The sequence below is a fragment of the Streptomyces rubrogriseus genome, from assembly GCF_027947575.1.
GTDB lineage: Bacteria > Actinomycetota > Actinomycetes > Streptomycetales > Streptomycetaceae > Streptomyces > Streptomyces rubrogriseus.
On sequence record NZ_CP116256.1, the window covers coordinates 4603444 to 4658612 of the forward strand.

56 protein-coding genes and 2 pseudogenes (2 of these 58 only partly in view) are annotated in these 55169 nt (G+C 72.1%); 19 read left to right on the forward strand and 39 right to left on the reverse strand.

The features are described 5' to 3' along the window. From Sru02f_RS21040 to Sru02f_RS21055, 4 genes and pseudogenes are all read left to right on the forward strand, one after another. Positions 1-470: pseudogene (locus Sru02f_RS21040) on the forward strand (zinc-binding dehydrogenase) (its annotated part extends 451 nt beyond the left edge of the window); the annotation flags it as partial. An 86-nt stretch (positions 471-556) separates the two neighbouring features. Beyond that, positions 557-1015 (forward strand): MarR family winged helix-turn-helix transcriptional regulator, encoded by a 459-nt coding sequence (locus Sru02f_RS21045; protein ID WP_167469577.1) that lies wholly within the window; start codon positions 557-559, stop codon positions 1013-1015. After that, the gene (locus Sru02f_RS21050) at positions 1012-2445 is read left to right on the forward strand and encodes an MFS transporter (protein ID WP_109032481.1); all 1434 of its coding nucleotides are present in this window, start codon (positions 1012-1014) and stop codon (positions 2443-2445) included. The genes Sru02f_RS21045 and Sru02f_RS21050 overlap by 4 nt, the downstream gene beginning before the upstream one ends. Before the next feature lie 34 nt (positions 2446-2479). Further along, positions 2480-2773, forward strand: coding sequence for a DUF1330 domain-containing protein (locus Sru02f_RS21055; RefSeq protein ID WP_109032480.1), 294 nt, complete (start codon positions 2480-2482; stop codon positions 2771-2773). 118 nt (positions 2774-2891) lie between these two features. On the opposite strand, the gene Sru02f_RS21060 is transcribed toward Sru02f_RS21055, so the two are convergent. Both Sru02f_RS21060 and Sru02f_RS21065 read right to left on the reverse strand, forming a co-directional pair. Continuing rightward, positions 2892-3125 carry a hypothetical protein gene (locus Sru02f_RS21060; RefSeq protein ID WP_109032479.1) on the reverse strand — a complete coding sequence of 78 codons (234 nt, stop codon included), beginning with the start codon at positions 3123-3125 and terminating at the stop codon, positions 2892-2894. Between the two features lie 479 nt (positions 3126-3604). Continuing rightward, positions 3605-4348, reverse strand: coding sequence for an SDR family oxidoreductase (locus tag Sru02f_RS21065; RefSeq protein ID WP_109032478.1), 744 nt, complete (start codon positions 4346-4348; stop codon positions 3605-3607). Between the two features lie 157 nt (positions 4349-4505). On the opposite strand from Sru02f_RS21065, the gene Sru02f_RS21070 reads away from it, so the two are divergent. After that, a complete protein-coding gene (locus tag Sru02f_RS21070) occupies positions 4506-5432 on the forward strand; it encodes a LysR family transcriptional regulator (RefSeq protein ID WP_109032477.1) in 927 nt (308 codons plus the stop codon). Between the two features lie 312 nt (positions 5433-5744). On the opposite strand, the gene Sru02f_RS21075 is transcribed toward Sru02f_RS21070, so the two are convergent. The 5 genes from Sru02f_RS21075 to Sru02f_RS21095 all read right to left on the reverse strand — a co-directional run bounded on the left by Sru02f_RS21075 (position 5745) and on the right by Sru02f_RS21095 (position 9401). Further along, positions 5745-6596 carry a methyltransferase domain-containing protein gene (locus Sru02f_RS21075; protein WP_167469576.1) on the reverse strand — a complete coding sequence of 284 codons (852 nt, stop codon included), beginning with the start codon at positions 6594-6596 and terminating at the stop codon, positions 5745-5747. 269 nt (positions 6597-6865) lie between these two features. After that, positions 6866-7417, reverse strand: a complete 552-nt coding sequence (locus Sru02f_RS21080; RefSeq protein WP_109032476.1) for a YciI family protein — start codon at positions 7415-7417, stop codon at positions 6866-6868. Between the two features lie 199 nt (positions 7418-7616). Continuing rightward, positions 7617-7955, reverse strand: a complete 339-nt coding sequence (locus tag Sru02f_RS21085; protein ID WP_109032475.1) for a GNAT family N-acetyltransferase — start codon at positions 7953-7955, stop codon at positions 7617-7619. A gap of 34 nt (positions 7956-7989) precedes the next feature. Next, positions 7990-8985 carry a pirin family protein gene (locus tag Sru02f_RS21090; RefSeq protein WP_109032577.1) on the reverse strand — a complete coding sequence of 332 codons (996 nt, stop codon included), beginning with the start codon at positions 8983-8985 and terminating at the stop codon, positions 7990-7992. A gap of 107 nt (positions 8986-9092) precedes the next feature. Next, the gene (locus Sru02f_RS21095) at positions 9093-9401 is read right to left on the reverse strand and encodes a GNAT family N-acetyltransferase (RefSeq protein ID WP_109032474.1); all 309 of its coding nucleotides are present in this window, start codon (positions 9399-9401) and stop codon (positions 9093-9095) included. A gap of 157 nt (positions 9402-9558) precedes the next feature. Between Sru02f_RS21095 and Sru02f_RS21100 the strand changes: the two genes are divergently transcribed. Continuing rightward, positions 9559-10026, forward strand: coding sequence for a MarR family winged helix-turn-helix transcriptional regulator (locus Sru02f_RS21100; RefSeq protein WP_109032473.1), 468 nt, complete (start codon positions 9559-9561; stop codon positions 10024-10026). Between the two features lie 133 nt (positions 10027-10159). Here Sru02f_RS21100 and Sru02f_RS21105 read toward each other — a convergent pair whose 3' ends face one another. From Sru02f_RS21105 to Sru02f_RS21115, 3 genes are all read right to left on the reverse strand, one after another. Further along, on the reverse strand, positions 10160-10816 hold the full coding sequence (locus Sru02f_RS21105; RefSeq protein WP_109032472.1) for a hydrolase: 657 nt from the start codon (positions 10814-10816) through the stop codon (positions 10160-10162). A gap of 233 nt (positions 10817-11049) precedes the next feature. Further along, complete coding sequence (locus Sru02f_RS21110; protein WP_174855101.1) at positions 11050-11253, reverse strand: hypothetical protein; 204 nt, start codon at positions 11251-11253, stop codon at positions 11050-11052. A gap of 276 nt (positions 11254-11529) precedes the next feature. After that, entirely contained in the window at positions 11530-12171 is a 642-nt protein-coding gene (locus Sru02f_RS21115; RefSeq protein WP_109032471.1) for a hypothetical protein, read from the reverse strand. Positions 12172-12348: 177 nt separating this feature from the next. On the opposite strand from Sru02f_RS21115, the gene Sru02f_RS21120 reads away from it, so the two are divergent. Beyond that, positions 12349-13770, forward strand: coding sequence for a transcriptional regulator (locus tag Sru02f_RS21120; RefSeq protein ID WP_109032470.1), 1422 nt, complete (start codon positions 12349-12351; stop codon positions 13768-13770). A gap of 214 nt (positions 13771-13984) precedes the next feature. Then, a complete protein-coding gene (locus tag Sru02f_RS21125; RefSeq protein ID WP_244941859.1) occupies positions 13985-15190 on the forward strand; it encodes a hypothetical protein in 1206 nt (401 codons plus the stop codon). Between the two features lie 470 nt (positions 15191-15660). On the opposite strand, the gene Sru02f_RS21130 is transcribed toward Sru02f_RS21125, so the two are convergent. The 3 genes from Sru02f_RS21130 to Sru02f_RS21140 form a co-directional block, all read right to left on the reverse strand. Continuing rightward, entirely contained in the window at positions 15661-16245 is a 585-nt protein-coding gene (locus Sru02f_RS21130) for a DinB family protein (protein ID WP_109032469.1), read from the reverse strand. A 164-nt stretch (positions 16246-16409) separates the two neighbouring features. After that, positions 16410-17171, reverse strand: coding sequence for a maleylpyruvate isomerase family mycothiol-dependent enzyme (locus tag Sru02f_RS21135; RefSeq protein WP_109032468.1), 762 nt, complete (start codon positions 17169-17171; stop codon positions 16410-16412). Between the two features lie 42 nt (positions 17172-17213). Beyond that, a complete protein-coding gene (locus tag Sru02f_RS21140) occupies positions 17214-18224 on the reverse strand; it encodes a hypothetical protein (RefSeq protein ID WP_164275631.1) in 1011 nt (336 codons plus the stop codon). Positions 18225-18374: 150 nt separating this feature from the next. On the opposite strand from Sru02f_RS21140, the gene Sru02f_RS21145 reads away from it, so the two are divergent. The 3 genes from Sru02f_RS21145 (at position 18375) to Sru02f_RS21155 (ending at position 20024) form a co-directional block, all read left to right on the forward strand. Next, positions 18375-19031 carry a TetR/AcrR family transcriptional regulator gene (locus tag Sru02f_RS21145; protein ID WP_109032467.1) on the forward strand — a complete coding sequence of 219 codons (657 nt, stop codon included), beginning with the start codon at positions 18375-18377 and terminating at the stop codon, positions 19029-19031. A gap of 50 nt (positions 19032-19081) precedes the next feature. Further along, the gene (locus Sru02f_RS21150) at positions 19082-19507 is read left to right on the forward strand and encodes a hypothetical protein (protein WP_109032466.1); all 426 of its coding nucleotides are present in this window, start codon (positions 19082-19084) and stop codon (positions 19505-19507) included. A 103-nt stretch (positions 19508-19610) separates the two neighbouring features. Then, positions 19611-20024, forward strand: a complete 414-nt coding sequence (locus Sru02f_RS21155) for a hypothetical protein (protein WP_109032465.1) — start codon at positions 19611-19613, stop codon at positions 20022-20024. Between the two features lie 52 nt (positions 20025-20076). On the opposite strand, the gene Sru02f_RS21160 is transcribed toward Sru02f_RS21155, so the two are convergent. From Sru02f_RS21160 to Sru02f_RS21170, 3 genes are all read right to left on the reverse strand, one after another. After that, positions 20077-20532, reverse strand: a complete 456-nt coding sequence (locus Sru02f_RS21160; protein ID WP_011031851.1) for an SRPBCC family protein — start codon at positions 20530-20532, stop codon at positions 20077-20079. Between the two features lie 274 nt (positions 20533-20806). Then, positions 20807-21610, reverse strand: a complete 804-nt coding sequence (locus Sru02f_RS21165; protein ID WP_109032464.1) for an SAM-dependent methyltransferase — start codon at positions 21608-21610, stop codon at positions 20807-20809. A 66-nt stretch (positions 21611-21676) separates the two neighbouring features. Next, a complete protein-coding gene (locus Sru02f_RS21170) occupies positions 21677-22222 on the reverse strand; it encodes a GNAT family N-acetyltransferase (protein WP_174855100.1) in 546 nt (181 codons plus the stop codon). A 165-nt stretch (positions 22223-22387) separates the two neighbouring features. On the opposite strand from Sru02f_RS21170, the gene Sru02f_RS21175 reads away from it, so the two are divergent. Both Sru02f_RS21175 and Sru02f_RS21180 read left to right on the forward strand, forming a co-directional pair. Further along, positions 22388-23050, forward strand: a complete 663-nt coding sequence (locus tag Sru02f_RS21175; RefSeq protein WP_109032463.1) for a maleylpyruvate isomerase family mycothiol-dependent enzyme — start codon at positions 22388-22390, stop codon at positions 23048-23050. A gap of 92 nt (positions 23051-23142) precedes the next feature. Next, positions 23143-23832, forward strand: a pseudogene (locus tag Sru02f_RS21180) (phosphatase PAP2 family protein); the annotation flags it as partial. Here the strand turns inward: Sru02f_RS21180 and Sru02f_RS21185 are convergent. The 4 genes from Sru02f_RS21185 to Sru02f_RS21200 all read right to left on the reverse strand — a co-directional run bounded on the left by Sru02f_RS21185 (position 23824) and on the right by Sru02f_RS21200 (position 27406). Continuing rightward, positions 23824-24504, reverse strand: a complete 681-nt coding sequence (locus Sru02f_RS21185) for a response regulator (protein ID WP_109032462.1) — start codon at positions 24502-24504, stop codon at positions 23824-23826. The pseudogene Sru02f_RS21180 and the gene Sru02f_RS21185 sit on opposite strands and share 9 nt — an antisense overlap. Before the next feature lie 7 nt (positions 24505-24511). Continuing rightward, positions 24512-26062 carry a sensor histidine kinase gene (locus tag Sru02f_RS21190; RefSeq protein ID WP_109032461.1) on the reverse strand — a complete coding sequence of 517 codons (1551 nt, stop codon included), beginning with the start codon at positions 26060-26062 and terminating at the stop codon, positions 24512-24514. Positions 26063-26120: 58 nt separating this feature from the next. Further along, the gene (locus Sru02f_RS21195; RefSeq protein ID WP_109032460.1) at positions 26121-26867 is read right to left on the reverse strand and encodes a phosphotransferase family protein; all 747 of its coding nucleotides are present in this window, start codon (positions 26865-26867) and stop codon (positions 26121-26123) included. 110 nt (positions 26868-26977) lie between these two features. Next, entirely contained in the window at positions 26978-27406 is a 429-nt protein-coding gene (locus Sru02f_RS21200; RefSeq protein WP_109032459.1) for a MarR family winged helix-turn-helix transcriptional regulator, read from the reverse strand. Between the two features lie 96 nt (positions 27407-27502). Between Sru02f_RS21200 and Sru02f_RS21205 the strand changes: the two genes are divergently transcribed. Then, a complete protein-coding gene (locus Sru02f_RS21205) occupies positions 27503-28153 on the forward strand; it encodes an MBL fold metallo-hydrolase (RefSeq protein ID WP_109032458.1) in 651 nt (216 codons plus the stop codon). Between the two features lie 35 nt (positions 28154-28188). Here the strand turns inward: Sru02f_RS21205 and Sru02f_RS21210 are convergent, their stop codons facing one another. Further along, a complete protein-coding gene (locus Sru02f_RS21210; protein WP_109032457.1) occupies positions 28189-28473 on the reverse strand; it encodes an Atu4866 domain-containing protein in 285 nt (94 codons plus the stop codon). Positions 28474-28611: 138 nt separating this feature from the next. On the opposite strand from Sru02f_RS21210, the gene Sru02f_RS21215 reads away from it, so the two are divergent. Further along, the gene (locus Sru02f_RS21215; RefSeq protein ID WP_109032456.1) at positions 28612-29466 is read left to right on the forward strand and encodes a helix-turn-helix transcriptional regulator; all 855 of its coding nucleotides are present in this window, start codon (positions 28612-28614) and stop codon (positions 29464-29466) included. Positions 29467-29508: 42 nt separating this feature from the next. Here the strand turns inward: Sru02f_RS21215 and Sru02f_RS21220 are convergent, their stop codons facing one another. From Sru02f_RS21220 to Sru02f_RS21250, 7 genes are all read right to left on the reverse strand, one after another. Beyond that, positions 29509-30651 carry an FAD-dependent oxidoreductase gene (locus tag Sru02f_RS21220; RefSeq protein WP_244941858.1) on the reverse strand — a complete coding sequence of 381 codons (1143 nt, stop codon included), beginning with the start codon at positions 30649-30651 and terminating at the stop codon, positions 29509-29511. 125 nt (positions 30652-30776) lie between these two features. Beyond that, on the reverse strand, positions 30777-31484 hold the full coding sequence (locus Sru02f_RS21225) for a TetR/AcrR family transcriptional regulator (protein ID WP_109032454.1): 708 nt from the start codon (positions 31482-31484) through the stop codon (positions 30777-30779). Positions 31485-31529: 45 nt separating this feature from the next. Then, positions 31530-32771, reverse strand: coding sequence for a CynX/NimT family MFS transporter (locus tag Sru02f_RS21230; RefSeq protein ID WP_109032453.1), 1242 nt, complete (start codon positions 32769-32771; stop codon positions 31530-31532). Continuing rightward, on the reverse strand, positions 32768-33478 hold the full coding sequence (locus Sru02f_RS21235) for a FadR/GntR family transcriptional regulator (protein ID WP_109032452.1): 711 nt from the start codon (positions 33476-33478) through the stop codon (positions 32768-32770). The genes Sru02f_RS21230 and Sru02f_RS21235 overlap by 4 nt, the downstream gene beginning before the upstream one ends. 115 nt (positions 33479-33593) lie before the next feature. Continuing rightward, positions 33594-34475 (reverse strand): geranyl diphosphate 2-C-methyltransferase, encoded by an 882-nt coding sequence (locus Sru02f_RS21240; RefSeq protein ID WP_109032451.1) that lies wholly within the window; start codon positions 34473-34475, stop codon positions 33594-33596. Positions 34476-34490: 15 nt separating this feature from the next. Further along, positions 34491-35810, reverse strand: coding sequence for a family 2 encapsulin nanocompartment cargo protein terpene cyclase (locus tag Sru02f_RS21245; RefSeq protein WP_109032450.1), 1320 nt, complete (start codon positions 35808-35810; stop codon positions 34491-34493). A gap of 82 nt (positions 35811-35892) precedes the next feature. After that, positions 35893-37308, reverse strand: a complete 1416-nt coding sequence (locus Sru02f_RS21250) for a family 2B encapsulin nanocompartment shell protein (RefSeq protein ID WP_109032449.1) — start codon at positions 37306-37308, stop codon at positions 35893-35895. 293 nt (positions 37309-37601) lie between these two features. On the opposite strand from Sru02f_RS21250, the gene Sru02f_RS21255 reads away from it, so the two are divergent. Beyond that, positions 37602-38699, forward strand: coding sequence for a MerR family transcriptional regulator (locus Sru02f_RS21255; RefSeq protein ID WP_164275637.1), 1098 nt, complete (start codon positions 37602-37604; stop codon positions 38697-38699). Between the two features lie 392 nt (positions 38700-39091). Next, the gene (locus tag Sru02f_RS21260; protein ID WP_109032447.1) at positions 39092-40435 is read left to right on the forward strand and encodes an MFS transporter; all 1344 of its coding nucleotides are present in this window, start codon (positions 39092-39094) and stop codon (positions 40433-40435) included. Here the strand turns inward: Sru02f_RS21260 and Sru02f_RS21265 are convergent. Beyond that, positions 40389-40901, reverse strand: a complete 513-nt coding sequence (locus Sru02f_RS21265) for a MarR family winged helix-turn-helix transcriptional regulator (RefSeq protein WP_244941857.1) — start codon at positions 40899-40901, stop codon at positions 40389-40391. The two genes, Sru02f_RS21260 and Sru02f_RS21265, sit on opposite strands and share 47 nt — an antisense overlap. 76 nt (positions 40902-40977) lie before the next feature. On the opposite strand from Sru02f_RS21265, the gene Sru02f_RS21270 reads away from it, so the two are divergent. Continuing rightward, entirely contained in the window at positions 40978-41346 is a 369-nt protein-coding gene (locus Sru02f_RS21270; protein ID WP_109032446.1) for a VOC family protein, read from the forward strand. Between the two features lie 52 nt (positions 41347-41398). Here Sru02f_RS21270 and Sru02f_RS21275 read toward each other — a convergent pair whose 3' ends face one another. After that, complete coding sequence (locus Sru02f_RS21275) at positions 41399-41971, reverse strand: TetR/AcrR family transcriptional regulator (protein ID WP_109032445.1); 573 nt, start codon at positions 41969-41971, stop codon at positions 41399-41401. A gap of 62 nt (positions 41972-42033) precedes the next feature. Here Sru02f_RS21275 and Sru02f_RS21280 point away from each other — a divergent pair, with 62 nt between their 5' ends. Beyond that, a complete protein-coding gene (locus Sru02f_RS21280) occupies positions 42034-43005 on the forward strand; it encodes an SDR family NAD(P)-dependent oxidoreductase (RefSeq protein WP_109032444.1) in 972 nt (323 codons plus the stop codon). A 276-nt stretch (positions 43006-43281) separates the two neighbouring features. Here the strand turns inward: Sru02f_RS21280 and Sru02f_RS21285 are convergent, their stop codons facing one another. The 9 genes in view from Sru02f_RS21285 to Sru02f_RS21325 are tightly spaced (at most 56 nt apart) and all read right to left on the reverse strand, a layout consistent with a single transcriptional unit that may run on beyond the window. Beyond that, complete coding sequence (locus Sru02f_RS21285; protein WP_109032442.1) at positions 43282-44712, reverse strand: salicylate synthase; 1431 nt, start codon at positions 44710-44712, stop codon at positions 43282-43284. A 56-nt stretch (positions 44713-44768) separates the two neighbouring features. Then, the gene (locus Sru02f_RS21290) at positions 44769-46532 is read right to left on the reverse strand and encodes an ABC transporter ATP-binding protein (RefSeq protein WP_109032441.1); all 1764 of its coding nucleotides are present in this window, start codon (positions 46530-46532) and stop codon (positions 44769-44771) included. Continuing rightward, entirely contained in the window at positions 46529-48361 is a 1833-nt protein-coding gene (locus Sru02f_RS21295; protein WP_109032440.1) for an ABC transporter ATP-binding protein, read from the reverse strand. The genes Sru02f_RS21290 and Sru02f_RS21295 overlap by 4 nt, the downstream gene beginning before the upstream one ends. Continuing rightward, positions 48358-49086: a class I SAM-dependent methyltransferase gene (locus Sru02f_RS21300; protein ID WP_109032439.1), complete on the reverse strand. Its 729-nt coding sequence runs from the start codon at positions 49084-49086 to the stop codon at positions 48358-48360. Before Sru02f_RS21300 ends, Sru02f_RS21295 begins: the two co-directional genes overlap by 4 nt. A gap of 10 nt (positions 49087-49096) precedes the next feature. After that, a complete protein-coding gene (locus Sru02f_RS21305; protein WP_109032438.1) occupies positions 49097-49930 on the reverse strand; it encodes a thioesterase II family protein in 834 nt (277 codons plus the stop codon). Then, positions 49927-51162, reverse strand: a complete 1236-nt coding sequence (locus Sru02f_RS21310; protein WP_109032437.1) for a cytochrome P450 — start codon at positions 51160-51162, stop codon at positions 49927-49929. The genes Sru02f_RS21305 and Sru02f_RS21310 overlap by 4 nt, the downstream gene beginning before the upstream one ends. Before the next feature lie 8 nt (positions 51163-51170). Continuing rightward, complete coding sequence (locus Sru02f_RS21315) at positions 51171-53186, reverse strand: Gfo/Idh/MocA family oxidoreductase (protein WP_109032436.1); 2016 nt, start codon at positions 53184-53186, stop codon at positions 51171-51173. Next, a complete protein-coding gene (locus Sru02f_RS21320) occupies positions 53183-54334 on the reverse strand; it encodes a saccharopine dehydrogenase NADP-binding domain-containing protein (protein ID WP_109032435.1) in 1152 nt (383 codons plus the stop codon). Before Sru02f_RS21320 ends, Sru02f_RS21315 begins: the two co-directional genes overlap by 4 nt. Beyond that, positions 54331-55169: the 3' portion of a non-ribosomal peptide synthetase gene (locus Sru02f_RS21325; RefSeq protein ID WP_109032434.1), read on the reverse strand. It continues 4690 nt past the right edge of the window; 839 of the gene's 5529 nt are visible here — the last part of the coding sequence; its start codon lies beyond the right edge, outside the window; it ends in the stop codon at positions 54331-54333. The genes Sru02f_RS21320 and Sru02f_RS21325 overlap by 4 nt, the downstream gene beginning before the upstream one ends.

Here is a 55169-nt window from a genome sequence, read left to right on the forward strand (position 1 = left end):
TGGGCGCCGAGCGGATCATCCTCATGGGCCGGCACCAGGCGCGCACCGATCTCGGCCGGGACTTCGGTGCCACCGACGTCGTCTCGGCACGCGGCGCGGACGGCATCGAGGCCGTCCGTGACCTGACCGGCGGCCAGGGCACCCATGTGGTTCTCGAGTGTGTGGGCGCGATGCCCGCCTACGAGCAGGCCGTCGGCATCGTCCGCCCGGGCGGCGTGATCAGCCGGGTCGGTGTCCCGCAGTACGAGCAGGCCCCGGTCGGCTTCGGCAGCCTCTTCGGCCGCAACATCCGCCTGACCGGCGGGCCGGCCCCCACCCGCGCCTACATCGAGGAGCTGATGCCCGCCATTCTCGACGGCACCATCGAACCGGGCCGGGTCTTCGACGCCACCACCGACCTCGGCGGTGTCCCGGCCGGCTACCAGGACATGGCCGACCGCCGGTCCCTCAAGGTTCTCGTCCAGCCCTGACCCGACGCCCCCGGAGGACAGGAGCGGCCGTCACGCTGCTCCTCCATCTATATAAGTTATCTATATAAAACTGCTATGCTTCGGGCATGAGTCGTCAAGACGCCGCTGCCGGCGCGTCCTCCGCCATCGGGGCAGCCCTCTACAGCCTGGCCACCAGGGCCGCGAGACGCCTGCCTCGGGACATGAGCCTGACGTCCGCCGCCACCTTGGCCACCCTGGCCCGGACCGGCCCGCGGCGCATCACCGATCTGGCCGCGGTCGAGGGCGTCACCCAGCCCGCGATGACCGCCCTGGTCCGGGTGATGGAGGAGTCGGGCCTGGTGGAGCGGCGGGGCGACGCGGCCGACAAGCGGGTCACGCTGGTGTGTCTGACCGAGGCCGGCGCCGCGTATGTGCGGACGCGGCACCAGGCGGGCGTGCACGCGTTCGAGCGGTTGATCGGTGAGCTCACCGGCGACGAGGTCGAGGCGCTGGTGGCCGCCCTTCCGGCGCTGAAGCATCTGGCGGAGCTCGAGAGCCAGGACCGCGAAGGGCCGAAACGATGACCGGGCAGCCGCTCGGCGAGGTCGTGGTGAAGGCGGCCCCGCCGGCGCGTTCCGAGCCGCGGTTGCTGGTCCCCGCCCTGCTGTTCATCGCACTGGTCGTGGCGGCGGTCGCCAGCCTCGGGGCGCCGCTGATCACCAGCGTGGCGACCTCGTTCCACGTCTCGCTCGGCAGCGCCCAGTGGACGCTGACCGTCGCGCTGCTCAGCGGAGCCGTCGCCACACCGGTCCTGGGCCGGCTCGGAGCCGGCCCGCACCGGCGGGCCACGATCCTCGTCACGCTGGCGGTCGTCGTCACCGGCAGCGCGCTCACCGTGCTGCCGCTGCCGTTCGCGTGGCTGCTGGCCGGCAGGGCGGCCCAGGGTGTCGGGCTCGGGCTGACGGCGCTGATGATGGGCGTGGCCCGGGACCACCTCCCCGAGGAGCGCAGCGCGGGCGTGATCGCCCTGATCTCGGTGGTCTCGATCATCGGTGCCGGTGTCGGCTACCCGCTGGCCGCACTGCTCGCCGAACTCGGCGGAGTGCGGGCCGCCTACGGCCTCGGCCTGGCCGTCACTGCCGCCGCCCTCCTGACCGCGTGGCGTTCCATACCCGAAGCCCCCGAAGGCCGTTCCGCCCACGTGCACGTGGCGGGCGCGGTCGTACTGGCCGCTGCGCTGAGCCTGGTGCTGCTCCTCGCCGGCGAACGGAATCTGTGGAGCCGCCACCCGGCCGTGGCGGCGGGCCTCGCCGTCGTCGCGGTGGTGCTGCTCTGCGTCTGGGCCGTCATTGAGCTGCGCAGCACGACGCCCCTGGTCGATGTACGGGCGGTGCGGCACCCGGCGGTCGCCGGGGCGAACCTCGCCATGTTCGTCGGCGGGATCGGCATGTACCTCCTCCTCACGCTCATCACCCGGTACGCGCAGACGCCGCCCGGCGCCGGCTACGGCTTCGGGCTGACGACCTTCGTCGCCGGGCTGGTCCTCATCCCGTTCTCGGTCCTGGGTTTCGTCGCCGGCAAGCTCACACCGCGGGTCCGGACGCGGATCGCCGACCCCCTGGTCCTGGCCGGCAGCGCCATCGTGGTCGGCGGCGGGTTCGCCCTGTTCGCGGCGGCCCGGTCGGAGTTGCCCGAGCTGTTCGCGGCGATGGGCGTACTCGGTTTCGGCGTCGGCGCCTTCTCGGCCGCGATGCCGGGCGTCATCCTGGCCGTCACCCCGAAGAGCGAGACGTCGAGCGCCATGAGCTTCAACTACGTCGTCCGCAGCGTCGGGTACTCCCTGGGCAGTGCCGTCAGCGGCCTGATCCTCGCCGCGGGCACCGGCCCCGGCCGCCTCTTCCCCGACGACAGCGCCTACACCACCGCGGCACTGGTCGGCATCGGCGCCATGGCGATCACGACGCTGGCCAGCCTCGCTCTAGCCCGCCGACGCTCGTCCCGGACCAACCCGTAAGTGCAGCCGCACACACCCCGACTCTGGAGGTTCCATGCCCAAGGGCTACTGGGTCAGCTCCTACCGCACCATTTCAGACCCCGAGAAGCTGGCTGCTTACAACGAGCTGGCCCGCCTGGCCGTCGAGCCCGCGGGCGGCCGGACCATCGTCCGTGGTGGTCGGGTCGTGGCGCATGACGCCGGGATCGCCGAGCGCACCGTCCTGGTCGAATTCGACAGCTTCGAGCAGGCCGTCGCGGCGTACGAGAGCGCGGCCTATCAGGAGGCGCTGGTCGCCCTCTCCGACGGCGTCGAGCGCGACTTCCGCATCGTCGAAGGCCTCGACTGACCAAGGCCCATTCGGAATCGTTCTCAAAGGGGCGGCGGTGGTCGATCAACGTGAGCCCGCAGCGGGCACGCCGCAGCGTTACCCCGGCGGCGGTGGAGGAACTCTCCCGGAATCGAGGTCAACCAGAGAACCACACGGTTCTGGCGATCCAGGCCATAGCCAACAAGCACGCCGTGCCCGTCGCCAGAAGCACCGGGACCGCCACTGTCATATAGATGGCGTTGGGAATGAGTGCGCGAACCGGCCAGACCCCCGCCACCTTCGGGTTCTGCGGCAAGTAGACGATGCCTATCTCGCTGCCCCTTTCCGGCAAAACACCTTCCCAAGCGCTGGTGACCATCTGATTCGTCATGCCAGACGAGTCCGCGAACGTGACAACGACACCATTGCCGTAACGGCCGCTCGTATATCCGGCACACGTTCCTCGGGCACGCACCCCCCGTGCACGGAGTCTTACTTTGCCGACGAAAATGTCTGACAGTGCCCGGAGGGCTGCGTACACGACGAAGGAAAGCCCAGAGAGTGCCACGACGGCGCCAACTGCCAATGCGTGCACCATGTCGAAGTCTCCCGAGGCGTGGATGACCGCTCGCAGCGGGTGGGAAGTGTTCCTGGTCCGCGCCGGTGGAACATGTCGAGGGCCTTGTTGGCGGTGAGGAAGGAAGCGATCTTCCGCGAAGCATATCGGGCGCTACCTCGGTCTCGACGGCATCCTCGCGATCGCGCACTCCGACAAGGAGGACGCGGCCGCGACCTGAAGTACACGCGTGGACGCTTCCTCGCTTCCTCGCTTCCTCGCTTCCTCGCTTCCTCGCTTCCCGGCGCCGAGCGTCAGAGCTGGGAGCCGCCGCCGTCCACGGCGAGTTCCGCGCCGGTGGTGTAGGTGGCGTCGAAGGCCAGGAACAGCACCGCCCTGGCGACTTCGGTGGGGTCGCCCATGCGCAGCATGGGGTTGCCGGCCGCCATCTGTGCCTTGGTCTGTTCGGCCGCCTCCCGGGGCATCGACTTCTCCAGGATTCCGGAGTCGATCGGGCCGGGGCTGACCGCGTTGACCCGGATCCTTCGGGTGAGCAGCTCCCGCGCCAGGCTGCGGGTCATCGAGCGCACCGCCGCCTTGCCGGCCGCGTACGCGCTGAGCATCGGGAGCCCCAGCACGTTCGCCACGGATGTGGTCAGCACGACACCGCTTCCTTCCGCCAGTAGCGGAGCGAGCTTCTGCACCGTGAAGTAAGGACCCTTGGCGTTGATGGTCAGCAGTTCATCGAAGAGCGCTTCCCCGGTCGCCTCGAACGGCGCGAAGCCGTTGACGCCGGCGTTGGCGAACAGGGCGTCGACCGTGCCGAACTCGGCCTTCACCCGGTCGGCCAGGACCTCGATGTCGGGCAGCGAGGCGGCATCGCTGCGGACCGCGATCGCCTTCTCGCCGAGCCGGTCGCGGGCGGCATCCAGAGTGGCCTGGTTCCGCCCGGTGATCAGCACGTGTGCCCCTTCGCCCACGAGCAGTTGGGCGGTGGCCAGTCCAAAACCGCTGCTGCCTCCGGTAATCACCACACGCTTGCCTGCGTACTTGCTCATTTCGGACACACTCCATCTGTTGCAACGGCTGTAGGGCTTTCGTCCGAGCGGTCGGACCTCGCTGGACGGGTTCGAGTCAACAACCGTCCGGATCAGGCGTCCAAGACCCGTTCTGCACCCCGTCATGCAGAATCTGCATGACGGGTAGGCTGCCGGTATGTCCGACGAAGTCCTCCCCTCGCCCGCCTGCAACCCCGGCCCTGACCTGGACCTGAGACTGGTGCGGTACTTCGCGGTCGTCGCCGAGCAGCTGAACTTCGCGCGGGCGGCCGCCGCGCTCCACGTTGCCCAGCCCTCCCTGAGCCGCCAGATCCAGCGGCTGGAGGACGCCCTCGGTGTGCGCCTGCTGGAGCGCACGACTCAGGGCAGTCGCCTCACCGCCGCCGGCGCGGCCTTCCTCCCGCAGGCGCAGATCCTCCTGCACGCGGCGCACCGGGCAGTGCTCAGTGCACGCGCCGCCGCGCCGCCGCGTACGGTCACCATCGGATACGTGGAGGACCTCGTCATCACCCCAGCAGTGCGGGGCCTGCGCCGCCGTCACCCCGACGCCCACGTCCGCACCCTTCACCTGGACTGGGACGAGGCCCGCGCCCTGCCCGAGGGGCGGGTCGACGCGCTCGTCCTGCGCACGCCGCTGCCGATCCCGAGCGACGGTCTGGACGTGACCGTCCTCTACGACGAACCCCGGGCGCTGCTCGTGCCCGCCTTCCACCGTCTCGCCCGCAAGAAGTCGGTCACCCCGGACGACTTCACCGACGAGCCCCTCGTGGCCTGCGCCGGTATGGCGGCGCTGTGGACCGGGTTCTGGCGGCTCGACCCGCGTCCGGACGGCAGCCCGGCTCCGCTCGGCCCCATGCTCGTCGACACCTTCGAGGACAAGCTCGAAGTCGTCGCCGACGGCCGGGCCATCGCCCTCGTGCCGGCCGACGACCGGCGCTGCACACTCCGCGACGACCTCGCCACCGTTCCGGTCGAGGGAGTGGAACCCTGCCAGGTGGTGGTCGCCACTCGGCTCGCCGACGCCAACCCGCTCGTCGCCCACTTCCGTGAGTCCGCGCACGACCTTCTCGTACGCAAGGTTTGACGTCGCCCGGTCCTCGGGGACTTCACCCCGGTGAGGTCTCCGGAAGCGGCCCAAAGCCGCTGCTGGACGGCTACCTCGTACGACTCCGCGCTGGAGGTAGCGGCCGCGGCGGGAGCCGAAGGGTCGCGGGGGTGTCGCGGGTCGGCTCGGTGCTCGACATTCCGGGACGTGCGGCCGCGACGATCGTGCCGTGCGCGGTGAGCCGACGCTGCGGCTCGTGGGTGGACATGAGGACGGCCGGCGCGCTGCCGGCGGACAGCGCGCCCCCTGGGCGTACTCACCCGCCGCCGACCTCCGCGCGACGGGCACAGGTCACCGGGGCCGGTAGGCGGTGGCCAGCACGGAGACGGTGACCCGATCGGGCAGAAGTCCCTCATCGTCCAGGTCCGCACGGCTCACGTGGCGTGCACTCGGCGTCATCGCCACCAGGTCCAGGACGTCCAGCCGGTTCAGGGAAACGGAGTACTCCACCCGGTGAGTGACCATGGGCTCGAAGAAGGGATCGAGCGCCCGGTGCAGGCGCTGTTCCTTGGCCGGGTCGATCACGACCATCCTCGGCACCTGGCCCCGCAACTCGGCCAGGTGCCGCCCGGTGGGACGGACGACGATCAGCCGACCGGTCGGGCGCAGTACGCGGTGGAACTCGGCCGGGTTGCGCGGCGCGAACACGTCCAGCACGACATCGACCGTCCCGTCGGCCAGCGGGAAGGGGCGGAAGACGTCCCAGGCGACCGCGGCGGCTCGGTCGTGGGCACGGGCTGCCGAGCGCAGCGCACGCACCGAGGTGTCCAGTCCCAGGCCACGGGCGCCGGGCAACTGGTCGAGCACGCCGGCCAAGTAGTAGCCCGTGCCGCAGCCCACGTCCACGACCGTGACCCGCTCGGACACGGGGCCGGTCGCCAGGCGGGCCCCGGCCTGCCTGATGGGGGCGTAGGCGCCGGTGGACAGGAAGCGGTCCCGCGACCGGACCATGTCCGCGTCATCGCCGCTGGTGGCGCGGGTGCCCGTCAGCAGACTGGCGTAGCCGTGGCGAGCGAGGTCGAAGGTGTGGCCCACGGGGCAGTGCAGCGCGCCGGGGCCGGGGCTCAGACGGCGCGTGCGGCAGGTCGGACAGCGCAGCAGGTCGAGGGACAGTTCGAGGGCAGGGGGGAACGACACGGGCACGAGGCACTCCTGGACCGAAGGGAAGAGACCCGTGCCTGCACGCGCGCTCCGTACCTCACTGCCTCGGGAAGGAAGGGGCAGCGTCGGGAACGTGGTTCGCGCAGCAGGCACGCCGAGGAGGGCGACGCCGTCCGGCGTCGCCCTCAGCGCCTTCCGGTCACAGGAAGCAGCAGTGCGGGGTGCTCATGAATGCCACGTCACGAGTCTACGAGCATCGGCGCTGCTTCATGTCTCCGTGCCCGCCCAGGAGGAGTTGGGAGGGGCATGACCTAGGACGGGCGCCCGCCGAACTGCCAGTTGTGCACCTCGATGTCGGCGTACCGGTCCGGGGTCAGGATGGCGCGTGCCGTGTCCGGGCCGGGCGCTCGGACCAGCGCCGCGGTGCCCAGCCAGGTCGCGCCGTTGTCGGACAGCAGCGGTCCGTAGGCGATCAGCTCGTTCCGGTCCGGCGGCACTTCGAGGTCGGCGGCCTCTCCGGCGCCGAGGCCGAGTACCAGGTACCGGTTGCCGCCGGTCCGGCCGCCGGGGAACTCCCACATGGTGCGTCCCAGCGTGTTGCGCCACCGTCGTAGCAGCACGTCCCGGTAGGCGCCGGCCTGGTAGTTCGGCTCGTCGAAGGCGAAGGTGCGGGCGGCGGCAGGATCGGGCAGGTCGAGGATGTGCACGCTTCCGGTGAGTGTCTCGCCGTCGTCGTCGAAAGTCGGGCCCCGGGCGATCATCTCCTTCGCGTACTGGTCCATGTACGACCAATGCGCTTCCCCGAGTTCGTAGCGCAGTGACAGGGAGGCGGGCCGGTCGCGGTGGTAGCAGAGGAACTCCATGCCCAAAGATCTCTTGTGGGAGAGGAGCAGGTCGAGCGGATTTCATGGCGATCGCTGCTCGGCCTCTTCCGGTCGACGCGGAGTCTCTCCGAGGTTGGGGCGTGCCCCGCATCGCAACGACCGGGCCCGGCCACGTGGGCGGCCGGGCCCGCGGCGACGAGCGTCGAGATTCCCCCCAGGCACTCAGGAGAGGACTCACTCAGCCGAGCTGCGCCTCCAGCCACCGCAGGACCTCAGGGGTGACCGGGTCGGTGATGTCCGCGAACTCGTCGTGCCGCTTGAGGAACTTGGCGACGTAGGGGCAGACCGGAACGATCCGCATGCCGGATGCACGTACGTCGACGAGCGCCTGCTGGACCAGTTGCGGGGCCAGCCCCTGGCCGGCGAACGCCTCGTCGATCTCCGTGTGGAAGAAGACCCGCTGCGCGCCCAGATCACGGTATGCGGTCAGACCGGCGCGTTGCCCGCCGACCAGGATCTCGTACCGGCGATCGGCGTCCGCCCGCTCGACGACCGCGGGGGTGGAGGACTCGGTCATGGTGCGCCTTTCGTCAGGGAAGTTGATGGGGACATCAGCGGGTCGGCGGGTTCCGGCGCGGCCTGATCACGGCGTTCGGCAGGGTCGGAGTGGGGAGACGGCCGCCGAGGAAGTCCTCGATCGTGCCGAAGCGGTCGGTGGAGGCCTCCCAGTCCTCGCGGGCCTTCACGATGTCCTCGTGGCTGCGGCCTATGAAGTTCCACCACATGACGATCTCCTCTTCGAAGGGAGGCCCTCCGAGGAGGATGGTCCGCGCCGGGGCGTCGGTCTCGTTCACCATCGTCAGGGTTTCCGCACCCCTCGGGACGTAGCCGAGTTCGGCGGGTCTCAGCACGGTGTCGATCAGGCGGACGTCCCCGCTGTCCACGAGGAGACCGTGCTCGAAGGCCGCGTCCACACCGAGGGTGAGCGTCGCGCGGGGTTCGACGACGATCTCGGCGCCGAGCAGCGGCGTGAAGGTCCGGACCGGGGAGGTCCGGCCCGCCAACGAACCCAGGAAGACCCGCACCTCAGCCCCGTCCACCTGTACCGCTTCGGGCACGTGGTGCTGGAAGTCCCGGGCGGTGTGGCGGTGTTCCTCTGGCAGGGCGACCCACAACTGAACGCCGTGCAGGACGGTGGTGCGCGGGGTGGAGACCTCCGAGTGGGCGATGCCGTGCCCACCCGTCATGAGGTTCATCTCGCCGGGCCGGATCAACGCGTGGGTGCCGAGGGTGTCGCGATGCTCGATCTCTCCGCCGAACAGCCAACTCACCGTCTGCAGACCGGTGTGCGGATGCGGAGACATGACCATGCCGCCCGACGTGGCGACCTCGAGCGGGCCGTAGTGATCGGCGAAGCACCAGGCCCCGATGAGTGTGCGCGCCCGCTGGGGCAGCGTCCGGCGCACACGCATCGCACGGGGGCCGCCGAGCGGAACTTCACGCGCCGACAGGACCTCGACCCGGGGAGCACCGGCCGGCCGGTCGCCTTCGGCGAGCGGGTCGGCACCGCGGCGCAGAGTCTCCACATCGCCTTCCGGACTGTTCACGGAGAGCACCTCCTCAGTATTCCAGTTGTCACGTCAACCCTGATGTCATGGAGGCAGGCCGGGTCCGGGCCTCCGCGTACGGTCAGCCGCCCGGCGGCACGGCGATCTCAGTCGCTGACCCTGCTGCGGGACTGGTACAGCAGGTCCTGGTATTCGGGATGGCGGCTGATCCAGCCCGCGAAGAAGGGACAGGTGGCCAGCACCCGGAGATTCGCGGCGCGAGCCTCGTCAAGGGCCGCTCGGACCAGCGCGGACCCGACTCCCGCACCCTCGTACTCGGGCTCGACCTCGGTGTGCACGAACGCCACGAGTTCCGCCGTACGGATGTACTCCGCGACGCCCGCCACCTTGGACTCCCCGTCGACACGGGCCTCGTAGCGCTTCGCCTCGGGCACGTCGCTGACTTCGACCGTCATGTGTCCTCCTCATCCCATGGGTCAGAGCGTCACCCTAACCCCACGAGGTTGACGCATCAACTTACCTGCGCGGCAGGGGCAGGAGCGGCGGCGGTGAGGTCGCACCGTCGGCGCCCGCTGGTAGATGAGCTGTCAACGATTTCGTTAGACTGCCGTCATGGACGCACAGCCGCGCTGGCTCGACCCGGAGCAGAAGGCCGCCTGGGACAGCTTCATCCGTATGCAGGAGAAACTCATCGGACGACTGTCCCGGCGCGTCCAGGTCGACTCCGGACTGTCGGCGGCCGACTACGTCGTTCTCGTCAGCCTCACCGAGAGGGGCAACGGCCGGATGCGGTTCCTGGATCTGGCCAAGCTCGTCGAGTGGGAGAAGAGCCGGATGTCCCACCAGGTGACGCGGATGGCGAAACGCGGGCTCGTGGCCAGGGAGGAGTGCCCCGACGACGGGCGCGGAGCGTTCATCGTCGCCACCCCGGCCGGCTACGAGGCGATCGAGGAGGCCGCGCCGCTGCACGTCGAGCACGTCCGCCGCCTCTTCGTCGACGCCCTCACCCCGAACCAGCTCAACACGCTGGGCCGGCTCTCCCAGCGCGTGCTGGACCACATGGAGAAGCAACCGGACTGACCGGAACCTGCGCCGGCGTGGTTGACCCGTCAGCCTTCGGCGCCCAGGGAGCAAGCCCCCGCCGGTCGGCCGCACTTGAGCTGGAGACGACGACGGCCGGGGGGCAGCCCGCTCGGCCGCCCCGGCGCAGCTGTCAGGCCTCGCTTCCGGTGGGCGTGGCCAGGAGCTGCATCTCCCAGGCGAAGACCACACCGCTGGCGCCGCCGTGCTGCGCCTGGACCTCGGCGACGCCCGCCACGGTCTTCTCGCGGGCCCAGTCGCGCTGCCACTCCCCCAGCACGGCCATCCAGGTGATCGGGACCACGCCGGCCTGGATCATGCGCTGCACCGCCATGTCGTGGGCCTCCCTCGAGACACCGCCCGACGCGTCGGTGACGACGAAGACCTCGAAGCCCTCCCCCACCGCCTGTATCGCCGGCATGGCCACGCAGATCTCCGTCCAGAGGCCGGCAATGATCAGCTTCTTACGTCCCGTCGCCTTGACGGCGTCCACGACACGCTCGTCCTGCCAGGTGTTGATGAAGGTCCTGTTGATCGGCTTCTGCTCCGGAAACACTTCCTGCAGCCCGGGGAGGATGAGGCCGCCGCGCTCCTCCAGGACGGTGGTCAGAATGGTCGGGACGTCGAACACCTTGGCGGCCTTGGCAAGCCCGACAGCGTTGTTGACGACCATCGTGGGTTCGTGGCTGTGCAGGTTGGCGACCTGGAACGGCTGGTGGTCGATGAGGGCGAGCACACTCTCCTCGGGCGTCAGCAGCGCGCCGAGTCCGGCCTTGTCCCCAGTACTCACAGGATTCCCCTTCGGGCACTTCGCGTCCGCGGGTCTCCGGCAGTACACCGACATCTCGATGCCCCGAGTGAGGCACATACGGGATGGCCGGGCCGGTGGCCACACACCTCTTGGTTGACGCGTCACCTACGCTAGAGGCAGCTGGTTGACAGGTCAACCATGGCCGATCCTGGGTACTCGAACGAACCGGACAGACACGCTCCTCTGGACGGTCGAACCGGTTGGCAGCCGGATCAGCAGGGGTGGGGCGAGAGGTGGCTGCGTTCGCCGTTGTGGTCGAGGATCACCAGGATCTCGGCGGGGCCGTGGTCGCTGACGAGGTGGGCGAGGGCGTTGGCGACTTCGCCGTCGGCGACCGTGTCCACGGGGGCGCCACGGGACGCTCGGCTGCCGATCTCCTGGTCGTCGACCCTGGCGGGGCCGACATCCTCCGGCACACTCCGGAAGAGATCGGCGACGGGGTGGCCGCCATTCTCGCGGTCGCGGGACCGACAGCCTCCGCAGCGCCGGCGGCAGCCGGCGTGAAGAGCGGAGACTCCGTTCTGATCGGGGGCGGAGCCGGTGGTGTGGGCGTCTTCGCGATGCAGCTCGCCAAGCTCACCGGTACCAGGGAGTCCGGCGCAGCGCACGGCCCGGCAGCCGACCGGTACGGGGCCGTCCTCCCGACCCCCGTGGCGGGAGGACGGCCCCGGCTTTTACGGGTGGCCGCCCGGTCAGTACAGCTTGTTGACGGCCGTGCGCGTGGTCTTCTTGAAGGCGGCCACCGGCGCATCCCGGAAGCCGCCCATCTGTCCCCATTTCGCGACGGTGACGGTCCTGCCGTCCCGTCCGACCGACAGCAGAGCGATGTCAGTGGCGCCCCAGGTCGTCTCGGTGTGCAGGCCCCGGACGCGGGCACCCTCCTCGACCGGCACGGTGCCGTAGTCGCGGCCCTCGGCCTCGACGTCGGGCGAGGACTCCTCGACGCGGTCGGCGCAGGTGCGGATCAGGTCGTCGTAGTGCTGCGCCAGTGCCTTGGCCTGGGCGGATGTGCCCGCGACGACGGTCAACTGCACGGCGCCGGCGTCCAGGTCGGTCCAGAACCGGCGGTGCCGGTAGTCGTAGCCGGGCACGCCCTCCGTGCTCACGCACAGGCCGAGTTCGTCCGGGAAGCCGTCGGTGACCGGCCCGGCCGTCCAGGACGACGTCGGGTGCGGCGGCAGCTGGGACGCCGACAGGAACGTGGGCGTGGCGGACCGCGCGGTCGCGGCCTCCTGCGGAGTGGCGCCGGCCGCCGGTGCCGACAGGACCGCGCCCACCGCGAGGGCGGCGACGGTGAGTGCGCGGAGCGCGCTTGCTGGGCGGTGCAGGGACATGGCTGTTCCCCCCGTGGACGGAAGCATGGAACGTGGGTGCCGCGGAAGGCCTGCCGGGTGGGCCCCGGCCTGGTCGGTGCGGCACCAAGAGCATCGGCGGACACACGGGGCGGGCGCAACAGCCGACGGCCCGTGCCGCGCGGTGGAACCATCCCAGCCCGTCTGACGTGCAGGTACATGGGATGCCTGGGATGCCGTCCCGGGCTGGACAGGGGCCGCACGAGGACAGGGAGACCGGTGCCGACACAGCACGACAGCGACAGCACGGACGCGGTCGCCGAGTTCGCGGCGCTGCTGACGGAGCTCAAGGAGCACACGGACCGCAGCTACGGCTCGCTGGCACGCCGTCTGGGCATGAACACCTCGACGCTGCACCGCTACTGCGCCGGTGACACGGTGCCGCTCGACTTCGCCCCCGTGGAGCGCTTCGCCGCCCTGTGCGGGGCGACCCCGGGCCAACGCCTCGAACTCCACCGCCGTTGGCTGCTGGCCGTAGCGGCCCGCCACCGGCCCCGCACGGCGGAACCGGGGCGGGGTGCGCCCGGCGCCGCCGACTCCGACACGGATCAGGAGACCGCCGGCGGCACGGACACGGACGCCCCGCCGAAAGCCACCGCCACCCCGTCCGCCGAAACGGCCCCCGCACCCCGGCCCCCGCGCCGCCCCTGGTACCGCCGTAGGCCGCTCGTGGCGGGGACGGCCTGCGTGTGTGCCGTACTCGCAACGCTCGGAGCCCTGTCCGCACTGCCGGACAGGCAACGGGCGTCCGCCGACGGTCCCGCACACGTCTCCGATCCGACGGCGTCCGGCACGGCCAAGGCCAGAGCGTCCGAGCCTCGGGACGCGTCACCCAGTCCGAGCGACTCCCCCACTGCCGAGACCTCCGAGCAGCCGCGCGGCCCCGCCGCCCCGAAACAGCAGCCAGGCACCTCCCGCCCGCACGGCACGACGACCGCCCCGTCCCCCGGCGAACAGCCGGCCGGGCTGCCGCTCACCTGGTCCGTCAACTCCCAGGCCTGGAAACTCGGCTGCGGCCACGACTACGTCATCGCCAAGCCACCCGGCCAGGTACCCCCTCCCCCTGCTCCGCAGGACGCGGCACCCTGGGCGGCGACACAGAACGCGGTGCACGGCAAAGAGACGCTCGTGCAGCTGTCGGTGCAGGGGCGCAGCGACACCGCCGTCGTACTGGAGGCTCTGCGCGTGCGTGTGACCGGCCGTGCGGCTCCGGTCGAGGGCAACGCCTACGCCATGGACCAGGGCTGCGGCGGCTCGATCACTCCCCGGTCCTTCGCCGTGGACCTGGACAAGGACCGGCCCATCGCCCGCGCGGTCGCCGGGAACGACTCCGGCACGCCGATCCCGGCCGTGCGCATGCCCTACCGCGTCTCGGCAAAGGACCCCGAGGTCCTGCTGGTCACGGCCACGACCGGCGCGTGCGACTGCCGCTGGTACCTGGAGCTGGACTGGTCCTCCCAGGGCCGCACGGGCACCGTGCGCATCGACGACGACGGCCGCCCGTTCCGCACCACCGCCATCGAGGGCCTGCCGCGGTACATGTACGACACCCTGGGCCGTACGTGGGGGCCCTACAGCTAGAGGACACGGCAGATCGAGGAACAAGGCGTCGCCGATGCCAGCGGGTTGGAGCAGCCCTGCCGGGCCGCCCGCCGGTGCGCTCGTACGGATGTGGAGGCTGTCGTCACTCGGTGTTCCGGCTGCCGCCGTCGGCCACCTCCGCGGTGAGTGCCGGCTCTGTCCAGTGGGCTTGTGAAAAGGGGGTGTTGTCAGTGGGTCCTGGCAGGGTGCGTGCATGACGAACAGCGAGCGTGACCGCATGACGCGGATCCTCAGCGGGTTGCCTGCATCGGCTCGAGAACTGCTGTTGGAGACGGACTGGGCTGCCCACCGGCACGCCTACGGCTCCGGCGAGGACATACCCGTCGCCCTGTGCTCCCTCCTGGACGAGGATGCCGGGATGCGATCCCAGGCGCTGGCCGTGTTGGACATGGGCGTGCTGCATCAGGGCTCTCTGTACACGGTCACCGCGCCCGCGGCCCTGTTCGTCGCCGCGATCCTCGACCATCCCCTGTGCCTCGCCGAGCACGAGGGGCACCTCCCGTGGGACGACGGGCCGCCGCGCACCTTGCGGGCCGCCCTGCTCGACTGGCTGGGCCAGGTGGCCCAGTCGGCTGCCTACGGGGAGGATCCGGCGCGGGACCGGGCAAACTGGGAGTGGCAGCCCTGGCACGAGGACACGCGGGGCAAGCGTGACCCCGACGAGCTCGCCGCACTGCAAGCGTGCCGGGACATCCGTCCCACCCTGTACGACGCCGTCGAGCCGTTCCTCTCCTCCCGCGACCCCCACATCTGCGAGTCCGCGCTCGGCGTCGCGCTGCCGCTCCTTTCGGCCCCGGCCCTCGCCGACCGGGTACCGCGCGCCGCCGCACTGCTCCGGGACCGGCTGGGCACCATGACGGGCCGACGGGAACGAGCCGCCGTGGCGCGGGCGCTGAGCCTTTGGGGAATGGACACCTCCGTTTTGCTCTCCGACTCCGACCCGGCCGTACGGGTCTGCGCCGCGCTCGGTCCCGTCCGAGTCGACCGGCCCCGTGCCCTCGCCGTGCTCCTCGACGCGCTGCGGGACCCCCGCACAACAGACAGATGGTTCCCCGAGCCGCTGCCCGGGGTCGACGGGAGGCTCCGGTTCACCGTGCTGCGTTCCGCGCTCGATCTGGCCGTGTCGTTCGAGGAGGTGGCACCGGTGACCATCGCCATAGTGGCCGCCGGCCACAAATCCGTCGTCGACCACGAAAGCGGGCCGATCCTGTTCAGAGCCTTCCCCGATGGCTACGACCCGACGCACTCGCTCACCTCGGCCCAACGCGCGCTGCTGCGGGCGTTCGTGGACACCGACGAGGCCACGGGCAGCATCGGCGGCAACTGGTTGTGGTTCCGCGCGGCCGGGCTGCCGGAGAACCGGGAGGGCATCGCCGCATTGCTGCGTACCCACCCGTGACGCCGTCCCCGGTCAGGCATCACGATCGTCCGCCGCCCACCGTGCGGCCTTGCCTTCGAGCGGATGCGACTATCTCGGGATGAGTCCCTCACAGACCTTGTCGCCGCCTCAGCGTGCCTTCATGCTCAACGCATTCGAGATCACATCCTCCCGGGCGTACGCGGCGACCTGGACGGTCCGTACAGGGACGCACCCGGTGCGGAGCTGGCCGCCCTCCTGCTTCCGCTCGTCGACAGAGGGTGGATCGACGTCTGCCGGGCCACCCCCTGGACCGCGCCCGACGGAAGCAGCGGCTTCCAGGGCCGGCCGGCCCATCGCGCGAGATGAGCTGCCCGCGCTGCTGGCCGACGACGGCAATTGGGAGTATCCCGACGACGGTGAGTGGATCGGCTGCCTGACGCTCACTCTGACCCGCCTGGGGCGAGAGGTCCCCTGGTAGTCCGACTGCGGTGCGCGGTGGCGGGGCGGCGTCAGGCCTTGAGTGTGGCGGCCGAGCTGGCGGCCTGTTCGATCCGCGCGCGGTGGGCGGCGCGGGCTTCCTCGTCGATCTGCTCCTCGTGTTCGGCGCGCAGCCCGGTCCGGCCGTCGAGGCCCTCGCGCAGGATGTCGGCGTGCCCGGTGTGCCGGACGGACTCGCCGAGGACGTGGACGATGACGGCGAACAGGTTCGTGTCGGACCAGGGCTGCGGCCACCACGGCACGTGGCCGGGGGCGTCGAGGGGAAGCTCGTCGATCGTCGCGTCCGAGTGCTGCCACGTGCGCCGGTAGAACCCGGTGATCTGATCGCGGGTCTCGTCCGCGGCCGCCCACTGATCGCTGCCGTCGGAGTCCTGCCATCGGCACAGCGGTTCCGGGGAGGGGCGGCCGAAGACCTCGCCGAAGTACCTGGCCTCGACGGTGGCGACGTGTTTGACCAGGCCGAGGAGGTTGGTTCCGGTCGCCGTCAGGGGTCTGCGGGCGTCGTACTCGGACAGGCCGTCGAGTTTCCACAGCAGCGCCTCGCGGTCCCGCCGCAGTCTCCCGTGCAGGGTGTGCTTCGCGAATTCATCGATCATGCGTCATGAGCCTTCCATGGGCTGTTCGTGTTCTCCAGATCCCGTACGCGGCCCGGCGCCCCGGCCCGTGACAGTGGCCGCGCAGGAGTCCAGGTGCGGCACCAGCCGGCGGTGAGCACCGCCGCACCGCCCGCCAGGGCCATCGCGCCGGCGGTTCTGACCGGCTACTCCTCGGGCTCCCAGGCGATCAGCCGCTCGAACACCTGCCGGTCGCCCTCGGTCTTCAGGTCGCTCAGCGTGAGGCGGCCCCAGACGAAGAGGAGCAGTTGCTCGGCCGTGCCCGTGGCCGAAGCGGAGGGGATCGCGGCGTCGTCCGTGAGGGGTGCGGGCCAGGCGCCGGTGCCGTCGAGCTCGAGGAGCCAGGAGCGGCCCTCGGTGGCGTGGTAGTGGATGGTGGCGGCCTCGTGCGGCCAGGCGGCCGGGGTGGAGTTGCAGGTGTCGAGGAACTCGGCCACGCCGTCGATCGCAATGTCGGGCGGCATCGGCTGCACGGCGCACGCGGCGAGCTGGGCGTCGTAGGTGTGCACCAGCACCTCGTGCACCCGGCGCCGTGCGACACCCCAGGCATTCGCCGGCGACAGGCCGGCGCTCCACCAGGTCCAGCACTCGCGCTCCGGGCCGGCCTCGCGCAGCGCGCTCAGCAGCAGCTCGTTCGACTCGGAGTACCAGGCCAGCAGCGCCTCGGGCTCGCGCGGCACCTCCGCGGCGTTCTTGGCCGGCGGAGCCTCGGCCGGGCCCGCGGCGACGATCGCGGCCCACCAGCGCTGGCCGGTACCGAGGTGCCGCACCAGATCGAACAACGTCCACCCGGGGCAGGACGGCACCGGCGCGTCGAGGCTCGCCCCGGCGGCAACCGCACTCCGGAACGCGGCCGACCGCTCGTCGATCAGTTGCAGCAGGGCTGCGTACTCAAGACTGTCTGTCACATCGCCTGCCTATCACCCCGGATCACCCGACCGCACCGGATTTCACCGCCCGTACCGCTGCGCGACGGCCGTGAAGGCGGCCTTGGGCTCCCATTCCATGTCGGGGTAGGTCTGCCCCCGGCGTCCTTCGAGGAGTTTGACGATGCCCAGGCCGGCCCGGTCCAGGTCGTCCCTGGGGTCGCCGTCCGGGCGGTGCGGGTAGCCGGGCAGGGCGAACAGGAACACGAACGCGCTGTCCACTCCCTCGGTCTCGAAGATCTCCAGCAGTTCGCTCAGATACGCGGCCTGGCCGGCCTCGTCACGCTCGTACACGCCGGTCAGCCGTACCGGGGCCCTGGTCGCCGGGTCGTGCTCGACCACTTCCAGCACCCGACCGCCACGGTCCCCCGCGCCGCGGTAGGCGGCGGTGCCGAACCCGGTGACGGCGAGCGGCTTCGGCCCCTGCGCCAAGGTGCGCACCGCGTCCCGGAACCGGTCGGCGACCTCCGCGGAGCGGATCAGTTCGTACGTCACCATGTCGAAGGGGGTCCAGTCGATCTGCTCGAACTGGATGGCCGCGTAGGTGAGCCTGCCCCGGAAGCGCTCGCGGACCGTGGCCGCGGCCTCGCGGAGGAACGCGTTGACGCGCACGCCGAGCTCGCCCATCGCTTCGGCTCGCCGCTCGGGCCGGCGCATCAGCTGCTCGACCCGCTCCTCGGGGCTGTCCCCCGACAGGAACCCGCGGTTCATCACGCTCAGTTCGACCCCTGCGACGAACACGACGGTGGCTCCCCGCTGCCGGAGCCGTTCCGCTCGCTCGGCACAGTCGCGGAAGAGCGTGAGGATCGGCTCGGGGTCCAGTTCCAGCGGGTAGGGCGAGAACCAGACCTCCAGGCCGAGCTCGGCGGCGGCACCGGCGGCCAGCTCCAGGCGGTCCGGGTCGCCGCCGATGATCTGGACCGCGTTGCAGTGCAGGTCGTCGCGGATGACGGCGAGTTCGCGCCGGACCACCGCGGGATCGAAGTGCTCGCGGGACGTCTGGCCGTGCACGACGAATCCGGTGTCGTAGGTCATTCCTCTTGCTCGCATGGTGCCGCTGTCCTCTCCGTCGGTCTCGGCGGGTCGAGACTGACAGGGAAAATGCGTGCACGCAAGTTTGCACTGGAGCAGATTTGCGGGCACGCAAGTTTGCGGGCACGCAGTCGCGCGTGGAAAGCTGACACCGTGACGACACCACCACCAGGGCTGCGGGAGCGGAAGAAGCGGGCCACGCGCGAGGCGCTGCGCGAAGCGGCGCTGCGCCTGGCCGTGGAGCGCGGACCGGACCAGGTGCGGGTCGAGGACATCGCGGAGGCGGCCGGGGTCTCGTCGCGCACCTACAACAACTACTTCGCCAGCCGCGAGCAGGCCATCGTCTCCGCCGTCACCGCGGACCGGGAGGCGCGCATCGCCGCGGCGGTCGCGGCCCGGCCCGCGGGAGTACGCCTGGCCGACGCCGTCACCGAAGCAGTGGTCGAGCAGTACACGAACACCGGTGAGCGTGAACAGCGGGCGCTGCTGCTGATCACCACCCGGACCGCGCTGCGCGACGCGTTCCTCGACACCACGGCCGGCATCGAGCTCCCACTCACAGCGGTGATCGCCGAACGCCTGGGAGACGCCGAAGCCCACCCGGCCCGCGTCCTCGCTGCAAGCGTGACCGCGGCGGTGCGCATCGCACTGGAAGGCTGGCTGCGGCCTGCCGGGAGCGCGGAGACCGCCGGGAGTCTCCCCGCCGGAGGACTGCTCGTGCCCTCCGGTTCACTGGCGGACCAGCTCCGCACGGCGCTGGCCCCGCTCGCGCCCGCGTTCGACGCCGCGGAGCAAGGTGGGCAGCGGTGACACCGACGCGGCTGGGACATCCGCCCCCTCAACTGCCGCGCGGCTCGGGGATGACCACCCAGCACGCGGGCCCCGGGCGCAGCGGTCGGCAGACCGCCTCGGTCACGAGTGGCTCGCCGTTCAAGCCCTCCCTCGTCAAAGCGGTGTTCGGGGCCGTGACCCCGATGCACGTCTCCCGGTCGGCCGCGTGGGCCGCCGGGTCGGTGACACGGACGGTGCTGACGGAGATCGTCCAGGGCGCGAGGACCGGGGCGGCAGCGGCGGGCCGGAAGAAGCTGATTCCCGGGGACCTTCTCTCGGCGATCGACCGGAACGTCGAGCTGGAGGTGGGCCCTGTCCAGCCGCACGGGGACGGACGGACCGTCGGCAGGGACGACATCCTGGCCGCCACCACGATGCAGTTGTTCGGCGGCGGCCTCAGGCCGCGCGCTCTCGCCGAAGCCCGCGAGGCGGCTCGGGGGCCTTCGGCCGGCTGAGTGGGTGCGATCGGCATCTGCCGTGTGCATCTCTGGATATTCCGACGATAACGCTCGCCGCTAGCTTCGCGGTGACCCTGTCGTGTTCGGTGAAAGGCATCCCGTGAAGAAGCTCGCCTCGGCCCTGCTTTCCGCAGTTCTCCTCGGCGGCGTGTCCGTCGCCGCCGCACCCGCCGCCTCGGCGGTCACCGCGCCGGGCGCCACCGCGTCGGCGGCACCCGGCTGTGTCACCGAGACCAAGGAGGTGAGCAAGGGCTACGGAACGATCACCGTGTGCGTCAACGAGGACGGCTCCGCCCGGGCCTACGGCGACCTCCACTGCACCGCGTTCGGCGCCGTTCTCGTGATGTGGGAGATCGGCTGGAAGACGACCTCCGGTGTCAAGGTCTCGACCGTCGCGACGGCCGGCTGGGGAGACGACGACATCGAGTTCGACGTCGACCCCTCGGCCGGCACGGACGGGATCAAGGGGATCACCGGAGTGGACGAGATCTACCTCGCCACGATCTACATGTGACCCGGCCCGCACGCCACCGCGAACCTCTGTCGGGATCGTGCCGTCCGCTCCGTCAGCCCCGCTGAAGGGTGCGGTCGTGCTCCCGGACCGCGATCCGGGCCAGCTTGGTCAGCATCATGCCGTTGCGGACCTCGACCAGGTAGTCCACGGGCAGTCCGTGCATTCGGATGCCCGGGCCCCGCAAGGCGTGCCAGTCGAGTACGAAGAGCGTGGCGTCGCCCCAGGGCACCAGCTTCATGGCGATGCGGGCCGCGCCGAACGGTTCGGCCTGCGCCTCCAGTTCCAGGCGGCGTTCGGGTTCGCAGATGCGGACGACGCAGGTGTCGTCGAGGACCAGCGGGCCGGCCCCGACCCGGACGCGCAACCGGGCGCCCACCTGGGGCCAGTGGGGGTCCGCGGCGAGCACCCGCTGGGTTCCGGTCACCCATTCCCCGTAGCGGTGTCCGTCGGACAGCAGGCTCCAGACCTCGGACGGGGTACTCAGGATCAGACGGCGGTTCCGGGCCAAGCTGAACACGCTCCCTCGGGACGACGGCGACGACGGGGCGACGGGGTGACGGGGTGACGGGGCGGGGGCACGAGTGATCCGCGGTCTGCGGCGCGCGCCCGTCGACACTAGCCCGGCGCTCCGGTGGCCCAGGGGAACGCGCCGACGCATGGGCCCGTCCGGGCGAGGCGCCCGCCGGCGGCTGCGGCCGGCGAGCTTTCCCGGTCGGGGCCGATGGCCGAGTCCGGCCGGTCGGCGGCCAGCCGGAACGCGTTCCGGCCGGCGGCACGATGCGTCAGTTCTTGACCGCGACCCCGCAGACGGACACGTCGGCCGTGGGCTCTTCGGGCCTGCCCGCGTCCGGGCGCCAGGAAGCCGTGGCGACGACCCCCGGGGCCACCAGGTCCAGTCCGGTGAAGAAGGCGGCGATCTCCTGCGGGGAGCGCAGGTGGTAGGTGTTGGCCGACTGGCCGTTGTAGACCTGGACCGCCCTGTTCAGTGCCTCGTTGTTGTCGGTGCCGTCGCTCAGGGCCAGATAGCTGCCCCGGGGCAGCGCCGCCATCAGTGTGTCCAGCAGCTCCGCGGGACGCTCGGCGTCGGAGATCTGCCCCATGATCCCCAGGGTGGTCAGCGCGACGGGGCGGCTGAGGTCCAGGGTTCTGGCGGCTTCGGCCAGGATCCGCTCGGGGTCCCTGACGTCGGCGTCGACGTAGGCGCAGGCACCCTCCGGCGTGCTGGTGAGCAGCGCCCTGGCATGGGTGAGGACGAGGGGGTCGTTGTCCACGTACACGATGCGGCTCTCCGGTGCGATGCGCTGGGCCAGCTCGTGCGTGTTGTCCGCGGTGGGCAGTCCGGTGCCGATGTCGAGGAACTGGCGGACACCGGCCTCGCCGGCCAGGAAACGTACCGCGCGTGCCAGGAACCGGCGTTGCAGGCGGGCGACGGCGGCGAACTCCGGAAACGTCGTCAGGATGACGTCACCGGCCGCGCTGTCGACCGGATAGTTGTCCTTGCCTCCCAGCAGGTAGTTCCAGACCCGGGCGGAGTGCGGCCGATCGGTCTGGAGTCGCGCCCCGACTTCTTCACGCGGATCAGTCATGGGCAAAGCTTCACACAACAGCGTACGGGTGGGAGGGAAGTACCGAACTTCCCGGTGCCGCCCGGCTCAGCAGGACGGCGACGGGGTGGGCGGGGGCCGTAGGCCCAGCCACTGCTCGGCGTCCCAGGCCCGGAACCGCTCCACCTCGGTGAAACCCAGCTTCGCCGCCAGGCGCATCGAGCCGGTGTTGGCGGTCTGCGTGTTGAGCACCACCGGCTCGCCGGGAAGGACGCCGTCGAGCCAGTCCAGTGCCGCCGCGCACGCCTCGGCGGCGTACCCGAGTCCCCACGCCCGCGGCAGGAACAGGTAGCCGAGATCGACCTTTCCCACCGCAACGGGGCAGCAGTGCTCCCGTGTTCGCCTGAGCAGGACCTGCCCGATCATCTCCCCGTCGAGGTCGACGACGAAGCTCCCGGGCCATCGCTCGGGGGTCCCGGGCAGCTCACGCTCCAGTTCCGCACGGGGGCGGGGGCCGCCGAGGTAGGTGTGCACCTCGGGCGACGCCAGCAGTTCGACGAACGCCGCGCGGTCCGCGGCTCCGGACCCCCGGAGCACGAGTCTCGCGGTTCTGATCGCCACCGGCGGCCACGCGACGGGGCCCAGGTCTGACATGCGCGCAGACTAACAAGTCCTGGTTCCCGTGTTGCCGAGAAGAGATCGCTCAGGGGCGATGACTTTGCACCGGACCGGGAGTCTCCTTCGGGAACGCCCTCCCCGGACGCTCACTGGTCGGGCCGGGGGCACACAGACAGCGACCTTGACAGGAGTCCAGGCCACATGACCGATCCGGCACTGACGGCAGACCCTCATCGCGAGACCGGGGTCTGGCCCGCGATCCACACCGAACGAGCGGCGCTGGCGGCCGATCTCGCAGACCTGACGGACGAGCAGTGGTCCGTGCCGTCGCTCTGCGCCGGTCTGTCGGTGCGGGAGGTGCTGGCGCACCTGACGGCGGGCGCGAGTCTCAACACCGTGCGCTGGCTGGCGGGTGTGATCCGGTGCCGGTTCGACTTCGACAAGCAGGTGGCCGTGCGGCTGGCCGAGCAGCTCGGCGCGACCCCGGGCGAGACCCTTGAACGTTTCCGGCGCGTCGTCCCGAGCACGACCAAACCTCCGCTGCCCGCGATCGCCATGCTGGGCGAGACCATCGTGCACGGAGAGGACATCCGGCGCCCGCTGGGCATCCGCCGCGACCACCCGATCGGTGTCGTCACCGAGGCGGCCGAGTACTACCGGGGCTCCGACCTCGTCGTCGTTGCCAAGGGACGCATCGGCGGGCTGAGACTCGTGGCGGACGACGGCCCGTTCGCGACCGGTTCCGGACCTCTCGTGTCCGGCCGCACCCTGGCCCTGGTGATGGCCATGACGGGGCGCGCGACCTACTGCGACGACCTCGAAGGCGACGGCGTGGAACTCCTCCGGAGCCGTATGAGCCTCTGACCGCGACGAGTTGTCAACCCCGACGATCGTCACGGCCCGGGGTTGCCGTTCGGCCCGGGTGTCCGGGCGGGCGTGCTCCTACGTTTCCGCTCATGGAACGAGAACCGCGAAAGAAGGCCCGGGCCGGCCGGTGGCTCGGCGCGCCGGCCGTCCTGGGTACCGGAGCAGGAGTGGTCGCGTGGCTGTCCCCAGGCGGACTGGGCCGGGCCGGCCCCGTCGAGGTCACCGGCGGGGCTTCGGCGTCCGCGTACCGGTCGGTCACGGGGGCGTTGGCGGACGCTCCGTCATGGGCGGGGGCCGCTCTGGAAGTCGCCACCGAGGGCACGCTCGTGATCCTCGGAGCGCTGCTGCTGTGGGCGGCGTGGACGGCGGTGCGCCGCAAGGACGCCCGAGGTGTCGCCGGTGCCGTGCTGACCGGCCTCGGCACCGTCGTGGCGTACGCGGGGAGTGAGGCGCTGAAACTCGTGGTGGACGAGGAACGTCCCTGTCGTGCGCTCGGTGCCGGGGCCGAGGCGGTCACGGAGTGCCCGGACGTCGGGGACTGGTCGTTCCCGAGCAACCACGCCACCCTGGCCGCCGGGCTGGCCGTCGGTCTCGCCGTCCTGCGGCCCCGGCTCGCCGTGGTCACGCTGCCGTTGGCCGGGGCGGCCGCGGTGCTGCGGGTGCTGGTGGGGGTGCACTACCCGCACGACGTGCTCGCCGGTGCGACGCTCGGCGGCGCCGTCGTGGCGGCGGTGCTCCTCGTGTTCTGGCCCGCGGCCCGGGGTGCGGCCTCACGGCTGGGGAGGCTGCGGCGCGATGACGCCGGCCTCGTGAGCCACGACCGCGGCGGCGGCCCGGTTGTCGACGCCCAGCCTCGCCAGGAGGGAGCTCACGTGGGCTTTGACCGTTCCCTCCACCACATGCAGTCGCCGGGCGATCTGGCCGTTGGACAGGCCGACGCCGAGAAGGGCGAGTACGTCTCGTTCCCGGGCGGTGAGGGCCGCGACCCGGTCACGGGCAGCGGAACGCCGACCGGCCAGGGTGCCGGCACCCGTGGCGGCGAGGTGCGCGACGACCCGGGCCGCGACCCGCGGTGACAGGTAGGCGGCGCCCCCGGCCACCGCACGGACTCCGGTGAGCAGTTCCTCGGGCTCGCCCGACTTGATCAGGAAACCGGCCGCGCCGCCGCCCAGTGCCTGCAGGATGTAGTCGTCCTCGCCGAAGGTCGTGAGCATGATGACGCCGGTGCCCGGCACGGCGGTGCGGATCTCCGCGGCGGCGTCGATGCCGTTGAGGCCCGGCATGCGGATGTCGAGTACGGCCACCGCGGGTCGGTGGCGTCGCACCAGTTCCACGGCGTCGTGCCCGTCGGCGGCCTCGGCGACGACCTCGATGTCCGCGGCAGTGGCGAGGACGGCGCGCACCCCGGCCCGGATCATCGGCTCGTCGTCGGCGATCAGCACCCGGATCATCGCGCGCTCACGGGGCGACCGTACCCAGGGACACCAGGGTGTCCTCCCGGAAGCAGAGCCGGTAGGCGTCGCCGGACCGGTCGTCAAAGCGGTCGGCCGTCATCGCGTAGTACTCGCACGTCGTGCCCTCTCCCATCGGCTCGTCGGCCGGCGGCCGGTAGTCGGTCTGCCGTTCCGGCAGGAGGCGCCGCACCTCGGAACGATCCTGCCCCACGTGCAGGCGGGCGTAGTCACGCGGGTCCAGGACCGACTGTGCCGCCGACCGGGTCTCCCAGACCATGAGCACCCCGCTCAGCAGCGCCGCCGTCACCAGGGGCACCATGACCGCGGCGACCAGCGTCCGGCCCGCCCTGCGCCGGGCGCGCCGGTGTTCCTGCGGCAGCGCGTCGTCGCGGGCGGCCGGGAACGCGAGCGGCGAGGGCGGGAGTGGCGAGGGGTGGTGCGGGGGCGGCGAGGGGTGGTGCGGGATGCGGGCGACGACCGCGTACCCTGCGTCGCGCGGCCCGTGCCGGAACGAGCCGCCGGTCAGCCGGACCCGTTCCCCGAGGCCGATCAGGCCGAGCCCTCCGATGCCGGGCCGGGTCCGTACGCGGTCGGTGGACGGCGGTGGGCCGTTCTCCACGACGACCTCCGTCCGGGTTGCCGTATGTGTCACGTGCACGGTGGTCCTCGCGCCCGGCGCGTGCTTGGCCACGTTGGTGAGGGCCTCCTGCACCACCCGGTGCGTCGCCCGCGCCACCACGGGCGGCAGGTCGTCCGCCTCGCCGTCGACGCGCAGCTCCACGGGGAGGCCGGCCCCGGACGCCTCGGAGGTCAGCCGGGCGAGGCCGGTGTCGTCGGGCTCGACCGGCGCCTCGCCGGTCTCCTCCCGCAGGACACCGATCACCTCGCCGAGGCGTTCCACCGAGGCCGCCGCCCTGGCCCGGATGTCGGCCGCCGCCCTCTGGTGGTGTTCCGCGAGGTCCGGCGCGAGTTTGAGCGCGCCGGCCGACAGGGCGATCAGGCTGAGGTCGTGTCCCAGCAGGTCGTGCATGTCCTGCGCGATGCGCGTCCGCTCCCGCAACCTCGCCTGGTCGGCGATCAGTCGCTGCTCGCGTTGGAGTTGACCGGCGCGCTCCCACCCGGCCCGGACGAGCTGGCGGTACTGGCACCAGAAGCGGCCCGCGAACCAGGGCAGCATCATGGCGGTGACCACCACGGCCACGAACCGGCCGGCCAGCGGGAGCCAGGCGGGAACGACGGACAGGGCCGCCACACCGGCCGCGAGAACCGCGAGCAGGGCGAGCGCCGTCGGGGCCGTCCGCCCGGGCCGGCGTCCTGCGAGGAACGCGGTGACGGCGGTCGGAACCGCCCACCACAGGTTGGTCACGCTCAGGCCGGCGGCCACCGCGGTAGCCGAGTTGAGGAGGGTCGCCGGATCACGTACCCGCCGCAGGAGCGTGTTCCGGGGCGTTGTCGCCGTCCCGCTTTCGGTCAGTGTGCTGTCCACGGAGGTGACGGTACGGACGTCGGGCGACGGCCGACCACTGCCGAAAGTCTCATTCCGTGCGCCCCGCACCGCGACCGCCGACGTCGGTACGCCGTGGGCACGGAGGTCCCCCGCGCAGGCCGTGGCCTCACATGCGGGATCTCAGCACGTCGACCTCGCAGCCCGGCGCGAAGGGGTCGAAGCCGTGCTCGCTCAGCCAGCGAACCGCCAGCAGGCTTCGCAACGACCACCATGCGTGGATCACCTCGACGTCGATGTCGGCGCCATAGCCGGCGATGACGTCGCCGAGGTGCTCCTCGTGTCCGAGGGTGAATGTGGCGAGGTCGTACAGGGCATCTCCCTGGCCCGCCTCGGACCAGTCGATGATGCCCGTGACCTCGTCGCCGTCCACGAAGACGTGCGCGATCTGCAGGTCGCCGTGCGTGAACGCCGCAGTCCACGGCCGGAGCGCCGTCTCCGCGACCCGGCGGTTGCGGGTGACCAGGTCGGCGGGCAGGACGCCGTTCGTGACGAGCGACGCGCACTCGTCGTCGAGTTCCGCCGCCAGCACGGCGACGCTCCGGCCGGCCCGGCCCCGCCAGGGCGGCAACGGCGCGTCGTGCAGCTTCCGGATGGCGGCGCCCGCCGCGGCCCACCCCGCCGGCGACCCGGTCGACGGCCCGCCCAGGCGCCCGAGCGTCGTCCCCGGCACCGCGGTGATCGCGAGCACGGGCGGCTTGTGCCACAGGACCTGCGGGGTCGGGACGGACACGCGGGACATCGCCTCGATCTCGACGTCGATGCGAGCCCGGTCCGTGTCCACCTTCAGGAACACGTCACCGACGCGCAGGGTCGCACGCTCGGAATGGGCGACGACGACTTCGACCTCATCCATGGGCGACCACTGTCCCCGGGAGTGATCGCCGATGTCTCCCGGTTTTCCGCACACCTGCCGACGAGTGCCGTACACAGGTGAACTCCGATCGGCTTCTCGAAGGCGGCAGCCTACCGGCGTCCGGTGAGGTGGGTCGTCAGGCGGGACAGCAGGGCGACCGACTCGCTCAGCCGCCGTCTTTCGCCGGGGTCGAAGGTCTCGCGGATGGCGGTGCCGAGGGCGCCCGCGCGCAGGGTGCGCTCGCGCCGGAGACTGGAGCGGCCGGCGTCGGTGAGGCGCAGCAGGAGCTTGCGGCCGTCGTCGGGGTGCGGCTCCCCGCGGACCAGGCCGGCGGCGGAGAGGTCCTTGACCGACTTGGCGGCCGACTGGTGTGTGACGCCGCGCAGTCGGGCGAGGTCGGCCGTGGTCAGGGGGCCGTCGCGGTCGAGGAATCCGAGGATGGCGGCTTCGCCGGGGGGCATGGTGTCCACGGTCCTCACCGCCCGGACCAGCTCACCGATCGACCGCCGCAGCTCCTCGGCCAGCACGTCTTCGTCCATGGAGCCATCCTAGCCGGATATCCCGCACCTAGTTGTACAGTTAAGTTGTACAAGTGAGCACAAGTGCTGCTCGGTGAAGGCGGAGGGACAAAGGACATGGCGGTCGTGGAACTCACCAAGTTCGGTCATGCGTGTGTGCGGCTCGAGAAGGACGGGCGCCGCCTGGTCATCGACCCGGGCGGTCTGACCGACCCCGAGGCGTTGGACGGCGCTGACGCGGTGCTCGTGACGCACGAGCACTTCGACCACTTTTCGGAGGAGTTGCTGCGCCGGGCGGCCGCGGCACGTCCGGGTCTGCGCATCTGGACCAACTCCTCCGTCGCCAAGCGGCTGGACGGACTCGGCGCGCAGGTCTCCACCACCGGGGACGGGGACGCCTTCAGCGTCGCGGGCTTCGACCTCACGGTGCACGGAACCTGGCACGCGGTCATCCACCCGGATGTCCCGCGCATGCCCAACATCGGGTTCCTGGTGGACGAGTCCCTGTTCCACCCCGGCGACGCCCTGACCGTCCCCGGCGCTCCGGTCGGCACGCTGCTGCTGCCCGTGCACGCTCCCTGGTCCACGGTCGGCGATCTGATCGACTACGTGCGCGAGGTCGCTCCCCGCGATGCCTACGCCGTCCATGACGGCGCCCTCAACGACGTCGGCACCGCGATGGTCGAGGGCTTCCTCGGCGAGCGGGGCCCCGGGGTCCCGGCTCGCTACCGTCGGCTGGCCCCGGGCGCGAGTGTCCGGATCGGCTGAGGGCCCCGGCGGCGCCGGTCACGGCGTGGTGACGCCTACGACGCCGAGGGCTTCTCCTCGCGGTACAGCACGAGGTGTTCGTGGTGGAGCACGCCGTCCCGCAGGTCTCCGGTGGCGGTGAAGCCGGTGTCGTCGACGTAGTCGAGGTGGTCGCCGGTCACCGTGTAGCGGCCCGTGTACGCGCTGCGCCGATTCCCCCGGGCCTCGTCGTAACGCCCGTCCGGCAGCAGCTCCTGCCTGATGTGGCCGTCCGCGGTCACCCACATGCCGACCACGTCGGCGTTCTCACGGTTGCGCCGGTCCCGCGCGTTCGCTGTCATCGCACATTCCCTTCCTCGGTGGGCAGTTGCCTCAGCCCGGCCGAGTCTGCGCAGGTCGGCCCGGACACACCAGGACGTTCGCTGCCTGGGTGCGACACACCCGGGCAGCGCACCGGGGCGCCGCCTAGCCTTGGCGGCATGGACGACAACCACCTCGGGGAGTTCCTGCGCGCGCGCCGCGCCGGTCTGCGGCCGCAGGACGTCAACATGGCGAGCCACGGCCTGCGCAGGGTCGCCGGACTGCGCCGCGAGGAGGTCGCCGTCCTGGCCGGGGTCAACGTCGACTACTACACCCGGCTGGAACAGGGCCGCGAGCGTCACCCGTCTCCGCAGGTGCTCGACGTTCTCGGCCGCGCGCTCCACCTGGACCCGGAGGCCAGCGCCCACCTGCACCGCCTGGCCGGGGTGTCACCGGCCGGCCGGGACTTGCTGCACGCGACCGAACGGGTCGGTCCCGCACTGCGTCAGCTGATGGACGGCTACGCCCACACGCCCGCCTTCGTCATGAGCCGCACCCTCGACGTCCTGGCCGCCAACGCCCTGGCCGACGCGCTCTTCGCCCCCTTCACGCCCGCGGACAACCTGGCCCGCATGATCTTTCTCGACCCGGCGGGCAGGGAGTTCTACCAGGAGTGGGACCGAGCCGCCCAGGCCGTCGTCGCCAACCTGCGCCAGGCACACGGCTTCGATCCGGAGCACCCGCGTCTGAGGCGCCTGGTGGACACGCTCACCGAGCACAGCGCCGTGTTCCGGCGCCTGTGGGCGGAGCACTCCGTGCGCGGCAAGACCCAGGACGCCAAACGGCTCCTCCACCCGGACGTCGGCGCCCTCTCGCTGACGTACCAGTCCTTCGACGTCCGTGACGCTCCGGGGCAGCAACTCGTCATCTATCACGCCGAGCCGGGCAGCCCGTCGGCCCACGCCCTGGGCCTTCTCGGCTCGCTGCACGCCGGTGAGCGGCGGCAGGGCGCGTCCGACCCGGCCGGGAGTTAAGACCCGCGAGCCGGTCCGCGAGCGGGATCCGTGAGTGTCTGGTCACGCCTCTGCGCGGCCGGAGCCGAAGAACTCGATCATCTGTTCCAGGCCGTCCGGGCTGAACATGGTGTCCAGGCTTTCGGCGGACTCGACGGCGGACGCTTCACTGCGGGGAAAGAGACCTTCCTCGTACTGGGTGAGCGCGGCCTCGGTGTCGCCGGGGTGAGCGGCGAGGGCGAGGGCTAGTTCGGCACCGTCGTACATGGCGAGGTTGGCGCCCTCACCGGCGAAGGGGGACATCAGGTGGGCCGCGTCACCGAGCAGCGTGACGCCGGGGGTCCGCTTCCAGCGGTGCCCGACGGGCAGCGCGTGGATGCGGCGCGGAGTGATGGTCTCCGCGTGGGCGACCAGGCCGCGCAGGCCCTCGTCCCAGCCGTCGAAGTGGGCGAGTACCGCGGCTTTGGCGGCGCCGTGGTCGGTGAAGTCGATGGTGTCGATCCAGTCCTCGTCCGCCCTGAGCGCGGTGTAGACGTGGAGGCTGCCGTCGGTCTCGCGGTGGGCGAGGAAGCCGCGCCGGTCGGCGAGGCAGATGAAGAAGCCACCGCCGACGAGGGCCGCGCTGCGCGGGTGGCGGGTGTCGGCCTCGTGCAGGTCGGTCTCCACGAAGGAGATGCCGGTGTAGGCGGGCTCGGCGTCCGAGAGCAGCGGCCGGATGCGGGACCAGGCGCCGTCGGCACCGACGAGGAGGTCGGTGGTGATGGCCGAGCCGTCGGCGAAGGTGACCTCGTGCCGGCCGTCGTCCAGTGCCCGGGCGCCGGTGGCCTTGCGCCGCCAGTGGACCGTGCCGTCGGGGAGGGAGTTCAGCAGCAGGCCGCGCAGGTCGCCCCGGTCGACCTCGGGGCGGCCGCCGTCGCCCTCGTCCTCGGTGGCGACACGGACCGTGCCGTCGCGGCCGACCAGGCGCATCGCCTGGCCGCCCTCGTGGATGATCTCGCGGAACTCGTCGTGGAGGCCGGCGGCCCGGATCGCCTCCTGGCCGTTCTCCTCGTGGATGTCGAGCATGCCGCCCTGCGTGCGGGCCTCCGGGCCCGACTCCAGGTCGAAGACCGCGGACTCGATTCCGTTGACGTGCAGGACCCGGGCGGCGGTGAGGCCGCCCAGGCCGCCGCCGATGATCGCGATGGGGTGGTGAGGGGTGCTCATGGTGGCCTCCAGGGGTGCGCGGTCGGACACCTCCAATGTAACGAACATGTTCGTAACGAACAAGTTCGTTCACGCGCATGCAGAAAGGCCGGGCAGCTACGGGTTCGGCAGCTGGGCGCGGCCCCTCAGCCGTCCGCGCCGCGCGCCGGGCCCGGGACGGGTGTGCGGGTGATCCCGTTGACGAGGACGTCGAACGACCAGCGCAGGCGGTCGTGGGCGGAGCCGCCGATGAGCAGGGGCATGTGGGAGGCGATCGCGGGATGGGTGGCCGCGTCCGCGTCGCGCAGGGCCCGGACGGTGGCGCTCCAGTCCTCGCGGGACGTCGGATCGTGTTCCTGGGTCGCCTGCTCGGCGGCAGTGGCGGTGGCGTCCTGCAAGAGCTTGTCCACGCCCCAGGCGACCTGCGCGCCAGGGGCTCCGCTGCGGGCGAGCAGCTCGAGGACCCGTTCCACGAGACGCAGGTAGTTCTCCCCGCTGGGGCGGGCGCCCAGGGCCGACCGGGCGAGCTGAGGGTGTGCGAACAGTACGAGGGTGTACGAGGTCAGCACGGCCCGCAGCTGCTCACGCCAGCCCTCCTCGGCGCCCGCACCGGTGAGGTCGACCTCGCCCAGCAGGGCGTCCAGCACGGCCGCGTGCAGCTCGGCGGTGTTCGCCACGTACACGTAGAGGGAGGCGGGGCCGGTGTCCAGCTCCTGCGCCAGGCGGCGCATGGTGACCTTCTCCAACCCCTCCGCACGCATGAGCGCCACCGCGGTGTCGACGATCCACCGCCGGGACAGTGCGGGCTTCGCCGGACGGTCCCGGCGGCTGATCGGGGCTCTTCTCGCTGCCATGTCCCCGATCGTAACGAACACGTTCGCCGCGTGGTCGGGACCGTGTCAGCGGGAGTCCTGACGGAGGTGCCGGTCCTGTCCCGCCCCGTGTCCGGCGACTGCCGTGGCGATCCCGAGGACGGCCAGGACGCTGAGCGGAAGTGTCCAGCTGTGCGTGGTGTCGTGCAGGATGCCGAGCAGGAGGGGCCCGGCCGCCGCCACGAGGTAGCCGATGGACTGTGCCATGCCCGCCAGCGCGGCGGCTTCGCCGGAGCTGCCGGCCCGCTGGCTCTGGAAGGTCAGCGCGAGGACGAGGCAGGCGCCGCCGCCGAGTCCGAGCAGGGTGCACGCCAGGACGGGCAGCGCGGGAGCGGCGACCAGCACGGTGAAACCTCCCGCCACGAGGACCGAGGCCCCGGCGGCGGTCCATCGCTGATCGTGCCGGCCGCGGGTCAGCAGGGGCAGGAGGCTGCTGGAAGCCAAGGACACCACCTGGTAGTAGAACAGCATCCATCCGGCCGTGGTGCTGCTCGTGCCGCGGTCGATCAGGATGCTGGGCAGCCACGCGACCGCGGTGTAGAACGCCAGGGACTGCAGGCCCATGAAGAAGGTGACCTGCCATGCGAGCCGCGACCGCCAGGGCATCGGGCTGTGCGTCCCGCCGGTGGACGCCTGGGGCTTGTCACCTCGCATCCGGGGCAGCCAGGCGAGGAACGCGGCGACCGTGAAGGCGACACCCCAGGCGAGCGCCGTGCGCCAGGAACCCGGCACGGTGTGGGCCAGCGGCGCGGACACCCCCGAGGAGACCGCGGCCATGAGGCCCATGACGGTCACGTAGAGCGCGCTGACGCCCTGGATGCGGTGTGCGGGCACGTTTCTTCTGATCAGGGCGGGCAGCAGCACGTTGCCGAAGGCTATGGCGGCGGACAGGATCACCGTTCCGGTGAACAGGAAGCCGACGGAGGGAAGGGAGCGGACCACCGTTCCGACGGCCAGCACACCGAGCGACGCCACCAGCAGGCGGGCGCTGCCCCATCGGTGGGAAGCCCTGGCGACCAGCGGCGACGTCGCGGCGAACGTCAGCAGCGGGAGCGTGCTCAGCAGCCCGCCCCAGCTCGACGTCAGACCACTGCCGTGCTCGATCTCCGGCAGCAGTGCGCCGACACCGGTGAGAGTGGTACGCAGGTTCGCCGCCACGAGACAGATCGCGACGACGAGCCCGACCGACACGGCGGGCCGGGCGCGGTCGGCGGCCGGTATTTCGGAGGCGGAGTCCTGACGGGGGGCCGAAGCCGGCTGCCGACTCACTGTTCCCCCGCGGCTCGTGGCGCGTCGGTCTCGTGGTCGCGGGTGAGCTGGACGATCGCTGCCGCCGCGTCCCGGGCGCCGCCCGCGTCCCGGGCCTCGATCGCGTCGACCAGCCGCCGGTGCAGACGGGCGTGTTCCTCGGCGTGGACGGCGTCCCAGGGCAGGCCCCCGAGGGACGCGGTGAGCGCCGTACCGAGGTGGTCGTACACCTCGATCAGCAGGTCGTTCCCGCTGGCCCGGACCACGGCCCGGTGGAACAGCGCGTCGACGCCCGTGGCCGCGGCCGGATCCTCACCGGCGCAGGCCGCGTCGGCGTCGGCCAGCAGCTCCCGCAACTGCTGCAACTGACTCTCGCTCCGGCGCAGGGCCGCGGCTCCCGAGGCGTACTCCTCCAGGACGGTCCGCAGTTCCAGCACCTTGTCCCGCTGCGCGGAACTCGCCCGCCGCACCATGACGGACTGCAGCTCGCTCGACGAACAGACGTAGGTGCCGTCGCCGGCTCGCGGCTCCAGCAGGCCCAGGTGCACCAGTGCACCGATCGCCTCCCGCAGTGTGCTGCGTCCGACCCCGAGCTCCTCGATGAGGGCGTGCTCCGGCGGGATCCGCGTCCCGACGGGCCAGCCCCCTGCCTCGATGTGTGAGCGGAGGCTGTCCACCAGTTGTGCGGACAGGCTGGCCGTCCGTCGCGGTGCGCTGATGCGTTTCATGGCGGCAGCCTACACAAACATCAGACATTTGAACATCATGCTTTTCTCCAGGAGATGCGGCCGCGAACGGGCCGCATCGTGCTGGGTCCAGTCGTTCAGTCGGAGTCCGCGTCGCTCACACGCGGTCGGCCGCGATCAGGACGTACTGGAAGGAGCCGTCACGGTAGGACTCGATGAACGCCTTCTCGATTCCGGTGACCAGCGAGGACGTGGCCCGCAGCTCCCAGTAGGGCAGCGTGTCCGGGGTGAGGTCGACGATGGTGTGCGGCACGAGCCGGTTGTCGGCCATGGCGCGCAGGTACTCGCGGCGGGAGTGGATGTTGCACTCGAAGTGGGCGTTGATCTGGGAGACCCACTTCGACGGCTGGCCGTAGCGGGGGTTCCAGCAGCCGGTGATCGTCACGTAGCGGCCGCCGACCTTCAGGAAGCGGGAGTGCTCGCCGAACAGGTCGTGGAGGTCGACGTACATGGTCGACTCGTTGTTCCACGAGGCCGTGATGCCGCCCTTTTCGAAGGGCGTGTCGAGCATGTTGCACACGCGGGAGCGGACATGGCCGTCGATACGCAGTTCCCGCGCGCGCCGGTTGCCGAAGTCGGCCTGGGCGGCGGACAGGGTCACTCCCTCGACCCGGCTGCCGAAGCGGCGGTGGGCCATGACCATGGAGCCGCCGCGTCCGCAGCCGGCGTCGACGAGGGTGTCGTCGGGACCGACCTGGCCGAGGTGGTCCATGAGGAACTCCGCCTGCGCCGACTCCAGCCGGTGCAGCTCGGCGATGACCTTCTTCTCGTACTCGCTGTGCTCCGGGTCGCCGAGCGCGGCATGGTCCACGGCGCCGATGCCGTAGTGGTGGTGATAGAGCCCGTCCACGTCACCGAGGCGGAGGTTGACCGGCCGCGCCTCGTTGTTCCAGTAGCGGGCGATGTCCTCCTGGTACGGCGTCGCCGGGGCCGGGATCTTCGCGGTGACGGTGGCGGTGGTGGTGGTCTCAGTGGTCACAGATACGTCCGTTCTCTACCAGAAGTCGGGCAGGCTGTAGCGGTAGGTGTTGGTGCGGTGCCAGTCGTGGTTGCCGTCGACCCAGGCGGCAACGCCCTTGAGGAAGCGCAGCACGGGGGGCAGGGGGCAGGCCTCCGCGAGGTCGGCCGCGGCGGCCTCGAAGGAGTGCTGGAGTTCGTTGTGGACCTCGACGGCCTTGAGGTAGGCGTCGCGTTCGCAGAGCTGCTCGCGCTCAGCGATCACCACCGGAAGGTTCAGGTGGCGTCCGGGGCTGTCGAGTTCCTTGGTGTAGGAGTAGAGGTCGTTGACGATGGTCGTCGCGTTGCCGGCGAGGGCGATGACCCGTTGCATGTCCGGGCGGGCATGCAGGTCCGCGGGCAGTTCGTAGCCGCCGACGGTGTCGGTGATCGTGGGGCAGGGGCGGAAGTTGTTGAACTGGCGCATCGCCAGGTACTCCCACACCTCCGGGACGTGTCCGGTCTGCGCCCAGGCGCCCTCGGCGAGGTAGCCCAGGTGCAGCCGGGCCATGTCGTGCCGGTAGCGGTCGGACTGGGAGGGGGTCGCCGCCCGGACGAAGTAGCCCATGGCGCTGTCGTACGCCCGGCGCGGGGCGTCCGATGCGAGGGACTCCTGCCACATCGGCGTGTATTCGGCCGTGGAGTGGAAGTGGTCGATCGCGGTGTGCGCGAGCAGGAGGCGCCCGCCCAGACCGACGGGTGAGCCGCCGTGGTCCTCGCAGTAGCAGTCGTCCACCGCGTTCTCCGCGACCATCAGCCGGGTCGCGAGCATCAGGTGGTCGACGGTCGGCGCGTCGGGGTGGCAGCCGACCATGTAGCGGCCGACCGAGAAGCCGTCGAACTGCCCCTCCCACTCCTCGGGATACAGCTGGACCTCGTCCTCGGCCCAGCGCTTGATGCGGCGGCTCACCTCCTCGACGCGCACGGGGTCGGGTTCCGGGACGGGGTGGTGGTAGAGGCCGGGGACGGCTCGTCCGGCGGCGGGCGGAGCGGAGGCCGGGGCCTCCGGGCCCGGTTGCCGTCCGTATCCGTCGGCCGGGGCGAGCGAAGCCGTGCCCGGCCCGGTCGGCCCACGCAGGATCCGCTGGAGGACGGAGCCGCCCGCGGCCGTGTCGAGCGAGTCCCCTGCGGCGGGGGCGGGCGTCGGGGGTGCCGGGTCGGGAAGCGTGACCGGCGGATGCAGCGCGGCCAGGAAGTCGGACGCGGCCGGCGTGACCGAAGCGCTCGGGATCACCGGGGCGGGCATGTCCGGCGGGGTTGTGGGCGGCGTCGGCCCCGGCTCGGGGGGTGGTGTTCCGAGGGTCCCGGAGTCGGGCATCGGCGGCTCCTTGCTGCGGCGGGATGGGCGTTCTGTTGCGCGTGCGGCGGGTCGGGCCCGGCCCTGCGGGCGGTGCGGGACTTCAGCGCGGTACCGGGGCGATCTGGACGTTCTCCATCACTCCGAGGGCGTCGGGCAGGAGCACCGCGGCGGAGTAGTAGGTGCTGACGAGGTAGGAGATGATCGCCTGTTCGTTGATGCCCATGAACCGCACGGAGAGGCCCGGCTCGTACTCGTCCGGCAGTTCTGTCTGCCGCAGCCCGATCACGCCCTGGTTCTTCTCGCCGGTGCGCATCGCGATGATGGAGCTGGTCTGCTCCTTGCTGATCGGGATCTTGTTGCACGGCAGGATGGGGACGCCGCGCCAGGCGGGGACGGACTGCCCGCCCAGGTCGACGTGGTCGGGGTAGAGACCGCAGCCGTTGAAGCCGCGTCCGATCGCGGCGATGGTCCTGGGGTGGGCGAGGAACAGTTTCGTGCCACGTCGGCGGCAGAGCAGCTCGTCCATGTCGTCCGGGGTCGGCGCGCCGGTGCGGGGTTGGATGCGCTGCTTGAAGTCGGCGTTGTGCAGCAGCCCGAACTCGCGGTTGTTGATGAGCTCGTGTTCCTGGCGCTCGCGCAAGGCCTCGATCGTGAGCCTGAGTTGCTCCTCGCTCTGGTTCATCGGCCCGTTGTAGAGGTCGCCGACCCGGGTGTGGATCCTCAGGACGGTCTGGGCGACGGAGAGCTCGTACTCGCGCGGACGCAGTTCGTAGTCGACGAAGGTACCGGGCAGTTCGGCCTCGCCGACGTGACCGGCCGACAGGGCGATCTCGGCCTCGCCGTGCTTGGTCTGCCGCTGCCGCGCCCGGGTGTGTAAGTCGTCGACGTGGGCCCGCAGCTGCGGCGCGGAGTCCTGGACCGAGGTGAAGTCGGCGCGCGTGAGGGTGAGGAGGGTGCCGGAGGTCTCCGCGGTGAAGGTGCAGTCGTGGCGGGCGTCGGGGTCCGACAGCGCCTTCTCCCCGAAGTGGCTGCCGTCCGCGAGCACCGCGGTGGTGATCTCTCCCCCGTACTTGCCCTCGGTGGTCTGGCTGACGCGACCGTGGGCGATGAGGTGGATGCGGTCTGCGGGACCGCCCCGTTCGACGAGGACCTCACCCGCCGCGAAGTCCCGCTGCGTACAACGGTCGGCGAGGGCGGTGAGGACGTCCGGGTCCGTGAACCCGCGCAGCAGGGCCAGCTCGGCGAGTTCTCCGGGGATCACCCGGACCCGGGCGCCCTCCTGGACGAACTCGATGCGGCCGTCGCCGAGGGTGTGGCGCAACCGTCGGTTGACCCGGTAGGCGCCGCCTGCGGCCTCGACCCAGGGCAGCATGCGCAGCAGCCAGCGGGAGGTGATCTCCTGCATCTGCGGCACGGACTTGGTGGTGCTGGCGAGGTTGCGGGCAGCCGCGGTACTCAGGGACTGCTGCGGCGCCTCGGGTGGGGTCTGAGCTTCCGGGATGCTGTCGACGGACATCGGGAGGCCTTCTCCTTGCACGACGGGTCGACCGGCGCACACGGCTGCGCCGACGGGGAGACGGGAGGGGGTGGACGACGGGCCGGAGGGATCAGGTGAATCCGTCCGCCTTCAGCAAGCTAGCTGCTGGAACGGCCGCATCCGCCAAGGTGACGGGAGGCTTACCCCGAAGCAGTGATAATCGGTCGAATGCGGTTTATCGGCCCGTTGGTTGAGATCTCTCTGTGCGAGAAGGTCTGGACCCTCACGTGGCGTCAGGCGGCATAGTCGGTGCCGTGGAGGATCACTGGACCGTGGGACGCGTGGCCGAGCTGGCCCACGTGAGCGTCCGCACGCTGCATCACTATGACGAGATCGGGCTCGTTCGGCCGTCGGGGCGCACCGCGGCCGGATACCGGGCCTATTCGGCGGACGACGTGGAGCGGCTGCGGGAGGTGCTCGGCTATCGGCGACTGGGCTTCGGGCTGCGGGAGGTCGCGGAACTCGTCGGCGACCCGTCCGCCGACGCCGTCGCTCACCTGCGCCGGCTGCGCGGCCTGCTGCTGGAGCGGCGTGCTCGCACCGACGCCATGGTGGCGGCCATCGACAGGGAACTCGACGTACGGGCGAAGGGACTGAAGGTGACACCGGAGGAGCAACTGGAGGCGCTGGGCGCACGGTTGTACGACGAGATCGGCGGCGCGTACACCACGACACGGCGTACCGAGCCGCGGATCGCCGCGCGGATCTGGGACGCGCTCGGGGATGCGCGGACGGTGTTGAACGTCGGGGCCGGCACCGGCTCCTACGAGCCCGCCGATCGGGACGTGACCGCGGTGGAGCCGTCGGCGGTCATGCGGGAGCAGCGGCCTGCCGGGGCGGCGCCGTGCGTGGCCGCCGCAGCGGAGCGGTTGCCGTTCGCGGACGGCTCCTTCGACTGCGCGATGGCCGTCTCCACCGTTCACCACTGGGGGGACCCGATGGCGGGGCTGCGCGAGATGCGGCGTGTGGCCCGCCGCGTGGTGGTGCTCACGTTCGACACCGACGAGCCCGGTTGGCAGGACCGGTTCTGGCTCACCCGCGACTACCTTCCCGAGTTCGCCACCGTCCTCGCGGAGTTTCCCTCGCTTGCCGGGATGGCCGACGCGATCGGGGCCCGCGCCGAGCCGGTGCCCGTTCCGTGGGACTGCGCCGACGGTCTGTTCGAGGCGTACTGGCGCCGGCCCGAGGCGTATCTGGCGGAGCATGTGCGCCGGGCCGCGTCGGTGTGGACCAGGGTCGGGCCCAAGGCCGAGCGACGGGCGGTGCGCAGTCTCGGCGACGATCTCGGCTCCGGCCGGTGGGCCGAGCGGAACAGCCACCTCGCCGGCCTCGACGCGGCGGATCTCGGCCTGCGCCTGCTCGTCGCTTGACCTCGGCGTCGGACCGCATGACCGAGAACGGAGGCGGAGGGCCGGCTTCGCCCGGACAGCCCGCCGACGACGGCGGATCACGCCGCCGCACCACCGCACCACCGCACCGCCGCACCACCGCACCGCCGCACCGCCGCTGCTAGGCTGCGCGGCATGTCAGCCGCATCGTGCTCGGCCGCTTGCGCGGCAGTGACCAGGACGTCCCGCTAGCGGCGGGACGTTCGGCGCACAGCACCCACCTGAACGTCCGGCCGCTTCGTGATCGGTCCGGAGCGGCGACTCGCGCTGCTCGGGAACTCCTCGGAGCGACGGAGCAATCGATGCTTTCAGGCATTCCTTCTTCCCACGGGCAAAGCCCGTCTCCCCTGCGTGCGCGGTTGGCGCTGTGCGCGATGTCGATGCTGCAGTTCTTCATCGCGGTCGACGTGACCGTGGTGAACATCGCGCTGCCCTCGATCGGCGCGGATCTCGGCGTCGACGGCCACGCGCTGACCTGGGTGGTGGTCGGCTACACCGTCACCGGCGGCGGGCTGCTGATGCTCGGCGGTCGCCTCGGCGACCTGTTGGGCCGCCGCCGCACGCTGCTGGCCGGCACCGCCCTGTTCGGCGCGGCGTCTCTGCTGGCGGGGCTGGCGCCCTCGTTCGCGGTCCTGGTGGCCGCGCGCCTCGTCCAGGGGGCCGGCGAGGCCGTCGCGCTGCCGGCCGCGATGGCCACCGTCGTGCTGCTGTTCCCGGAGGGGCCACGCCGGTCGCGGGCGCTGGGCGTGTGGGCCGCGGTCGCCAGTTGCGGGCTGGTGCTCGGATTCGCCCTCTCGGGAATCGTCACCGCCCGGCTGGGCTGGCGATGGGTCTTCCTGATCTCGGTGCCGTTCATCCTGGCCGTGCTGGTGGCCGTGCTCTTCCTGGTCCGGGCCGACCGCCCGGCGGCCCGCGCACGGACCCGGCTGGACCTGCCGGGCGCGCTCCTGCTGACCGCGTGCCCGCTGCTGTTCACCTACGCCGCGGTCGAGGCCGGTGCGTCCGGCGCGCGCCGCTGGGTGAGCCTGGTGGCGCTGACCGGTGCGGTACTGGCGGCCGCCGGTTTCGTGCGGGTGGAGTCGCGTTCCCCGGCCCCGCTGGTGCCGCAGGCCTTCTTCGCCCACCGCGCCCGGGTGCGGGCGAACGTGACCACCATGCTGCTCAGCGGGGCGCTGTCGACCTCGTTCCTGCTGTTCACGTTCTACCTGCAGGACCGGCTCGGGCTCGGTCCGCTGGGAGCCGGGCTCACGATGCTGCCGTTGGCCGGCGCGCTGATCGCGGCCTCGGTCCTCGTGCCCCGGCTGCTGGCCGGCTGGGGAGCACGCGTGTGCGTGCTGGCGGGACTCGGCTGCGCCGCGGTCGCGATGACGGCGATCGCGCTCGTGGCGGCTCTGGGTGCCGGGGCGGTGTGGCTGCTTCCCGCGATGCTGCTGATCGCCGCGGGGATGGGTTTCGGGCTGGTGGGGCTGCAGTACATCGCGGTCAGCGGGACCACCGACGAGGACGCCGGGATCGCCTCCGGCGTCCAGCGGGCGGCCGACCAGCTCGGCGGGGCGGCCGGCGTGGCGGTCTACGTGGGGATCGGGTTCGCCCCCACCGTGCACAGCGGCGACCCGTTCCTGGCGGCCTCGGTGCTCGCCGTCGCCGGACTGGCCGTGGGTGCCTCGGTCATCAGCCGCCCGTCGGCTCCGACGGAGGTGCGGCCGCGGGCCGAGTAGGAGACCGCGCCGCCCCGGCGGCCGTTCCGTGCAGGGAATGGATCATGCTCTCCAGGATCCGGAACGCGCCCGACTGCTCGCTCTCGGTCATACCGGCCAGCATTCTGAGCTCGACGGAACGGACCGCCACGGTCGCCTTCTCCAGGCTCCGCCGGCCGCGGGGGGTGAGCCGCGCGGGGAGCGCCTTCCCGACGGGCGCCTCCGCGGGCCTGGTCACGTAGCCGTCCCGTTCCAGGGCCTGGAGCAGCACGTTCATCGACTGGCGGGTCACGAACGCGCCCCGCGCGAGCTCGGAGTTGGACAAGCCCGGCCGTTGAGCCAGCAGTTCGAGGCAGGAGTAGTGCGTCACGCTCATCCCGAGTGGCCGCAGCACTTCCTCCATGGCCGCGCGCAGGGCGCTCGAAGCCTCCTTGAGCAGGTAGCCCAGTGATTTGTCCAGGTCGATGCCGGCACCCTTTTGACTCATGTCAGCATTCTGACATACCTTGACCTGTGTCAGGAATCTGACACGAAGGTCCGACGCCAAGACAAGGAGCACCACCATGCCCGTCACCGGTCCCGACTTCGTCTCCCTCCAGGTACGCGACCTCGACGCCGCGCAGGCGTTCTACGAGCAGTACCTCGGCCTCGTCCGCTCGCAGGCCGGGCCTCCGCACGCCGTAGTCTTCGAGACGAAGCCGATCGCGTTCGCACTGCGCGACATCGTTCCCGGCACCGATCTCGCCTCCGTCGCGCAGCCCGGCATCGGTGCCGCGATCTGGCTCCACGGCACCGATGTCCAGGCCATCCACGACGCCCTCGTCGCCGACGGTCACACCATCGTCTCCGCACCGGTCGACGGCCCGTTCGGCCGGACGTTCACCTTCGCCGACCTCGACGGCTACCACGTCACCCTCCACGACCGCGCCTGACGGGCGGAACGCCGCAACGGCCGGCGCGGAGGGCAGGTGCCGCCGGAGCGTTTCAGCGCAGCAGGAGACCGACGGCCACCGTCAAACGTTCGAGGTACGACTCCCTCGACCCGACCTGGTGCTTGAGTCCCGTCGATGCGCTGATCATCGTCTGTGCGATCCGGACGGCCTCCTCCCGTCCCGTCGCGCCGGTGATCGCGTCCGTGATCAGCTCCTCGAAACGTCGCGGCAGGACCTCGACGACCTCTCCGAGGATGCCGGGATTGGCCTCGATCACCGTCGCGACGTCGCGCGTCAGCGGGCCGACGTAGCGGCCCGCCCAGTGGTCGAACGCTTCGACGAGGCGCTCCGGGAGGGGGCGGTCACCGTCGGCCAGGGCCTGTTCGGCCGCGGTGATGTCGCGATGCAGGGCCTGGGTGACCGCGGCACGGAACAGGCTCTCCTTCGAGGAGAAGAGGAAGTAGAGGCCCGGCCGGGAGATGTGCGCCGCCCGCGCCACCTCCTCCATCGACGCCTTCCGGTATCCGAAGCGCGCGAACGTCGCCATGGCGGACTCCAGAACCATGGTCCGACGGTCGGCATCCGCGCCTGTCGGGGCCGGGTGGCCGGCGTCGCTCCTGCTCATGCGGCGAGCATACGAGCAGGAGCCGCACTATACAAATAGTGTCCAGTTCGTATAGTTGAGCCATGGATACCCGCCCGCTCGTCTCCACGCCGTTCACCGCCTCCAGCACCGCGGACGAGGTGCTGGAGGGCATCGACCTCACCGGTGTCCGTGCGATCGTGACGGGAGCGTCCTCCGGACTCGGCATCGAGACGGCTCGTGCGCTGACCGCCGCCGGGGCGGAGGTGACGCTCGCCGTGCGGAACACGGCTGCGGGTGCCTCCGCCGCCGAGACGATCGCCAGGTCGACCGGGGCGGCCCCGCCCCGGGTCGTCCGACTCGACCTCGCCGACCGGGCCGGCGTCACCCGGTTCACCGACGCGTGGGAGGGCCCGCTCCACCTCCTCGTCAACAACGCCGGCGTGGTCACCGGCGGACTCGAACGGACGCCCGAGGGCTGGGAGCTGCACTTCGCGACGAACCATCTCGGCCACTTCGCTCTGGCCACCGGGCTGCGCCGGGCCCTGGCCCGCGGTGCGGCCGAGCGCGGCGGAGCACGGATCGTCTCCGTCAGTTCGACGGCGCACATGCGGTCCGGCGTCGACTTCGACGACCTCCACTTCGAGCGCCGCCGCCACGACCCGCAGACCGCCTACGCACAGTCGAAGACGGCGAACTCCCTCTTCGCCGTCGAGGCGACCCGCCGGTGGGGGTCCGACGGCATCGTCGCCAACGCGGTCAATCCCGGCGGTGTCGCGACGGGTCTGCAGCGGAACTTCACGCCGGAACAGAGGGCGTCGCTCGACGCGGCCGAGGCTGCCGGAGTCTTCACGTACAAGACGGTCGAGCAGGGCGCCGCCACCAGTGTCGTCGCGGCCGTCGCCCCCGAGTTCGCCCACTCCGGGGGTCACTACCTCGACGACGGGCGAGAGGCGTACACGGTGCCGAACGATGCCGACCTCGCGCAGCACCCGCACGGTGTCAAGGAGTGGGCGCTGGACCCCGCCGCCGCCCGGCGCCTGTGGACCGTCTCAACCGATCTGCTGCGCTCCTGACCTCTCGGCACGGAAGTGCCGACCGTGAGCCGAACCTACGCGACTTCCTTCCCGGCCTCCCCCGGCTCCCCCAGTGGCCGGGTCGTCCCGTCGTCCGGGGCCGCACGCCGGCCGGGTTCGGTCTGGTCCAGCTCCCAGTGGTACTGGCACTCCTCGCACCGCGGCCCGTCCACGACGGCTGCCGGCGCGTGAACCCTCCGGCGGCTACGGGGGGCAAGGGTCCCCCCCCCCCGGCCGAGGCGAGCAAGACCCCAAGAGGGCACGGTTCCGGTCAGGTCAGGTGAGGTCAGGTGAGGTGAGGGAGAACCTCAGGTACGGGGCGACGCTGCGGAGTTTCTCGCAGGTCTCCTCGGTCTCCCGCTCGGGGCTGGACTGGGCGGTGACCCCGGCGCCGGCTCGCAGCCACGCCTCGTCGCCCGCGCCGATCAGGGTGCGCAGGACGAGGGCGGCGTCGAGGGCGCCGCTGGTGCTCCCCCGGAAGACCGCCCCGCCGTACAGGCCGCGCGGACCTTCCTCGTGGCGGGCCAGGGCCTGGAGCGCGGCGCGTTTGGAGACGCCGGTGGCGGTGATCGCGGGAAACAGGGAGGCGAAGGCGTCCCAGGGTCCGGCGTCCGGCCGGAGCCGGCCCGTCACCCGCGAGGCCAGGTGCTGCACCGATCCTCGGGGACGGACCGCCATGTACTCCTCGACCACGACGGAGCCGGGACGGCACACGGCCGCCATCTCGTCCCAGGCGAGACGTACGGACACGGCGTGTTCGTGTATCTCCTTGGGGTCGCTGAGCAGTTCCGCGCGCCGGCGCTCGTTCTCCGCCGGGTCGGCGCCCAGGGCGCGCGTGCCCGCGAGCGGCTGGGTGCTGACCCGTCCGTCGTCCCCGACCTCGAGAACGGTCTCGGGGCTGAATCCGGCAGCCCGGTAACCGCCGAGGTCCAGCACGTAGGAGCGTGCCGGTGTGTTGGCCCGGCGGCCCGCGAGGTAGGTCGCGGGGAAGTCGGGGCGCGGCTCGGCGGGCAGTGGGACCTGCCGGGAGACCACGGCCTTCTCCAGCAACCCGGCGCGGATGTCCCGGACCGTACGGGAGACCGCGCGGCCGTAGGCGGCGGTACCGACGGCGATGACGTCCTCGGTGCGGTCCCGCGCCGGTTGGTCGTGGGAGGTCTGCTCGGCCGCGGGCTCCGCGAGCAGGTCGGCGACCTTGCGCGCCCATGCCTCGTCCACCGCGCGGACCACCGTCGAGTCGCCGGTGAGGGTCACTTCGACGGACGGGATCAGGGCGTGCAGCAGCGGCTGGTCTCCGGCCGTAGCGGGGTCCGCGTGCAGGAGGTGGGCGAGTTCGAAGGCCGCCCAGCCGTAGAAGCGGCGCTCTTCGCCGCTCTCGTCGGGCGAGGCGGATACGGAGGACAGCGCGGCGAGGGCGTCGGCGAACGCCGTCAACGGCCGCCGCTGCGTGCGCGAGGTCCAGGTACGCCCGGCGGCCCGCGCGGTGATGGCGGTGGCGTCCGCGGTGACGCTGGCGTCGGAGCCCGCCGCGAAGTGCCAGACTCCGCCCTCCGACTCGTACACCACGTACTGGCCCGCGAGGCCCGCCCGTGCGAGGCGGGTGGCGGTGGCGGCCGGGTCGGGGCAGGGCTCGCGGGTGCTCGCGCACGCGAGCGGTGGGACGGACCGCGCCCACGCGTCCCAGAGGTTCCGGGATCCGGTGCTCATCGTGTGGTGCCTTCTCTCTGCCGCTGGGTCGGGGTGGTCGTGGATGTCGGGTCGGGTCATGACGAGGCCGACTCCAGTCGCCAGCCGTGGGCCTGCGCGCGCCGTTCCCAGAAGGAGGCGTACGTGCCTGCCGCCGCCACCAGGTCGTCGTGCGTGCCCCGTTCGGTGATCTCGCCGTCCTCCAGGACCAGGATCTGGTCGGCGCTCACGACGGTGCTCAGCCGGTGCGCGATGACCAGGAGGGTCCTGCGGGCCGCCAGGGCCCGCACGGCCTGGGCGAACAGCGCCTCGTTCTCCTGGTCGAGGGCGGCGGTGGCCTCGTCGAGGACGAGGATCGGGGCGTCCTTGAGGAGTGCGCGGGCGATGGACACGCGCTGCCGCTGTCCGCCGGACAGTCGCGCGCCGCCCTCGCCCACCTTCGTGGCCCACCCCTCGGGCAGCTCCTCGATCACGCGGTCGAGGCCGGAGAGCGCCGCGGCCTCGGCCAGTTGGCCACGGTCCGCGTGCGGGGCGGCGATGCGGACGTTCTCCTCGATCGTGCCGTCGAAGAGGTAGACGTCCTGGAAGACGAGGGACACGTGGGCCGCGAGGTCGTCGGCGCCGATCTCGCGGACGTCGACGCCGCCGATGCGGACGGTGCCCTCGGTGGTGTCCCGGAAGCGGGCGAGCAGCCCGGCGATCGTGGTCTTGCCCGCGCCGGAGGGCCCGACCAGCGCCGTCATGCTGCGCTCGGGCAGGCGGAAGGTCACGTCGTTCAGGACCGGGCGTGCGGCTGCTCCGGTCACCGGGTCGGCGCCGCCGTCGTAGTGGAAGCCGACCTTGTCGAACTCCACGCTCGCGTCGCGCGGCGTCCGCGGCTCGGCGGGCTGTGGGAACGGCGGTTCGTCGAGGACGGCGCCGAGGCGTTCCAGGGTGTTGCGGGCGATGCGCATCCCGGCGCCGGCCTCGGCGGCCGACGACACGCCGTCGATCAGGCGGACCAGCAGCACCAGGAGCGCCAGCAGGGTGGGCACGGTGAGGGAGCCGTCGAGCTGCCAGGACACCCCGAGGGCGAGCAGCAGGGCGAACACGAGCCGGGTGGCGAAGGAGAACGAGACCAGTCCGGGCAGCCCCCGCGCGATGAGCCGCCGGTCCGCGCGGGCCTCGGCCGCCAGGGCGTCGTCGAGGGCGCCGTATCCCTCGGCGGTCCGGCCGAACGCCCTCAGTACCGGCTGGTTGCGCGCGTACTCCAGGACCCGGTCGGCGGACTCGCCGATCGCGGCGTCGCGGCCCAGGTCGAGCCGGCGCATCACGGCGCTGCTCGCCGCCTGGACGGCGAACAGCACGGGCGCGCAGACCAGCAGCACCAGGGCGGTGCGGACGTCGAAGAAGAACGTGGCGGCCACCAGCGTCGCCGGGGTGAGCAGGGAGCTGATGAACGGGCGCAGCAGGTGGGCCGGTGTGCTCATCACCTGGATGACGTTCTGTCCGGCGAGCCTGCTGAACTCGGCCGTGCGGCCGGCGTCGAACCAGCCGAGGGGCAGACGCAGTGCCTGGTCCGCCATGCGGTGGTGCAGCACCCGGGAGAGCCGGGAACCGACCGTGAAGCCGCCGCTGACGGCCGCGCCCTGGAGCGCGGCGTGCGCGACCGCGCAGCCGGCGAACGCCGCCAGCCAGGGCCACACGTCGTCGGGATCGGGACCGAGCAGGGCACGCAGTACGGGCACCAGGAGGGCGAAGGCCACACCCTGGAGGACGGCGGCGGCGCACTGGAGGACGAGCAGCCGGTTCAGCGGGCGGGAGCCTTCCGGCCCGAGGACCCGGTAGAGCTGACGGATCATCGTGCACTTCCTTCTCGGATGGCGTCCGTGCTGCTGCTCTGGGCGTCCCAGAGGGCGGCGTACCGGCCACCCGCGGCGACGAGGTCGTCGTGACGGCCCTGTTCGGTGACGCGTCCGTCCTCCAGGACCACGATCCGGTCGGCGGAGCGGACGGTCGACAGCCGGTGGGCGATGACGAGCAGGGTGCGGCCGGCCGCGAGCGCGGACAAGGCGTCCTGGATCAGTGCCTCGGAGTGCGGGTCGGCGTACGCGGTCGCCTCGTCGAGCACGAGGACGGGGGCGTCGGCGAGCAGGGCTCTGGCGATCGAGAGGCGTTGTGCCTCACCGCCGGAGAGGGTGACGGCCGTGCCGAGTTCAGTCGCGTAGCCGTCGGGCAGTGCCGTGACGCGGTCGTGGATGCGGGCGGCGCGGGCGCACCGCTCGACTTCCTCGTCGGTGGCCTCGGGGCGGCCCAGCCGGATGTTGTCGGTGACGCTCGCCCGCAGCAGCCGTACGTCCTGGAGGACGAAGCCGACCCGGCGGTACAGCTCGGTCGCGGGGATGTCGCGGAGGTCGGCGCCGCCGAGGGTCACCGTGCCGGCGGTGGCGTCGTGGAAGCGGGGCAGGAGCGAGGCCAGGGTGGACTTGCCGGAGCCGGAGGGTCCGACCAGCGCGGTGACCGTGCCGGGGGCGAGATCGAGGTCGACGTCGCGCAGGACGTCGGTGCGCCCGTCGTAGGAGAAGGTGACCCCGCGCAGCCGGACGTGGTGGCCGTCGGGCAGGACGGGGGTGGCGGGCTCGGGGAGGGTCGGGGCGTGCAGCAGCTCCGTGATGCGTACGGCGGCGGCCTGGCCGGCCCGGATCTGCTGGATGCGGGGGCCCACCACGCCCATGGGGGCGGCGACGGCGGGGCCCAGCAGCAGGAAGGGGACGAGTTCGGCGCCGGTCATCCGGTCCTGGGTGACGAACACGGCGCCCACCACGGTCAGGAGCAGCAGGACCACGGCCGGGGCGACCACCAGCACGGCGGCGGTGGAGCTGACCAGGGTGGTGCGGACCCAGCGGGAGAAGAAGTCGGCGAAGCCCTCGGTGGCGTCGACGAAGCGCTCGTGGGCCTTGCGGCCGCGGCCGAAGCTCTTGAACACGGCGATGCCGGAGGCGAATTCCACGGCGGCGGTGGAGATCCGCCCCAGCGCGGCGCCGAACTCGGCCATCTGGGCAGCGGCGCCCGCCATCGCCCGGCTGAACAGGAGCACGCCGAGCAGCAGGGGGACGACGCTGACCAGGGCGAGGCGCCAGTCGACGGTGAACAGGTAGGCCAGGGCCAGGACCGGTGCGGTGAGTACGGCGACGACGTCGAGCAGGGTGTGGGCGAACAGCGTGTGCAGCGCGCTCACGTCGTCCTGCACCGCCTGCTTGACCTCGCCGGTGCCCCGGTCCGTGAGCCGGCCCAGTGGCAGCCGTCCGATGTGCCGGGCGAGCCGGCGGCGAAGGGCGAGCTGGAGGTCGTTGTCGGCGATGTGGGCGAGGGCGCCGGCCGCGGTGCCGCACGCCAGGGCGAGGAGCCCCGCCGCGCAGGCCAGCGCGACCAGCGGCCACAGGGTGTCACCGTCGGCGGGGGTGCCCGTCGTGAGTCGGCCGGCGATCTCGGAGACGGCGATGAACGGGACCACTCCGGCCAGGGCCGCGACGGTCTGGAGGCCGACGGAGACGGCCAGTCGGCTCCGGACGGGACCGGTCAGCTCGCGCAGGGGACGCGGGGGGTGCGTAGGTGCCCCGGTGCCCGCGCCGGGGGCTGCCGGGGCCCGGGACACCGGACCCGGGCCGGTCTCGGGCGGTTGTGACTTCACTTGACGAGTACTCCGATTTCGGGGATGGGCCGGCCGCCCGCCTCGGTGATGCGGCGGCTGGTCATGCCGGCCTCGCGGGCCAGGCGGGCGACGTCGAAGGTGTGCCAGTCGTAGCTGTCGGCGACCTCGCGCACGGTGCGGCCGTCGCGCAGGACCTTCCAGGTCGTGGTGAACCGCATGGCGTCGCCCTCGGTGGGTTCGCCGCCGATCCACCACTCGTAGGTCTGGCGGCCGATGGTCTCCCGCAGCGACATCACCGGGGGGATGTGGCGGGGCGAGGAGACGCCCATCAGTTCCACGACGATGGGCGCGCCGTCCGGCAGGCGGTCCGCGAGACGCTTCCACAGGGCGACGCGTTCGGGCACGGTGAGGTGGCCGGCCACGCCGAAGACGACGACGGCGGACAGCCGTTCGGGCAGGACGAGGTCCTGCGCGGCGCCGTCGACCACCGTCACCCTGCGCCTCAGGTCCGGGTCGCGGGCGACCCGGGAGGTGAGCATGGCCCGCATGGTGGCCGACGGTTCGGCGGCGAGGATCTCCGCCTCGGGGAGTGCGGCGGCGACGACCTCGGTCACGCGTCCGGTGCCCGCGCCGATCTCCAGGACCGGGCCGTGCGTGACGTCCAGGCCCGTCAGGACGCGGGTCAGCGGGGGGCCGCTGCTGGCGGTGTGCCGGGTGGCGACCAGCTCGTAGAACTCGGCCGAGGTCGAGTAGTAGTCGATCACGAAAGTCTCCTCACGGGGTGCTCGGCCAGGTGCGCCGGGCGTCCGTGGTCAGCGAGGGGTCCATCCTGCGCAGCACGGTGGCGACCACCTCGCGGCGTCGCGGCGTGAGGTAGAAGTGGTCGCCGGGGAAGACCCGGACCTCGGTGCGGGCGGTGGTGAGGTCCGCCCAGCCGCCGGCCCCCGCGCGGCTGCGCCGCTCGCCGAGTTCCGGGTCCGCGTCGCCGGTCAGCACGTGGATCGGGCAGGACAGCGGCGGCCGCGCCCCGGGCCGGTGGGTCTCGATGATCCGGTAGTCGTGGCGGACGGCGGTGAGGACGAGGGAGCGCAGCCCCGGGTCGTCGAGGACCTCACGGCTGGTGCCGCCCAGCCTGGCCAGTTCCGCGCACAGCACGTCGTCGTCCTGGCGGTGCAGGTGCCCGGTCACCGCGGTGCCGGGGGCGGCCCGGCCGGAGGCGAAGAGCCGGCGCGGGCCGGGGGCTCGGCGGCGGTCCAGTTCGTGGGCCAGTTCCCAGGCCACGGCGGAGCCCATGCTGTGTCCGAAGAGGGCGTAGGGCCGGTCGAGCAGCGGCAGTACGGCGTCCGCCACCGCGGTCACCAGCTCGCCCATGCCGGCGCTCTCCGGGTCGTCGAAGCGGTCCTCGCGGCCCGGGTACTGGATGGCGACGAGTTCGACCTCCGGGGGCATGAGTGCCGCCCAGGGCCGGTAGAAGCCCGCACTGCCGCCGGCGTGCGGCAGGCAGATCAGTGTGAGCCGGGAGGCGGAGCCCTCGTTCCACCGTCTGATCCACGGGCTGTCGGCACGCCCGGCGCGGGCGGAGGAGTTCGACGGGGAGGCGGCGGTCACCAGGTCACCATCAGTTCTTCGAGGCCGAAGGTGGCCGAGTCGTGCTTGACGACGACCTGGTCCCGCTCCCCCGCGAGGCGCAGCGTGGGGACGCGGCGGACGAGTGTCTCCAGGGCGACCTCCAGCTCCAGCCGCGCCAGGTGCTGGCCGATGCACTGGTGCACTCCGTAGCCGAAGGCCACGTGGTGGTTGTCCGTGCGGTGGAAGTCGACCCGCTCGGGGTCGTCGAACTGCTCGGGGTCGTGGTTGGCACCGGCGAGGAGCGCGATGACGCCGTCGTCGGCGGGGACGGTGCGGCCGGACAGCTCGATGTCCTCGGCGGCGACGCGCAGCGGAATGGAGTCGGCGACGGACAGGACGCGCAGGAGTTCGTCGACGGCCGCGGGCATCAGGGCGGGGTCCTTGCGCAGTTCCGCCGACAGCTCCGGCCGGTCCAGGAGGAGCAGGGTGCTCAGGGCGATCATGCTGGTGGTGGTCTCGCGGCCGGCGTTGATGGTGATGCCGAGGGTGGACAGCAGCTGCTCCGTCGTCACGTTGCCGGGGACCATGTGGTCGGTGACGAGCTTCGAGATCAGGTCGTCGCGGGGTTCCTCCCGGCGCTCGGCGACCAGCCCGGCGAGCAGGCCGAACAGGCCGCCGAGGGCCTCGGAGACCTGCTCGGCGGTGCTGTTGCGGGAGCCGGAGATCCGGGTGACGTCCCGGAAGAACTCCAGGTCGTGCCGCGGGATGCCGAGCAGTTCGCAGATCACCGACGTGGAGACGGCGTTGGCGTACGCGCTCACCAGGTCCACCGGGCCGCCGGCGGCCAGCATGCCGTCCAGGATCTCGTCCACCCGTGCCTGTACGGCGGGCCGCATCGCTCGGACCCGGCGCACGGTGAACGCGGGCAGGAGCATGCGCCGGTAGCGGGTGTGCTCGGGGGCGTCGGTGCGGATGAAGGGACGGAACCTGGCCCCGGCCTCCTGCTCGCCCTCGCCGAGAGCGGGGAAGCCCGGGCGGCGGATGTCGGCGCTGACGCGCGGGTCGGAGAGCAGTTCCCGTACGTCGTCGTAGCGGGTCACCACCCAGGCTTCCCGCCGGGTCGGCAGGGTGACGCGGGCGACCGGGTCGTCGGTGCGCAGCGCGGCGTACTCCGCGGGCGCGGCGAAGGGGCAGCCGCGCCGGATCGGGAAGTCGCGGGGCGGGGTGGCGCCGGGGGTGCGGGAGGCCGCCGGGGATTCGGGGGGTGTCATCGTGGTCCTCAGCCGTGGGTGGAGGTGGAAACGGGGGCAGGGGTGTTCGGGGCGTCCGGTGCCCGGGTGAGTACGGCCAGCGGGGGTGCTCCGGGGCGGGTGGGCAGGGTGCGGGCGGTCATCCCGGACTCGGCGACCACCTCCTTCAGCCCGAAGGGCGCCCACCGGTAGGAGTCGTGCACCTCGCGCTCCGCCTCGGTGGCGTCGTCGCGGTAGACGCGCCAGGTGGAGTGCAGGCGCATCACGCCGTCCTCGGTCTCGTCCGGCGCTCCGCCGAACGACCACTCGTAGCGGTGCCGCCCGGCGGTCGTGGTGGCGAGCCTGGTCTCGGGGAGGGTCAACGGCTCCTCGAACTGCATGAGTTCGACGACCACCAGTCCGCCGGGTGCCAGCCGCCGGTTCAGTCGGCGCCAGAGCCTGGCCCGTCCGTCGGCGTCGAGGTGGCCGAGGACGCCGCACAGCAGGACGGCGCTCACCCGGTCCGGGAGCTCCAGGTCGGGCGCGGCGTCCGCGGTGACGGTGACGCGGGAGCGCAGGTCCGGGTCGCTGAAGACCCGGCTGGTGAGCACCGCGCGCATACCGACCGCCGGTTCGCAGGCCAGGATCTCGGCGTCCGGCCGGGCCCGGGCGACGGCCTCGGTCACCAGTCCGGTGCCGGCGCCGATGTCGACCACGGGGCCACCGCTCAGGTCGGCGTCGGCCAGGAGCGCGGCGACGGCGGGTGCGCTCGCGGTCGCGGTGTGCTCGGCGGCGACGAGGTCGAAGAACTCGGCCGACGGGGTGTAGGGCGAGGCGCTCGAAGGGGCGCGGGTGCGGTGTGCGTCGGCGCCGTCCGTGGCCGTGCGGTGCGTGTCGGCCCCATCCGGGTCGGCGCCGTCCGTGGCCGTACGGTGCGTGTTGATTCGAGCCGTGTCGACGCGGTCCGTGTCGGCGCGAGTCCCCTCCGGGGCGGGGAAGACGTCGCTGACCGCGAGGGGCCGCGGGGTGGCCGGACGGACGATGTCGGGCGGCCCGAGCCGTGCGGCGAGGTCGGTCCAGATGCGGCACACGGCCAGGTCGTACTGCCCCGCGCGAAGGGCGTCGCCGCCCTGCTCGACGGCCGCGCGGAGCCCGTCGAGAGCATGACCGACCGCTTCCGGCCACAGGTCGGAGAAGACGGTGCGGAAGGTGCCCGTGGTCCCCACCACGGCCGTGGTGCCCAGGCCCAGGTGGCCGGTGCCGGGACCGTCGAGGACGAAGCGCCGGTCGGCGTCACGTCCGACGTGCAGCCGGGGACTCCACAGCACGGGGCCGTGGGTGTCGGCCAGGGTGAGGACTCCGCCTTCCGTGCCGATCGAGATCCGGTGCCAGTGCAGTGCGTGGTTGTCCCGGTCGGACGGGTCGAGCTGGTGGTGCACGCGCAGGGTGAGGGGTACGCCCGCCAGCATGCCGTGCAGGGTGCGGAACGGCTGCGGACCGATGTCGGCGGGCAGCGGAGCCGGGTCCGCGAAGCGCCAGGGCCGCAGGGTGCCCATCGCCCGCCCGAGGACGTCCACCAGGGGGTGCATCAGGTGGACCGGGGTGGCGGCGTCCACGAAGAGCGGGCGCTGTTGTGCGACGAGCCTGCGGGCGGCGTCGACGAAGTCACGGACCGGGGCGACGTGCGGGTAGTGGGTGTTGAGGCGGTACTGCACTCCCCGGCGGCGTGCGTGTGTGAGGTTGTCGGTCAACTCGGTGAGGTGGACGGGGTGTTCCTGGAGGACGTGGATGCCCCGGTCCATCAGCGCCCGGGCCAGCTCGGTGCCCTGCCCGCCCGAGATGGCGGAGCTCACCGCCACGCACGCGGCGTCGATGCCGGCCGGGAGGTCGGCGACGTCCGTGTAGTGGGGGACGCCGAGTCGCTCCGCGCAGGCCCGCGAGGCGGCCGAGCCCCGGCTCAGGATGCCGGCCGGCGCGTATCCGGGGCGCCGGTGGACCGCCTCGGCGTAGAAGCGGCCGAAGTTGGTGCCGCAGACCAGCACCCTGAAGGGCGTCGATGTGTTCACAGCACGCCCTCTTCCACCCGGTCGGCACCGGCCGCCGCTCCAGTGGGCCGGAGGTCGGCGACGTTCCCGTCGCGCAGGTGCCGCACCACGGCGTCGGGGTCGAGCACGTCGCAGGCGAAGTGCACGCCCGCCGGTACCCCGGCCCGCAGCACCGCGTCCACCGCGAGCGCGCCCACCGCCGCGGTGAGCCGGTAGCTGCTGGCCGTGCGCAGGGTCAGTCCCGCGGTGGCCGGACGCCCCGACACGGTGCCCGACAGCTCGAAGTCCATGACGTACCAGGGCTTGCGTCCGGCCAGGTCCAGGTCGGCGGCGAGGATCAGCCGGTCGGCCAGCTCCGCCGGGTCGTCCCCGGCGGCGAGGCGGCCCGGCAGCTGGTTGAGCAGCGCGCGTACGGCGGGGCCGGGGTGGACGTTGTACCAGTCGAGCCGGTCGAGGCCGAGGAGGGTGGCGAGGCGTTCGCTCTCCTGGCTGAGGTAGGGCTGGAGGGCCACCCGGCCCGGGAAGGACCGGTGTTCGGCGTCCTCGGCCGTGCGCAGGGCGCGCGGGACGCGCCGGCCGCCGCGGACGGCGGCGAGGGCCTCGCCGTAGGCCGCGCCGTCCGCGCCTCCGGAGGTGAGGGAGAGCATGAGGTCGTGCGCCACCGTCGGCGAGCAGGTCTCCAGTCCGCCGCAGTGCGCGCTCAGGGCGGAGCTGCCGTCCAGGCCCTGCCCGGCCAGCCAGCGGGGCAGGAGGCTGGACAGGCCGGGCAGGGCTCCGGCGGACAGGACGACCGTGCGGCCGTCGCGGGCCGGGTCACCGGCCTCGCGGAGGTCTTCGGCGGCCGGGTCGTCCCCGGCCACGTCGACGCAGTCCGCCGCGGCGGCGAGTGCGGCGGAGGCCACCGTGGCGCGCAGCCGGTAGGTGGGCCCGACGCAGTTGAGGACGATGTCGCAGCCCTCGGTGAAGGCGCGCAGGCCGTCCGGTGCGTCGGCGTCCGCCCACACGGCCTCGTCACGGCCCGCGGGTTCCTCCTCGGCGACCGCGCGCAGGGTGGAGACGGTCCGGCCGCCCAGGCGGAGCCCGGTGTGGCCGAGCGCGCGCAACTCGCGTACGGCGGCGCGGCCCACCGCCCCGGCGGCACCCAGGACTCCGATCACGGGCTTGGTCATCGGGTGATCGCCCCCTGGGTCAGCTCGCCGAGGGTCTTGAGGATCCCGGGGGCGTGTTCGACGGACAGGCAGCTGTAGTGGTCGCCGCCGATGTCGACGATGTCCAGGTCCCCCAGGGCCAGTTCCTCCCAGTAGGCGGTGACGGCGTCCTTGCTGCCGGGGAAGGGGTAGGCGCCGTCGTGGCGCAGGAAGGTGATGTCACCCGCGTAGGGCTCCGCCCGGTAGCGGGTGATGGCGAAGACGCTCTGGCGGAAGGCGAGGAAGAGCCGTGTCATGTGGTCGGGTTCGTAGGTGCCGGCCGACGCGGGCACCGCCTCGCACATCCGGGCGATACGGGTGGCGCGGGGAACGTCGGCGAGTCGCCGGAAGCAGCTCGCGACGTCCTCGAACTCCTCGCCCAGTGCGGCGAGTCCGCCGTCCGGCAGCACACCGGGACTGGCGGCCAGGACGGCGTCGGCCGCGGCGGCCACCCGGTACTGGTCGTCCGGGAACCCGAGGTCGGCCGGGTCGATGCCCATCATGACGGCGAAGGAGTACTCGGCGAGGAGTTCGTCGTCCAGGCGGAAGCGGGGGCTGTGGCTGCTGATGACGGTGAGGCTCTCCACCTCTGCTCCCGACTCGGCCAGGTTGCGGGCCACTTCGGTGGCGATCAGGCCACCCAGGCAGTAGCCGACGACGTGGAAGCGGCGGCGGCCGTCCGCCGTCAGCGCCCGTGCGTAGTCGGCCGCCATCCGCTCGATGAGTCCGTCCGGCGGTGCGGCGAGGAATCCGCTCAGGTCCGGGACCTCCACACCGACGACCTCGGCGAGGCCCGGCGAGCGGCGCCTGATCTCGG

Bases quoted from the DNA above. Each gene is read 5' to 3' on its own strand.
- Sru02f_RS21045 (WP_167469577.1), top strand. From the start codon at position 557: ATGAGTCGTCAAGACGCCGCTGCCGGCGCGTCCTCCGCCATCGGGGCA.
- Sru02f_RS21050 (WP_109032481.1), top strand. From the start codon at position 1,012: ATGACCGGGCAGCCGCTCGGCGAGGTCGTGGTGAAGGCGGCCCCGCCG.
- Sru02f_RS21055 (WP_109032480.1), top strand. From the start codon at position 2,480: ATGCCCAAGGGCTACTGGGTCAGCTCCTACCGCACCATTTCAGACCCC.
- Sru02f_RS21060 (WP_109032479.1), bottom strand. From the start codon at position 3,125: ATGACGAATCAGATGGTCACCAGCGCTTGGGAAGGTGTTTTGCCGGAA.
- Sru02f_RS21065 (WP_109032478.1), bottom strand. From the start codon at position 4,348: ATGAGCAAGTACGCAGGCAAGCGTGTGGTGATTACCGGAGGCAGCAGC.
- Sru02f_RS21070 (WP_109032477.1), top strand. From the start codon at position 4,506: ATGTCCGACGAAGTCCTCCCCTCGCCCGCCTGCAACCCCGGCCCTGAC.
- Sru02f_RS21080 (WP_109032476.1), bottom strand. From the start codon at position 7,417: ATGGAGTTCCTCTGCTACCACCGCGACCGGCCCGCCTCCCTGTCACTG.
- Sru02f_RS21085 (WP_109032475.1), bottom strand. From the start codon at position 7,955: ATGACCGAGTCCTCCACCCCCGCGGTCGTCGAGCGGGCGGACGCCGAT.
- Sru02f_RS21095 (WP_109032474.1), bottom strand. From the start codon at position 9,401: ATGACGGTCGAAGTCAGCGACGTGCCCGAGGCGAAGCGCTACGAGGCC.
- Sru02f_RS21100 (WP_109032473.1), top strand. From the start codon at position 9,559: ATGGACGCACAGCCGCGCTGGCTCGACCCGGAGCAGAAGGCCGCCTGG.
- Sru02f_RS21115 (WP_109032471.1), bottom strand. From the start codon at position 12,171: ATGTCCCTGCACCGCCCAGCAAGCGCGCTCCGCGCACTCACCGTCGCC.
- Sru02f_RS21120 (WP_109032470.1), top strand. From the start codon at position 12,349: ATGGGATGCCTGGGATGCCGTCCCGGGCTGGACAGGGGCCGCACGAGG.
- Sru02f_RS21125 (WP_244941859.1), top strand. From the start codon at position 13,985: ATGACGAACAGCGAGCGTGACCGCATGACGCGGATCCTCAGCGGGTTG.
- Sru02f_RS21130 (WP_109032469.1), bottom strand. From the start codon at position 16,245: ATGATCGATGAATTCGCGAAGCACACCCTGCACGGGAGACTGCGGCGG.
- Sru02f_RS21140 (WP_164275631.1), bottom strand. From the start codon at position 18,224: ATGACCTACGACACCGGATTCGTCGTGCACGGCCAGACGTCCCGCGAG.
- Sru02f_RS21150 (WP_109032466.1), top strand. From the start codon at position 19,082: ATGACCACCCAGCACGCGGGCCCCGGGCGCAGCGGTCGGCAGACCGCC.
- Sru02f_RS21165 (WP_109032464.1), bottom strand. From the start codon at position 21,610: ATGACTGATCCGCGTGAAGAAGTCGGGGCGCGACTCCAGACCGATCGG.
- Sru02f_RS21170 (WP_174855100.1), bottom strand. From the start codon at position 22,222: ATGTCAGACCTGGGCCCCGTCGCGTGGCCGCCGGTGGCGATCAGAACC.
- Sru02f_RS21175 (WP_109032463.1), top strand. From the start codon at position 22,388: ATGACCGATCCGGCACTGACGGCAGACCCTCATCGCGAGACCGGGGTC.
- Sru02f_RS21185 (WP_109032462.1), bottom strand. From the start codon at position 24,504: ATGATCCGGGTGCTGATCGCCGACGACGAGCCGATGATCCGGGCCGGG.
- Sru02f_RS21195 (WP_109032460.1), bottom strand. From the start codon at position 26,867: ATGGATGAGGTCGAAGTCGTCGTCGCCCATTCCGAGCGTGCGACCCTG.
- Sru02f_RS21200 (WP_109032459.1), bottom strand. From the start codon at position 27,406: ATGGACGAAGACGTGCTGGCCGAGGAGCTGCGGCGGTCGATCGGTGAG.
- Sru02f_RS21205 (WP_109032458.1), top strand. From the start codon at position 27,503: ATGGCGGTCGTGGAACTCACCAAGTTCGGTCATGCGTGTGTGCGGCTC.
- Sru02f_RS21210 (WP_109032457.1), bottom strand. From the start codon at position 28,473: ATGACAGCGAACGCGCGGGACCGGCGCAACCGTGAGAACGCCGACGTG.
- Sru02f_RS21215 (WP_109032456.1), top strand. From the start codon at position 28,612: ATGGACGACAACCACCTCGGGGAGTTCCTGCGCGCGCGCCGCGCCGGT.
- Sru02f_RS21220 (WP_244941858.1), bottom strand. From the start codon at position 30,651: ATGAGCACCCCTCACCACCCCATCGCGATCATCGGCGGCGGCCTGGGC.
- Sru02f_RS21225 (WP_109032454.1), bottom strand. From the start codon at position 31,484: ATGGCAGCGAGAAGAGCCCCGATCAGCCGCCGGGACCGTCCGGCGAAG.
- Sru02f_RS21235 (WP_109032452.1), bottom strand. From the start codon at position 33,478: ATGAAACGCATCAGCGCACCGCGACGGACGGCCAGCCTGTCCGCACAA.
- Sru02f_RS21245 (WP_109032450.1), bottom strand. From the start codon at position 35,810: ATGCCCGACTCCGGGACCCTCGGAACACCACCCCCCGAGCCGGGGCCG.
- Sru02f_RS21250 (WP_109032449.1), bottom strand. From the start codon at position 37,308: ATGTCCGTCGACAGCATCCCGGAAGCTCAGACCCCACCCGAGGCGCCG.
- Sru02f_RS21260 (WP_109032447.1), top strand. From the start codon at position 39,092: ATGTCGATGCTGCAGTTCTTCATCGCGGTCGACGTGACCGTGGTGAAC.
- Sru02f_RS21265 (WP_244941857.1), bottom strand. From the start codon at position 40,901: ATGAGTCAAAAGGGTGCCGGCATCGACCTGGACAAATCACTGGGCTAC.
- Sru02f_RS21270 (WP_109032446.1), top strand. From the start codon at position 40,978: ATGCCCGTCACCGGTCCCGACTTCGTCTCCCTCCAGGTACGCGACCTC.
- Sru02f_RS21275 (WP_109032445.1), bottom strand. From the start codon at position 41,971: ATGAGCAGGAGCGACGCCGGCCACCCGGCCCCGACAGGCGCGGATGCC.
- Sru02f_RS21280 (WP_109032444.1), top strand. From the start codon at position 42,034: ATGGATACCCGCCCGCTCGTCTCCACGCCGTTCACCGCCTCCAGCACC.
- Sru02f_RS21285 (WP_109032442.1), bottom strand. From the start codon at position 44,712: ATGAGCACCGGATCCCGGAACCTCTGGGACGCGTGGGCGCGGTCCGTC.
- Sru02f_RS21290 (WP_109032441.1), bottom strand. From the start codon at position 46,532: ATGATCCGTCAGCTCTACCGGGTCCTCGGGCCGGAAGGCTCCCGCCCG.
- Sru02f_RS21310 (WP_109032437.1), bottom strand. From the start codon at position 51,162: ATGACACCCCCCGAATCCCCGGCGGCCTCCCGCACCCCCGGCGCCACC.
- Sru02f_RS21320 (WP_109032435.1), bottom strand. From the start codon at position 54,334: ATGACCAAGCCCGTGATCGGAGTCCTGGGTGCCGCCGGGGCGGTGGGC.